We start from the raw sequence: 57,671 nt of genomic DNA, 5'->3' as shown, positions 1-57,671 counted from the left end.
GCAATCAAGGCACCTGCCGCCATCGGCCCCAGAAACTCCGGTAGCGGCAAGCGGATCAGGCGACCCAGCCACCAGCAAGCAGGAGCCAGCAGCAGTGGCAGCACCCCCATGAGCGACAGCGGCTCGGCAGAGGGCGGCAAGGCCACGCTGTCGACGAACAGGCTGGCCAGCAGCGCTGCGCCCGATACCACGGTGACCAGCCTCAGCGAGTGAGAAATGGCGATCCAGCGCAGGTCACCATGGGCACGCTCGGCCAGCACCAGGGCCGAGTTCATGCTGCCTGGATAGGCACAGAACATGGCGTTCAGGCTGCCGACGCGGGCACGAGCAAAGATCCAGTACCCTCCTGCCAGCATCAACACCATGTAGGCCAGCATGGCCAGCACGCTGGGGTACCACTGCACCAGGCTCACCAGCTCGTCCGCGTGGATACGACTGCCGATGAACAGTCCCAGTAGTGCAATGGCCACGCGATGCAAGCGCTTGTCTACCCCGGTGCGAACGCCCGCCAGAGAAACGCCCATGACCATGAACAGCGCCCCTAGCATCCACGCCAGCGGCAGCGAAAAAAGGGTGGCCACCAGGCCACCCAAACATCCCAAACCAATGGTTTTCAGCGTTTTTTTCACCCGCTCCCCCGTTGTTGCGCTACGCTTTTGCCGCCACGCGCCGTGCCTGAAAGCGCTTGACCAGCGGCTGGCCAAACAGCGAAATCAACAGCAGCGCCAGGATGGCCAGGGTCGCAGGCCGCTCCAGCACGTAGGTGATGTCCCCGCCACTGATCTGGTAGGAATGCAGCAGCGACTTCTCCGCCAGAGCCCCCAGCAGCATGCCAATGACCGCCGCAGGCACCGAGTAACCGTAGTGGCGGAAGATCCAGCCGATCACGGCAAACACCAGCACCGTGGCAGGCCCGGTCATGTTGCCGGTGAGCCCGAACGACCCCATGACCGCCAATACCAGCACGGAAGGAATCAGATAGCGCATGGGCACCTTGACGATGTTGGCCAGCAGTGGAATGAACAAAATCCCCACGATGACCAGCAAGAATACCTGGGCGAAGTTGGCAAAGATGATCGCATAGACCACGTCCGTTTGCTGGCGGATGAACTGCGGGCCACCGGTAATGTTGTGCATGGCAAACGCAGCCAGCATTACCGCCGTTGCCCCACCGCCAGGAATGCCCAGCGCCAGCAGGGTCGCCATGGAGCCACCCTCCGAGCTGCTGTTGGCTGCCTCGGACGCGACGACCCCTTTGGGGTTGCCCTTGCCGTAGGAGTCCGGGTCTTTATCCCGCCGCTTGGTCTCGATGTAGGAGAGCAGGTTGGAAACCGATGACCCGACACCGGGCACCGCGCCCACCAGCACACCGATCAAGCCACCGCGAATCATCACCACAGGATGACGCAGCGCCATCTTGCAGCCCTGAAAAATTTCGCTGGCACGTACCTTGCGCGCATCCGCCGACTCGACGATGAACCCCTTGTTGGCCAGCTTGAACAGCTCGGACGCCGCAAACATGCCCATCATGGCAGGAATCACCGGCACCCCATCCAGCAGGTAGGTTTGCCCCATGGTGCCGCGAGCCAGGCCAATCTCGTTGAACCCGATGGTTCCTACCAGCAGCCCCACGAAACCGGCCACCAGGCCTTTGAGCACCTGCTCACCCTTGAGGCTGGCGATCAGGGTCATGCCCCAGAGGATCACCACGAACATCTCGGCGGGCCCCAGGCGCAGCACCATGTAGGAGAGCGGCTGGATCATGAAGAACAGCACCACGTAGCCCATCAGCGAGCCGATCACCGAGGAGGCCAACGCCACCCCCAGCGCCTGATTGTGCTGCCCGCGTCGCGCCATCGGGTAGCCATCGAAGGCCGTGGCAATGGCCGAGGAAGTGCCGGGAATGTTCATCAGGATGGCCGGGATCCCTGCGCCAAACGAGCCGCCGGTAAAAATCGCCGTCAAGAACAGCATGGCCTGAATGAAGTCCATGTACATGGTCATGGGCAAGAAGATCGCCATGGCCATGGAGATCTGCAGGCCCGGCGTTGCCCCAAAAATCAGCCCCAGCACGATACCGGGAACCACTACCAACCAGGGCCCTGCGCTGGAAAAGAGCAGGTTCATACTCTGCTCGACGGCACCAAAATCAATCATGTTGCCTCCTTCGATGCATTCAGTTGGGGATCAGCAGCAGCGTCATGGGATAAGGCAGCATGCGCGAAAAGAAGAACGCTGCACCAAGGCCAAACAACGCGCTGAAACTGAACAACGCCAGCCAGTTGCGCTCACCCTTGAGAATCAGAAAAGACGCGATGAACGCCACCGTCGCCAGGTCGAAACCCAGGGTTTCCAACGACATCACGTAGGCGGCAAACAGGCCCACCACCGGCAGCGTACGCAGCAGGGGTTCCTCTTGCTGGTCCTGGGTCAGCAGCGTGCCTTTCTTCAGGCGCAGTACCACCTCCAGGGCAATCAGCGCCAGTACCAGCAGCGCCATGGGAAGAATCAGCAGTAAGTTCTGGGGGGTCGCGGAGACGCGAATGGCATCCATCAGATACCACAGCGTAAAGCTCGCCAGACCGATGAGGACGAGCGCGTCCCCATAGTCACGTTTTTGTGCCGTCATGGGTAAACTCCTGGCAGGCACCCCTTTAGGGTGCCTGCCACTACAGGATCGTCAGACGATGGGGTGATCAGTTGAGCAGGTGGGCGTACTTCTCGAACACTTCGTAGTTTTCGCGCATCAGCTCATTGGAACGCTCAGGGCCTACCCATACGCCGCCCATTTCATTGCGCTCCAGATGCTCTTGCACGTCCTTGCGCGCCAGCGCGTTCTGGATGGCATCCGCGAGGGCTTCGTAACGGCCCGGATGCTGGCGCTCGACTTCGCTGGTCACCGCGAAGCCGCGCATGGAGCCTTGCAGCACAGGCACTTCCAGCTCCATGGGAGCAAGGGCCTCATTGATGGTCGGTGCATCCCACTGCTCGATACGCTCGTCGTTGACGATGGCCAGCGGCGTCAGGAACTCACGAATGCCTTCGCTGCCCTGTGCACTGATGGAGACGAAATCCACCTGCCCACCGGCCACCGCCGAACGCGCTTCACCACCGCTGTTGTAGGTCACCAGATTGAGGTTTTCCTGGGGGATGCCCGCTTCTTCCAGCAGCAACCGCACCATCAGGTGGCCCGCCGAGCCTTGTACCACGGCACCGCGCACCTGGCCGCGCTGCTCACGAATCGCCTCCAAAAGCGAAGGCAGGTCGTCGTAACCGCTGTCCTTGTTGGCTGCGATCAGGTCGAGGTCGAACCACTGAAAATTGATGTAAGAGAAGTCATCCACGCTGAAATTGGCCCCACCCGTCAGAATCGAGTTGGTCAGGTAAGGGGCGAAGGTGGAGGCATAAACGGTGTAGGCGTCGTCCGGTACGTTCAGCACGTAGTTGGAAGCGACCTGAGTACCCGCCCCGGGGCGGTTGGTGACTTGAATGGGTACGCCAATCTCTTCGGAGATGTATCCCGACATCAAGCGGGCCAACCGATCGGCACTGCCGCCGGTACCAAACCCGACGACCATGTTGAGCGGGCGTTCCGGGTAGCTGTCTGCCGCAGCAGGCAGCACCATGGCCAGTGACGCTACCGTGACGGTGGCGCCCACCAACAGGGATTTGAGCGCGCGAGGAAACGAGCTGACAGGTTGCTTGAGCATAGCGATGTCTCTTGTTGTGCGTGTTATTAGAATCAGGCGGCTGCCTGTAGAGAACAACGCTATCCCACGAAACTGTCATCAACCTTGCACGAGGATCAAAACCAACTAAAGTCTAGTCCCCGCGCCTGCCCTCCGGCTGAACCTTCCGACCGACCTACGAAGGTTCGACCTTGGCTTGATCGCGGGCCAATTCCTCCTTTTTCGTTAGCTTGCGGTAAAACACCGCTACGGCCGTGGAATTCAGCACGATAAACAGCGAATACATGACGGGTATGAGCAGAATCAGCTGCTGTGTTTCGCCACTGAACGTCATGATGACGATCAATGCGGCCAGCGGGCCGTTTTGAATCCCCGTTTCAAGAGAGACCGTGCGGGCTTTTTGCGGGTTGAGTTTGAGCACGCGGGAGAATAAATAACCGAATAGAAAACCCACCAAACCGAGCAGAATCACCGCTGCATATACCTGCCAGCTGGTCTCCATCAGCAAGCGCCAGTTGCGCGGTGCCCACGTCACCACCAGAAACACGATCACGATAGCCCCCAACACGCCGCCTACCAGCTCAATGACGGCGCCAAGGTTGGCATTTTTACGGCGTATCCACATGCCCAACAGCGTTGGAATCAGCAGTACGAACAGCAGGCGGCCAATTTGGTCGGGCGGTATGCGGAAGGCGTCATCGATCCCCTGGGTATAAAACGCCATCCACAGCGGCACCAGAACAAAGCCCGCCAGCGTGGAGCAGATGGTCATCATGATGCTGAGGCTGAGCAGGCTGCGTGAGAAGTAGGCAAAAATATTGGAGGTCGTGCCGCCCGGCATGCACCCCATCAGCACTAGCCCCACGGTATGTTCAACCGACAGGTCGAGAAGGCGCGCCAGGGCAAAGGCGATAAAAGGCATCAGCAGATACTGCGATGAGAAGCCAACCCCAATGGCCTGGGGGTGGCGCATGGAGAGTTTGAAGTCCTTGAAGGTGAGCGATGCCCCCATGCCGAACATGATGATCACCATCATGATCGACAGTAAGCTTTCTTCCAATGGGCTTAGCATAGTGCTGTAACTCCGTAGCCTGCCGCTGTTTGCGGTTATTGTTGTTTAGTCTCGGCGTGACTGCCCTGCACGATGGCACGCACTTCTTTGCGCAGCACCTTGCCAACAGGGGTTTTGGGCAGCTCATCCCAGAACACCACTTTTTTGGGAACCTTGTAGGCGGCAAGCTCTGTTTTACAGTGCCGGATAACGTCCTTGGCGCTTAGCCCCTGTTCACGCAGCACGACGTAGGCGTGAACCGCTTCGCCTGTCTGATCGTCGGGGACACCAATGACGGCGGACTCTTGCACTTGAGGTAAGCGCGCAATGCTGTCTTCTACTTCGTTGGGGTAAACGTTAAATCCACTGACCAGAATCATATCTTTTTTACGGTCGACGATTTGAAAGTGACCATCCTCTGACATTGTTCCCACATCGCCGGTGTAAAGCCAGCCACCTTTCAGCGTTTTGGCAGTCTCTTCCGGGTTGTTCCAGTAACCTTTCATGATTTGTGGGCCGCGCGCGATAATCTCGCCAGGCTCGCCCGGGGCAACCGTCACGCCCTGTTCATCGACGATGCGCACCTGAGTAAACGGCGCGGGAATGCCGATGCTGTTAGCACGCTCATGCCCAATCGGGTTGAAGCAGATCACCGGAGAGCTTTCTGTTAGCCCGTAGCCTTCGGCAATCGGTGTGCCGACCACCGCGCGCCAGCGCTCAGCGACGGATTTATGTAGCGCGGTGCCGCCCGCCATCGCCACTTTCATGTTTTTAGGCGGGTACACGGTGAACCACTCTTCGTTGAGCAGCGCGTTGAACAGCGTATTGACGCCTGAAATCCAGGAGATCGGGTAGTTATCAAAAGCGCGCTGGCAGTTCTGGATAGGCCGCGGGCTGGGCACGAGCACGTTGTGCGCCCCTTTGCTGTAGAACGCCAGCAGGTTCACCGTGAACGCGAAAATATGGTAGATGGGCAGCGCGGTGAGAACGCACTCTTTGCCAACCTCTATGTGGCTGCCAACCACCAGATCGACCTGTTCTAAATTGCTCAGCAGATTGCCGTGCGTCAGCTCTGCGCCTTTACTGACGCCGGTGGTGCCGCCGGTGTACTGCAACAGCGCGGTGTCTTCACGCGCAATAGCCTGCCAGTAGCGCGCCACGTCAATGCCTTGTTCGGCTTGCCGTGCGCTACCCGTTTGAATGGCCTGGCTCAACGTCACGGCGTTCAGCGAGTGCCTGGGGATGGCTTTGTTCCAATATTTCAGTACGGCATCCAATACCGTGCGTACGACTGGTGAAAACCATTGCGAAAGCGACGTGAGTACGACGTGCTGAATGCCAGTGTTGGGGAGCACGTCCTCCAGCTTGTCGGCAAACATATCCATGATGACAAGCGTCTTGACGCCAGCATCGTTGAACTGATGCTCCATTTCTCGACGCGTATAGAGCGGATTGACGTTCACCAGCACACAGCCCGCTTTCAAAACGCCGAAAATGGCCACCGGAAGCGCGAGACAGTTGGGCATTTGCACCGCAACGCGGTCGCCTTTGGCAAGTCCCAGGGTGTCACGCAGGTAAACCGCAAACGCATCGGAGAGAGTATCCGTCTGCCGATAAGCAAGCGTGCCATTCATGCCGTTGGGCATGCAGGTGGTGAACGCGGTGTGGGAGCCAAACTGCTGGGCTGCCGCAGTGACCATCGCGGGAATACTGGCAAAGCGCGGCTGCAGCTGGTCACCTATTGCGTGATGATGGGTGCCATAAAGATGTTCCCACGGCGCGCTGTCATAGAAGTGATCATTTGACATGCACATTCTCTTCGTTGGGGCCCTTTCATGAAGGGGCCATTGTTTTTATTAGCTTTCTACATGTTTTTCTACCGCACAGGCTCTCCATGGAATAACGCAGCCGCTGAGTTTAAGTCAACCGTTTTAATTTTTGCTTTCGCCAGGTGGGGCGTCAAATAAAAAAACGGGCCAAGCGCAAGACGCACTGGCCCCGTCAGCTCGGCCCTCACACAACCCTCTGACATCTAGTTCCCGCGCCTGCCCTCCGGCTGGACCTGCTGATTCAGAAACGCGATACCTGCCTCGATGGCACTGCCACGCAGCAGGAAGCTGGCGAAATGGCCTCGGCCACGCTGAAGATACAGCTCGCTGGGCGTACCTTGCGCCTGAAGCGCGGCATAAAAATCGGTGGCGTGATCGACGGGCACGAGCCGATCCCAGCGGCCGTGAAACAAGAAGAACGGCGGTGCTTGAGAAGTGATTTGCCGCGCGGGCGATGCCAGGGCATACGCGTCACGCTTCTCTGCGCGCGTACCACCAATGAAGTCCACCACCAGCCGCCCATCGTTGAACTTCAGCAAGTCGCTGGGCAAACCGCCGGCCAGCACCGCAGCAAGCCGGGCATGCTCGCCGCCGTAGGGGTCTGCCAGGGGGCCTTCACTGCCCGCCAGCGCCAACAGGCTCACCAGGTGAGCCCCTGAGGAAAAGCCCACGCCGACAATGCGGTTCGTATCCACTTGCCACTCGTCGGCATGGCGATGCAGCCAGGCCATGGCCTGCTGCAAGTCGTGCAGCTGGGCGGGGAAACGATATTCCGGCACGAAGCGGTGTTCGATATTGACGGTGACGTAGCCCTGTTCAGCCAGCTGCCGGGCAATGCCTGCCATGTCGTCACGGCTGCGGTTACGCCAACCTCCCCCATGCACCAGCAGGGCGGCTGGACGCAGGCCCGCGCCCTCGGTGCGGGGGAGCAGCACATCGGCCACCAGCGGCTCGGGCCAGTCGTCCGGGGTATAGCGCTGCTGGACCAGCGCCGTAAACGGCAGCGCCTCCCGCAGGCCCTGGCGTTCGATGGCCGGTTCACCCAGGCTGGCCTGATGGGTGGCGCCACAGCCACTGAGCAGCGCTACCAGCGCGCCCAGGCGCGCATAGCGGCCAATGAATCCAAGTTCTGGCATGGTGTTCTCCTGTTTCCTGTTCCCCTCACCCTGTGGCGTGATCCTTGCCCCTCCGCATAAGACCACGGTTGTTGCACACTTCCTGCAACCGATTTACACCAAGCCCCTGGATACTGCCATGGTCAACATTAGCCCATTAATGACCCATGAGGTATGCCATGAAAATGTCTCTTAGCCAACGTTTTGCTCCTGCCTTTCTGGCCATTGCCCTGATGCCCCTGGCGTTCACCGCACAGGCCGAGCAGCATGAGCACCGTGGCATGGACCGTGAAGCCATGCACGAGCGCATGGAAGAGCGCCGCCAGGAAGTTTACCAGCGCGCCGAGCTGAGCGAAGAGCAGCAAACCGCGCTGAATCAGGCCCATGCCGAGCATCGTGAAGCGGTCATGGCGCTGCGTGAGGAGCATCAGGCCCGCGTTGCAGAAATTCTGTCAGATGAAGAGCAGCAGGCACTGCGGGATGCCATGCACGACGTGCACGCCGAATACCGTCAGGAGCACGGCAAGCGTGGTGGCCGCCACGGTGATCAGGCCAATGCTGAATAAGCGTTGATTTAACGTTCGTCCTGCCACCCTGCGCCCAGCTCTGCTGGGCGCAGGGCTATCTATACTCCTGTTTCATCATTTTACGTGGTTGGCTCGTCACTTGAACTGGCGTAGCAAACCGCGTATTTTATTTGAACGTTCATTCAAAAATAATTCTTCCCTTGTCTTAACAACAGGAGTCCGCCTCCATGGCGAAAGACAACTCGACCCTCCCCTCGCGGGATCGACTCAACCCCGTGGTTTTCCACGGCAGCGTCGCCGGTATACTCATCTTTCTGGTGATGACCATGCTGTTTACCGAGCAGGCAGGCGCTTTCTTCGACGCGGGCCTGGCCTGGGTAAGCACCACCTTCGGCTGGTACTACATGCTCGCCATCGTCGCCTACCTGGTGTTCGTGGTACTGATCGGCATGTCGCGCTTCGGCAGCATACGCCTGGGCCCGGACCATTCACGCCCGGAGTTTTCGCTGCTCTCCTGGTCCGCCATGCTGTTTGCCGCCGGCATTGGCATTGACCTGTTGTTTTTCAGCGTGGCAGAGCCGGTGGCCCACTACCTGGCCCCGCCGGACCTGACGCCTGAAAGCCAAGAGGCCATGCGCAACGCTGTCGTTCAGACTTACCTGCACTGGGGGCTTTCGGGATGGGGGCTCTACGTGCTGATGGGCATGGCACTCGCCTACTTCAGCTACCGCCACCGCTTGCCACTGGCGATCCGCAGCGCCCTCTACCCACTGCTGGGCAAGCGCATCCACGGCCCCATCGGTAATGCCGTGGATATCACGGCGGTCATTTCCACCGTGTTCGGTATCGCCACCAGTCTTGGGATTGGCGTTCTGCAGCTCAATTACGGCCTCAACTACATGTTCGACGTTCCCGAGACGTTGACGGTACAGATCATCCTGATTGGTCTGGTCGTGGTGCTGGCCACCATTTCCGTGGTGACCGGGGTCGAGAAGGGCATTCGCCGCCTCTCCGAGTTCAACATGCTATTGGCGCTGGTGCTGATGCTGTTCGTGCTGTTTTCCGGCGATACCCTGACCCTGCTCGACAAGGTGGTGAACAACGCCGGTGACTATCTCTCCGGGTTTGTCGCTGCCAGCTTCGATACCTACGCGTTTGCCGACGAAGGCGCCCAGGAGTGGAAAATGTGGTGGACCATTTTCTTCTGGGGCTGGTGGATTGCCTGGACGCCTTTCGTGGGCCTGTTCCTGGCGCGTATTTCTCGTGGCCGCACCATTCGCCAATTCGTCGCCGGTGCGCTGTTCATTCCGCTGTCGTTCATGATGGTGTGGATGTCCATTTTCGGTAACAGCGGTATCGAGCTGGTCGCCAATCAAGGCGTCGTCGAGCTGGGCGAACAGGCGTTGAACTCGCCGCAAACCACCCTCTACACGCTGCTGGAGTACTACCCCTACGTCGGTATCACCGCCGCCGTGGTCACCGTGCTGGGCATTGTGTTCTTCATTACTTCCGCCGACTCCGGCGCCCTGGTACTGGCCAACTTCACCTCGATTCTGAGCGACGTGAACCATGATGCCCCGGTGAAGCTGCGCATTTTCTGGTCGGCCGTGATCGGCCTGATTACCGTGGCACTGCTGATGGCAGGCGGACTGAACGCGCTGCAAAGCGCCGTGGTGATCACCGCCCTGCCGTTCTCGGTGGTGATTTTTGCCATCATGGTAGGCACCTACAAAGCCTTGAAGCTGGAAGGCAGCAAGGCCGATGCACGCCGCATGATTGCAGGTAGTGCGCCTGGCGGCGATTGGCGCGAGCGCCTGGACCGTGCGCTGGATACCTCCAACCGTGCCGGGGCAGCGGCCACCATCGAGCACGCGATCCGTCCCGCCATGACCCAGTTTGCCCAGGAGCTCGAAAGCCGTGGCCAAACCGCCAACGTGACCGAAGAGCAGGTGGAAGGCGAGTCGCTGCCCACCTTGACGCTGCAGGTCGACTTTGGCGAAGCCACCAGCTTTGTCTATCAGGTCTGCCCGCACCGCATGCGCACCCCGAGCTTCATCCCGGCAGACGATGACTTCTACGTGCGCCTGGATGTCTATCTGGCCGAAGGCGGCCAGGATAAAGACCTAAACGGCTATACCCGTGGTCAGGTGATTGGCGATCTGGTGGCCGAGTACGAACGCCACCTGCACTTCCTGACCCTGGCCGGGGAGCAGATGGGCCATGTGCAGGCTATGCCAGGCACCATCGGCGAACCACCTGAAGATGCGCAGATGTAAGTAGCGCTTTACGTACAACGCGTAAAACGAAGAATCCCGGCCACGCGGCCGGGATTTTTTATGCGCGCTGGGCGTTTAACCCGCCATGTCTAGCACAATACGCCCTTCGATTTTACCGTCTATCATGCGCTGAAAAACATCGTTGATATTGTCCAGTGTATCCGTTGCGACGGTGGCTTCCACTTTACCTTCCGCCGCAAAATCGAGCGCTTCCTGAAGGTCGCTACGCGTACCGACAATCGAGCCACGAATAGTGATCCCATTGAGCACGGTACTAAAGATGGGCAGTGGAAAATCCCCTGGCGGTAAGCCATTAAGTACCAGCGTACCGCCACGGCGCAGCATATTTTGCGCCTGATCGAAGGCCTTCGGCGACACTGCGGTGACCAGCGCACCATGGGCACCGCCAATGGTCTTTTTAAGGTATGCCGCGGGGTCGGTTTTCATGGCGTTTACCGTAACCGTCGCGCCCAAGCGCTCAGCCAGCGCCAGCTTGCCGTCATCAATATCGACAGCCGCCACGTTAAGCCCCATGGCTTTGGCATACTGCACTGCCATATGGCCAAGGCCACCAATGCCCGAAATCACCACCCATTGGCCGGGGCGGGTATCGGTCATTTTTAAACCTTTATAAACCGTTACGCCGGCACACAGCACCGGAGCCAGCTCGACAAAGCCAACGTTATCCGGCAGCCGCCCCACATACCCCGCATCGGCCAAGGTATAGTCGGCAAACCCACCATTAACGCTGTAACCGGTATTTTGCTGGGACTCACATAAGGTTTCCCAGCCGCCTAAGCAGTGTTCGCAAAAACCGCAGGCCGAATAGAGCCAAGGAACACCAATACGGTCGCCCTCTTTGACATGGGAGACACCGGCCCCGACCGCCACAACATGCCCAACGCCTTCATGCCCTGGAATAAAGGGAGGTGAAGGTTTGACTGGCCAGTCGCCGTGCGCTGCGTGTAGATCCGTATGGCAGACCCCCGAGGCCGCCACCTTCATCAATACCTCCCCCTGCTTTGGGCGTGGAACATCGACTTCTTCTATGACTAACGGCTGTCCGAACTCGCGCACGACGGCCGCCCGCATTGTATTATCCATGATGCGACTCCTAATAATGGTTAACGGCAGTTCTAAGCTGCTCTTATCCGTAGAGTTAGCGCCAGAGGATGTGCAGCATCGCCCGGCCTAGGCCGGGCGATGGGACGACATAACAAGCGTTTAGAAGAACCCAAGCGGGTTGATATCGTAGCTGACCAGCAGGCTTTTGGTTTGCTGGTAATGTCCAAGCGCCATTTTATGGGTTTCACGACCAACGCCTGACTTCTTGTAGCCACCGAAGGCTACGTGGGCGGGGTACTGGTGATAGCAGTTTGTCCAGACGCGACCCGCTTGAATGCCACGCCCCATGCGGAAGGCCACGTTAATATCGCGGCTCCAAACGCCCGCGCCCAAGCCAAACTCGGTGTCATTGGCAATCGCCAGCGCTTCTTCCTCATCTTTGAAGGTGGTCACCGCCACCACTGGGCCGAAGATCTCCTCCTGGAACACGCGCATCTGGTTATTACCTTTCAACAGCGTGGGCTGAATGTAGTAACCACTGTTGATGCTGTCATCCAGCGTTTCTTTGTCACCACCGGTAAGGAATTCAGCGCCTTCATCCCGAGCGATATCCATGTACGACATGATCTTATCAAACTGCTCTTGGGATGCCTGAGCGCCCACCTGGACGTCGGTATCCAGCGGGTTACCCCGTTTGATGGTCTTGGTGCGCTCAATGACTTTCGCCATGAACTCGTCGTACATGCTCTCTTGAATCAGTGCCCGCGACGGGCAGGTGCACACTTCGCCCTGGTTAAAGAAGGCCAGCACCAGCCCCTCTACCGCTTTGTCGATGAACGTCGGCTCGGCGTTCATAATATCGGCAAAGTAGATATTCGGAGATTTGCCGCCTAGCTCCACCGTGGAAGGAATAATATTCTCTGCCGCGCACTTCAAAATATGTGAGCCCACCGGCGTCGAGCCGGTAAAGGCGATCTTAGCGATGCGTTTACTGGTAGCCAGCGCTTGGCCTGCCTCTGCGCCAAAGCCATTAACGATGTTCAGCACGCCTGGAGGCAACAGATCGCCGATCACTTCTACCACTTTCAAAATTGACGCTGGGGTTTGTTCGGCAGGCTTCAGCACCACGCAGTTACCCGCTGCCAGCGCCGGGCCTAGTTTCCAAGCCGCCATCAGAATCGGGAAGTTCCACGGAATAATTTGCCCTACCACGCCCAACGGCTCGTGGAAGTGGTACGCCACCGTGTTGGCATCAATATCAGCGGCGGTGCCCTCTTGGGAGCGCAGGCAGCCTGCAAAGTAGCGGAAGTGGTCAACAGCCAGCGGAATGTCCGCATTGAGGGTTTCACGCACCGCTTTGCCGTTATCCCACGTTTCGGCCACGGCCAGCATTTCGAGGTTTTGCTCGAGACGGTCGGCGATTTTGAGCAGAATGTTGCTGCGCTCTTGTACCGAGGTCTTGCCCCACGCCGAAGCGGCTTTATGGGCGGCATCCAGCGCTTTTTCGATGTCTTCGGCGCTGGAGCGGGGAATTTCACAGAACACTTTGCCATTGACTGGGCTAATGTTGTCGAAGTATTGGCCCTTCACCGGAGGTACGAACTCACCGCCGATGTAGTTGCCATAGCGTTTTTCGAACGACACGACTGAGCCCGATTCACCTGGGTTGGCATAGATCATGGTGCTGCTCCTGAGTATTATGATTATTAAAAGGTGCCTGTTCAGTGTTGGTCACCGAAGGCAATCCCGATATCGCCCAATGGCAGGATGCACCCTCATTCCTTGGTAGGAGATGCCATGTATTCGCTACTAGTGGCCGATGACCACCCGCTGTTTCGCGACGCGCTTCAAGCGGTCATCCGCGGCGGGCTGGCCGACACGCGGCTGTTGGAGGCTGACAGCCTGGCGGCAGCCATGGCGCATATCGAGGCACACGACACGCTGGACTTGCTGCTACTGGATTTGAGCCTGCCGGATGCCGACGGCCTGGAAGGGCTGAAAACGTTGCGCAGCGCCTTTCCCTGGCTGCCGGTGGCCATCGTTTCGGCGCATCAGGAGCGCCAGCTGGTGCTGGATGCCATCACCCAGGGCGCGGTGGGCTATATCCCCAAGTCCACGCCCAGTCAGCAGCTGTTGTCGGCGCTGGAGCAGATACTCCAGGGGCAGCTGTATCTGCCTGCCGATATCATGCGCCGCCCTACTGCCCAACGTGCCCCTGCCGCGGCCAGCGTATCCTCGTCGGCCGCCCTCCAGGACGTCGAACGACCCGCGCGCCTACCGCGCTTGACCGACAAGCAGTTGGATGTGTTGAGCTGCATGAGCCAGGGGATGTCGAACAAGCAGATCGCGCGTGAACTGACGATTGCCGAAACCACCGTCAAGACCCATGTTTCCGCCATCCTGCGCAAACTGGGCGCGTCCAGCCGTGTGCATGCCATCGTGCTGGCCAGCGAAGAGGATCTGAGTAGCCATATTGCCCAGCGTACGGCCAGCCTGTCGGGCAAGCCCTCCCCTTGAGCCAACGCGCCCTATCCTGGCGGATGGTTCTCCAGTAGCGTTCCCAGCAGCATCTTGAGCCGCAGGGGCTTCAGAGGCTTCAGCAAGTAGTGCAGGCCTGCTTCCCGAGAGGCGCGCTTGACCGCGGCTTCGTGGTTGGCGGTAATGACGACGGTCGCCAGGCCGGGATAACGCCGCCGCAGTCGCGCGGCCAGATCGATACCATTTTCGCGATGCTCTCCCAGATGATAATCCACCAGCAGAACCGCAGGTCGTTCCCCGTCACTGGCCGCCTCCAGCGCACTCACCGTGGCGGCAGCACGCACGCGGCAACCCCAACCGCTGAGCAGCGCCTGCATGCCTGCGAGGATGGCCGGGTCATCGTCCACCACCCACACCACGCAGCCCTGCAGAGGGTCTTCATGCCACCAACCAGCGTTCACCCCGCTTGCAGACGCTTCACCGGCCGCTCCCGCATAGGGCACAAGAATGGAGAACAGGGAGCCACGCCCGGGCCGCGACATTAGCGCAACCGGGTGTTCCAGCATGGTACTGATACGGTCGACGATGGCCAGGCCCAGCCCGAGCCCGCGGCTGTGGTCTCCCTGAGGCTGGCTGGCACGACGAAATTCGAGAAAGATCGCCTGACGCTGCGCTTCAGGAATACCGGTGCCCGTATCTCCCACCATGATCTCGAGTCCGTTGGTTCGCCGCCGACATCCCAACAACAGGTGCCCCTGTTCGGTGTAACGCACGGCGTTACTCAGGAAGTTGCGCACCACTCGCGCCAGCAGTGCCAGATCCGAGTCCACCCAGGCCCGAGACGCCACGTAGTGAAACGACAAGCCGCGCACGGCAGCCACCTGACGATACTCTTCGGCCAGCGCATCCAGCAGGGTACTCACGGCAAAGGGTGCCTTGTCGGCGTGGAGCACCCCGGCGTCCAGCCTTGAAATGTCCACCAGCGTGCCCAGCAGGCCTTCGACATCCTTCAAGGAGCGGCCGATATGCCCCACCAACGCCTGGGAGGCATCGGGCAACGTATGCGTTTCCAAGGCGCTGGCAAACAGCCGTGCGGCGTTCAAGGGCTGCAGCAAGTCGTGGCTGACCGCCGCCAGAAAGCGGGTCTTGGAGAGGTTGGCGGCTTCGGCCTGCGCATTGGCCGCCAACAGCCGAGCATTCACGCGCCCAAGCTCATCCAGCGCGCGATGCAGGGCATCGGTGCGCTCGCGCACCTGCTCGGCCAGCAGTACCGAGCGTTCGAACGCGGCATACGGGGCGCCGCTGGGACTGCCGCCTGACTCCACGCGCTCCATCAACGCTTGGCATACTTTGCGCAAACGGCGATTTTCCTCCTGCAGCGTTGCCATAGTCGGCTGTTCACCGTGTTGCTCAGGAGGCTGGAAGAGCGCCAAAGGCCACCCCCGTAAACGTCTGATTCACATGCATGCCATGGTGCTGCTCACCATAGGTATTGAAACCGACCACGTTGGCATGGCGCAGCAGCATCGAGGCCTGAGCCAGCTGGCCCAACGACTCGAGCGCCATGCGCCGCAAAAAACAGTCACAACCAAGAATGGCCACTGGTGCCCCCAGGCGAGCTTCCACCCGTGCCAGCATGGTCGCCAGGTTCTCCAACAAGGGGGCTGGCTGCATGGCCGTGAGTACGATGCCATTTTCAACGGCACAGTAGAAACTCAGGCTGTCGTCGTCATTGACGCGCTGGATGGAGCGAATGTAGTGCTGGCCTCCCAACCGCACGGCCAGCGGGTGCTGGGCAAATACCACGGGGTCCAGTGCCGCCACCGGACGCCCTACCAGTTCGGCATAGAGCTGGGCCGCGGGCAACCCATTCAGCTCATGTACCCGCCGCTGCTCATGGTCGACCGCCGTCACCACCAGCTTGTGCGCCAGGGGCCGCAAATGGTGCGTGGAAAACACCTCGAACGGCAGCTGAGTATTGATCATCACCACCACGGCAGCCTGGGTGTGAAAGCGGCCATTCGCGTAGACATGGGTATGGGACAAGTGATTGTCGTCACCGGCCGAGCCTCCGAAGCTGGGAATGCGCCCCAGCGCGGCATCCAGCGTGGCCAGCACCTGCTCTTCGCGGCTCGACAAGCCATCCAGCAGCGTGAGCGCAAAGCTGTGCTCATTGACGGGCGCTACCGCCTGCTGCCGACAATGATCAAGCAAGGTGTCGACCAGTGACTGAGCCACGGCGAGATCAAAACCTTCGAGATCGTCGATCAATGCCGTTTCGACGGCGAAAAACCGCTGATCGAGACATATGGCGACAATGGACCCTCGCTCGTAACCTTGCGGAGTCAGCTCACCTGCCGTGGTACAACCGCTGATGGGCAGCTCACCAAAGGCCGCCCCAAGCGCCGTTGCCAATGCCTCCAACGGATACTCCGCGCTGCAAAAGAACAACAAAAAGCCCGCATTGGGATGGTGCAACTGGGAAGCCAGCTCTGCGGCCGCCTGAGCGGGGTCGGCATGGCGACTTGCAGCAGTACGGATACCGTTGTCAGTAGAGTTGATGGTCACGACGCCATTTCTCCAGCGCTGCATGAGTACGACCTGCGCAGTGGCGTACGCTGCTGAATGCACGCATCAGTTGCTCACCTTCGGGCGCAGGCATATCGGCCATCAGCTCCAGGCGCTTGGCCTCGGCAGCCAACCGCTCGGCTCCGATGCTCAACGACTCGCCGCGCAGCTGGTGTGCAAGCCGCTTCACTTGCAGCGCCTGTTCGCTGTCCATATGCCCTTCACTGGAGAAGTAGCCGGCTAGCTGCGCGGTATAGTCGCTGACTTGCTGGTGATAAAGCACGATCAGTTGGGTCACACTCTCGCTACCCAACGAGGCCAGCAGCGTTTGCAGTGCGGACTCGTCCAACAGGCACGCGTCATCATGCTCTTCCGGTGTCTCGGGCATGCTGGGTAGCGGTTGCCCCGGCTGTTCGGTCAGGTACAGGGCCAGCACATTGCTCAATGCCAGCAGCGATAGCGGCTTGGTGATGTAATCGTTCATCCCGGCGGCCAGACAGCGCTGACGGTCATCGTCGGCACCGCCCGCGGTCATGGCGATGATGGGCACCTGCTGACACCAGCCTGCCTGTTGGCGCAGTCGACGCGTGACCTCGATGCCACTCATATCGGGCAGCTGGATATCCATGAACACCAGGTGTACTGGCTGACGCTTGACCATGTTCAGCGCTTCATGGCCATTTTCGGCACACACCACTTCACACCCCAGTCGCGAGAGCAAGCCCACGGCCACTTTCCGATTGACGGCATTATCTTCCACCAGCAGTAGCGAGAACCCCGCGAAATCCTTGGAAGGAGCGACAGGCAAGGGAGCATCGATCGGGCTTGCTTCGACCAAAGGCAGCTCACACCAGAACGTACTGCCTTGACCAGGCTCACTGTTCACTCCCATGCGGCCCTGCATGGCTTCGCACAAGCGCTTGCAAATCGCCAGCCCCAGCCCGGTACCCCCGTAGCGCCTGGCGATGCTTTCGTCGGCCTGCTGAAAGGGCTCGAACAAGGATGCCTGCTGTTCAGGGTGGATACCGCACCCGGTATCGCGGATTTCAAATACCAGTACGTTGACGGTAGAACTGACTCGGATGGTGACGCTGCCATAATCGGTGAATTTGATGGCGTTGGCGATCAGGTTGAGCAGAATCTGGCGTAGCCGACCGGCATCGATCATGACCCAGGCGGGCACCAGCGCATCGATATCCAGCGAGAGCTGCACACCTTTGGCCTGAGCCCTGGGTTCGAACAGTGCCATGACGCCTTCCACCAAGGGAGCGAGCGCCGTGGGGATCGTTTCCAGCGTCAAATGACCTGCCTCGATCTTGGAGAAGTCGAGAATCTCGTTGATCATGGCCAGCAACTGATTGGCGCTCTCGTGGATCGTTCGGGCGTAATCTTCTACCTGAGCAGGGCTGGCAGGCTCACGAAGCAGTTCGCTCATCCCGATCACGCCGTTCAGAGGCGTACGAATTTCATGGCTGACCATGGCCAGGAAATCGGATTTGGCATGGTTGGCCGCCTGCGCCTGGCGAGCGGTCACCTGGAGCTGTTTGCCCAGCTGCTCCTGTTCACGGCGCGCGGCCGCGCTTTCTCGCATTTCACGCACCAAAAACGCAATGACCAGCAAGACGGCCACGCTCATTCCGAACAGCAGCGTAATGAGCAGCTTGTACAGCGCGCTCAACAAGGCGCGCTCTTCTGTTGCCGACTCGGCGAGATAGCCATTGATCGCAATCACGAAACGCTCGGTCAGGCGAGTGAGGGCCTGCAGCTCTGTTTCCAGTTCCGTGATAGGCAGTGGCGTCAGCACGGCATACGGCTCGAACATGGGATCAAGCCGATCCAGTTGCTGTTGAATCGACGCCAATAGCTCCCTCGCCGCACTGATACTCTGCAATAGCGAACTCACCTCGCCTTCACGCAACAGCGTGATGCGGCTGTAGAGCAGCTCGAACCTCAGGTTGAGCGCGTCTTGAGCGGTGGGAGAGAGCGAAGTACGCGTTTCTGCCAGCAGATGATTCAATAGCTGAACGGCATCGCGGTCAAGTTTATAGACCACCCAGGCCGTATCTTCGCGCAGGCTCTGGGTCAGGTTGTCCTGGCGCCATGCGGAGAGCCCTGCCACCACCAGCGCGGCGGCAAACAGCAGCACCGTGATGATGGCCAGCAGCTTGAGACGCCGTGGGTAACGCAGCAAGCGAGGTGCCCGAGGCGTAGACTCACTGGCGGACATTGATATGCATTACCTGCCAGACTGCCCTGAAGCGCATGCGCTCGCTCAGCAGTGCTTCGTCATGATCAAAGGGGTAAAGTACCCATAGCGGGCCATACTCACGAATCGGGATGGCTTGATCATCGCGCTCCAGCGCGAGAATGACATCGTAGTCGTAAAAGTCACTGATCGGGATTTCCGCCTCGTAACCATTCAGCGCGGCAACGTTGACGGTATCTCCCTCATTCTCCAGGAACTCCAGCAACGTGCGCATCAACGGGCCACGGTAGTGGCTTTTGCCTTCTGTCCACGGGGTCCCCGTAGTAAACGAGTGCTGCGGTAACGCCAGCAGCATCTCGCGATCGAACTCAGCCTGATGCTCTGCGTTGGTGGCTCCGATGCCACCGTCGACCGTAAGAATGACAGGCCCTGCAGGCGCTTCCAGCGGCTTTGTCGTCTCTGCCAGCACTGCATGAGGAATGCTGAACGCCAGCATGATCCACCCCAATAACACCGCTTTCACTACTATGCCCTCGTATCGTATTGCCCTGAGCGCACCACGCGAATCAAGCCTTGCGACAGGAACAAAATAAAAAGAGATGGCGCCTAGGGTACGCCATCTCGATTCACAGGTCAGGCTAATTACGATGTTTTTGGTCCGTCGCGAATGATATCCTCCTGCCGAGGTGACATTGCATCAACGTATCATCACGTCTTCAGCTGCTCGATGGGCTCAAAGCGCACCAGCTCTTCGTAGGCGTGCCAGCTGGCATGCCCAAGCACGGGCAGAATCAACGCCAAGCCGATATAGAACGTCATGACACCCACCAGCACACAGCCAGTCAGGATGGCGGCCCACAGCAGCATCGGGCGGAAATTGCGTGCCACGCAGCGCACGCTGGCTTCGATGCCTTCCATGAAGGTCAGGTCTTGATCCATCAGCGTCGGAATGGCCACCACGCTGATCGCAAACGCGCCAAAGGCAAGCACTCCTCCTGCCACTGTGCCAACCGCCAACATTCCCAACCCCTCGGGCGTAGTGAGCAGCGCGGTATACAGCGTAGCGGGGCTCGGCACTTCAAAACCGAAGAATAGCGCGAATAGCAGCGTGGCCAAGCGAATCCAGGCGAGGAAGAAAATCATCATCATCACGCCCATCATGGCCAACTGACCCGCATGGGGCTTCCAACTGCCAAACGCATCGCCCAGGTTGGGGACACGTCCCTGCTCAAGGGCACGGCTGATACCGTAAGACCCAACGGCTACTAACGGCCCCACGAACATGAACCCGGCAATCATGGGCAGCAGCCAGTACCAGTAACCCAGCGTGAAGGCCCCAGCCGTAATGGCAATACTCAAGCCCACCCAGAACAGTCCGTACGCCAGACTGATGGCAGACGCGCGACGAAAATCCTCTACGCCAGCGGCCAGCCAGGCTCGTGGCCTGTCCATGCCCACCTTGTTGATAGTGATCTTGACGTTGGGCACACCTGCCACTGGCTGTGTTTTTGTTGTTGCATTCATGGCGTAACTCCCGTGATTTACCCCAGATGGCGTTGTCGCACCAAACACTCAGGCAAATGCTTACCCTGTGTGATGACACCATTAATTCCACGTTAATGGCTTAATCCTCTTTTAATGTAGTTGAGTTGTTTCCGGGCGAAGCGCTTTCATGGAGTCACGTACAAAAAATCCTCAATAGGGTCGATTACCAACGATTAATTCGATGCGTTAGCGCTGGGTAATATGCAAAAAAAACGCGCCAGGCAAGATGCCTGGCGCGTTGCTTGGGTGCTTTCGAAGTGAACGGTTAGCGCACGATCATGACCGACACTTTGGCATGATGCACGACGTGCTCGGCGTTGGGGCCCAGCACATAATCGACGAACTTGCGCTTGGTATGCGAGGCCATCACGATCAGGTCGGCATCGATTTTCTTGCCGACCTTGATGATGGCCTCCCAGGGCGAGCCATCGACGATCACGCTCTGGGTCTTGATCCCTTCAGGCACCTGCTCCTTGATGAACGTGTGCTGCGCCTCCTTGACGGCCGAGTGGGCTTTTTCCGAGAAATTTTTCGGAAAGTAGGCCCCCACCATGGGCATCTTGAACTCTGGCAGTACCGTCACGATATGCAGCGATGCTCCAAAGGTCTGGCACAATGTCACTGCCGTGGGCAGCGCCTTCTTCCATGACGCTTCTTCGTTCAGGTCCACCGGCAGCAGGATCTTCTGATACATGATCGTGGTCTCCTCAGGTGGTGGCCATGGCCGCACGCTCTTTCTCGCGACGACGGCGCTGCAGCATGACGACAAAGGCAAAGAGGACGAATCCGGGAATCCACATCCACTCTTTTGCCCAGCGGTCGACGGGCGCCAGCACCTCGAGGATTTCCTGATCGAAGTCAAAGCCCAGATCCTGTGCCAGACCGCCGAACTGCACGAAATCGACCGTGGCCTGATCACCGTCTACCCACAGCTCCATGCCCAGACGCTCCATGCGTTCTTCAGCAGAGTCGCCACGCGGCACGGGCACCAGAATATACGTGGTCATGGGGTCGCCGAAGTTGTCTTCTCCCGCGATTTGCACGCGCAGGTTACTGCCATCCTCGACTTGCCCAAGCGCTTCTGCAAACTGTGCTGGCGGCACCGACTCGTACGGATCATGGATGCGGTCCATCCAATAACCGGGGCGGAACAGGGTAAAGGCAACCAGTAGCAGCAGCAGCGACTCGTACCAGCGGCTGCGAACCAGCATGTAGCCTTGGGTTCCCGCCGCGAAGATCAACATGGCAATGGTCGCGATGATGAACACCACGATCCCCTGCAGGAACGAAACGTCGATCAGCAGCAGGTCGGTATTGAAGATGAACAGGAACGGCAGCGCCGCCGTGCGCAGGCTGTAATAGAACGCCTGGAAGCCCGTCCGCAGAGGATCGCCCCCCGACACCGCCGCCGCCGCAAACGACGCCAGGCCCACCGGGGGCGTCACGTCGGCCATGATACCGAAGTAGAACACGAACAGGTGCACGGCAATCAGCGGCACGATCAAGCCGTTCTGCTGGCCCAACAGGACGATGACGGGGGCCATCAGCGCCGATACCACGATATAGTTGGCGGTGGTCGGCAGACCCATACCCAGAATCAGGCTCAGCAGCGCCGTCAGCAGCAGGATCATCATCAGATTCCCGCCCGACAGCACTTCGACCACGTCGGCCAGCACCAGGCCTACGCCAGTCTGGGATACCGCACCGACCACGATGCCGGCAGTAGCCGTGGCAATACCGATCCCGATCATGTTGCGGGCACCGGCCACCAGACCATCCCACAAATCAAGGAAACCTTCCTTGATGTCGGCGGCCATCTTGCTACGACCACGGAACAGGGCAATGATCGGACGCTGGGTGAGCATGATGAAGATCATGAACACGGTTGCCCAGAAGGCAGACAGTCCCGGCGAGAGCCGTTCGACCATCAAGCACCAGACCAGCACCACGACCGGCAGGATGTAGTGCAGCCCGACCATGACCGTGGGACGCGTCTGAGGCAGCGTGACGACCTTGGAGTTGGGGTCGTCCATCTCCAGCTCAGGGTAGCCCGCCCCGATTTTCAGCAGGCCCACGTAGGCCACTGCCAGCAGCACCGCGACGACCCATGGGGTCGCATCACCCAACAGGGGTTTCAGCCACCCCAGGCCATAATAGACCGCAAACGAGAGAGCCATGATCAGAATCAGGCCGGTCAGGAAGCCCAGCACCTTGTTGATCAACGGGCGTGCCGGGTTGCTGGACGGCAGACCGGTCATGTTCGCCTTCAGTGCCTCGAGGTGAACGATATAGATCAACGCAATGTAGGAAATGATGGCCGGCAGGAACGCATGCTTGATGACTTCCACATAGGGAATGCCGACATACTCCACCATCAGGAAGGCGGCAGCCCCCATGACCGGCGGCATGATCTGGCCATTCACCGAAGAAGCGACTTCCACCGCGCCCGCTTTCTCCGAGCTGAAGCCGACGCGTTTCATCATGGGGATGGTAAAGGTACCGGTGGTGACCGTATTGGCAATCGAAGAGCCCGAAATCAGTCCCGTCATGCCCGAGGCCACCACCGCTGCCTTGGCCGGACCGCCCTTGAAGTGCCCCAGCAGCGAGAAGGCCACTTTGATGAAATAGTTACCGGCCCCGGCTTTATCCAGCAAGGCGCCAAACAGTACGAACAGGAAAACGAAACTGGTAGATACGCCGACCGCGATACCAAACACCCCTTGCGTGCCCAACCACTGGTGGTTGATCAAGCCGTTCAGGCTGACCCCACGGTGGGCAAGAATGCCTGGCATATAAGGCCCGAACAAGGAATAGGCGATAAACACCCCGGCCACGATCATCAGCGGTGGCCCTAACGCACGACGGGCGGCTTCCAGCAGCAGCACAATGCCGACGACGCCGACCACCACGTCCTGGGTGATGGGCCTGCCCGGACGCTGAGCCAAATCACCAAAGAACAGAAACAGATAGGCGCCGCAGAAGGCGGCAACCGCAGCCAATCCCCAATCCAGCAGCGGCACGCGATCACGCGGCGAGCGCTTGAACGCAGGATAGGCCATGAAGGCCAGAAACAGCGCAAATGCCAGGTGAATGGAGCGCGCTTCCGTAGAGTTGAAAACGCCGAACCCGAGCATGAAAGGAAGTGGCGATGCAATCCATAGCTGAAACAGCGACCAGGCAGCTGCAATACTTACCAGCAGCTTACCCGGCACGCCCAGGGGTTTCCTTGCCCCTGTATCGCTGGAAGCGACCATATCCTCCAGGTCGCTTCCCGCGGCTGCCGAAGGTTGTTTGTCATCACGCATACGCTTGCCCTGCCTAATGGTCAGCACTGTGAATCAGTACTTTCAACAAGAAGCGCGGACACCCAAGGTGCCCGCGCTTTATCACTCATCGCGAGGCTGCTCACCTTAGCCAGCAGCATCGCTTTTCAAGACTTATTCGATCCAGCCACGCTCACGGTAGTAACGTGCTGCGCCATCGTGCAGCGGCGCCGTCAGACCGTCGGAGATCATGTCTTCTTCGTTCAGGTTTTCGAACGCCGGGTGCAGACGCTTGAAGCGATCGAAGTTCTCGAACACGGCCTTGACCGTTTCGTAGGCCACCTCTTCATCTACTGCCGTGGAAGACACGAAGGTCGCTGCCACACCGAAGGTTTCGACGTCTTCGTCGTTACCACGGTAGAGGCCGCCCGGGATCACGGAACGGGTGTAGTAGGGGTACTCTTCGATCAGGCTGTCGATTTCATCGCCAGTGACCGATACCAGACGCGCATCGATAGTGGTGGTGGCTTCCTGGATAGAGCCGTTCGGGTGGCCTACCACGTACACCATGGCATCGATGTTGTTGTCAGACAGTGCAGCCGCCTGCTCGGCAGCGTCCAGCTGCGAGGCCAGAGCGAAGGTGCTCTCGTCCCAGCCAAACGCATCCATCACCACGTCCATGGTGTTGCGCTGGCCTGAACCGGGGTTCCCGATGTTGACGCGCTTGCCGGGGAAGTCGGTGATGCTTTGAATGCCGGAGTCGGCACGGGCAACCACGGTCAGCGGCTCACCATGCATGGTGAAGAGCGCACGCATGTCTTCCCACGCGCCTTCTTCTTCGAAGTTGGCTTCACCGTTGTAAGCACGGTACTGAACGTCCGACTGGACAACGCCCATGTCCAGCTCGCCGCTCTTCATGCCGTTGACGTTGGCAACGGAGCCGCCGGTGGACGGTGCGTTACAACGAATGTTGTGCTCATCGCTGCCACGGTTGACCATACGGCACACCGACTGACCGACGACGTAGTAAACGCCCGTTTGGCCACCGGTACCGATGGTGATGTAGCGATCCTGAGCTACCGCCGGAGAGGCGAAGGAAGCCGCAGCAATGAACGCGCCCGAGAAGGCCGCAGTAGAAAATACATGGCGTTTCATGAATACACCTCTTTATCTTGATGTTGTGAGCGTTATGCGCCTTGCAACCACCTGCAGAACGGTTCCCTTCAGGTGCTACGATTGCAAAACGTTGTCAAGACAGTCTGTTATCGACCTCGGCAATTACTGCCGACGGTGACTACTTTAGCGAAAAAAAAACCACTTGGCGAAGCTCGCCGCTATTTCATGCTTGCCGCTGCGGCTACAGGAGACGTTTTTTCCGCCCCTAAGCACCCGCTGAGCATGCCGCGCAAGTAGACACCCCCTGGATGTCGAGGGCAACCCTGCAGCGAGTGCCTCCCTCGAAGGCTGGGCTGCTACGCGTTGCCACGAGACGCCACTGAGGAATAAGTTTAGCGGGGTTTGCGCATATGTAACGTTTAGTCACCGTTAAACATGCCTCTCCCAGCCATACCATTTTTGCATAGGGTATCCCAACCCGGCTGACCCGATTACCCATGCATCAAACGTTGTAGCCCAGCACCTGGGGTAGCCACAGGGCAATACTCGGGAAAATGGCAACCAGTGCCAGCGCGCAGCCCATGGCCAGCACGAACAGCATTGCCCAGCCTATCGTATGCTCCAGACGAATCTTGGCGACTTCGGTGGTCACCATGAGGTTGACCGCCACGGGCGGAGTGAACTGACCAATGGCGATATTCATGGCCAGCAGAATGCCGAACCATACCGGGTTCCACTCGAAATGCTGCATCACCGGAATCAGAATCGGCATCATGATCAGATAAATGGAGATCGCATCCAGCAGCATGCCCGCCACCAGGACGGCCAGCATCACCAGTATCAGCAGCAGTACGCCGTTATCCGTCAAACCGATGATCCACTCGGCCATGTGCCGGAACGTGCCCAGCATGGTGCCTGCCCAAGCGAAGATACCGGCCAGGGCAATGATCAGCATGACCACCCCCGAAATGATCGCGGCTTCGCCCAGCAGCTCCCATAAATCACGCAGCGTCAGCTCACGGGTCAGCAGCAGCCCCACCAGTGCCCCATAGGCCACGGCCACGACGGCAGCCTCGGTAGGCGTGAACAAGCCTGAACGCAGGCCACCGAGGATCAAGATCGGCGCAAACAGGGCAGGCAAGGCGTCACGAAAGGTGCCGCGCACGGTCAGTTGCTCGGCTCCCTCCACCGGGGTGCCCTCCCAGCCGTAGCGCTTGGCGACCAGCATGGCGGGTACCAGCAGTGCCATCCCGGCCAGCACGCCTGGAAAAAGGCCAGCGGCAAAGAGTGCCCGCAGGTCCACTCCCGGCACGACGATGGAGTAAAGAATCAGCGCTACCGAGGGGGGGATCAGAATCGCGGTCGACGCAGAGGCCGCAATCAGCGTGGCAGAAAACGGCTTCGGGTAGCCCGCTTTGGTCATGCTGGGCAGCATGACCATGGCCACGGCGGCAGCATCGGCCGGGCCCGAGCCGCTCATGCCGCCCATGATCATGCACACCAGCACGGCCACCAGCGCCAGGCCGCCATGGCGCGGGCCAATCAAGGCCTGAGCAAAGCGCACCAGACGCAGCGCGACCCCTGCCCGCTCAAAAATGAGCCCGGTCAATATGAACAGCGGAATGGCGATCAGCGGGTACTTGGCGATGCTGTTATAGGTGTTGGTGCCCAGGGTCGCCAGCATGTCGGGCGAGAGCCCCGCGACAATGCCTACAGAACCGGCCAGCGCCAGTGAGAAGGCCACCGGCACACCGGCGATCAGCAGGCCCGCGAACGCCAGAATCATCCAGATATCAGGCGTCATGAGGAAACTCCCCTTTCAAGCGCGCCCGGGTCTGTTGCACCAATCGCCAGCTCATGGCCAGCGTCAGTACTGGCAACCAGGCCAAGTACCACCATTGAGGCAACCCCAGCCCGGGAGAGAGCGATTGCCACTCTCGTTCCTGCCAGGCCAGCTTGCCAGCGTACCAGGTAATCAACGCAAGCACCGTCAAGCCACACAGCGCCTGAAACAGGATCAGGACACCCCGCCACTTTGGAGGCAAGGCGCGCTCCAGAAAGCCCAGGCGAATATGCCGGTCGTGGCGCAAGGCGACGGAGGCGCCCGCAAAGGTCAGCACCACCAGTAGAAACACCGAGAACTCTTCGGTAAACGAGAAAGAGCCGCCGGTAATGTAACGCGTGATGACGTTCCCCAGGCTAATCAACGAGATGACGATCAACGCCAGGGCGCCCAGCCAGCGTTCGGGCCGGGCATCAGGAAGGCCTTTCATGGCAACCTCACACAAATAGCCGCCGCTCTGGGAGCGGCGGCGGCTAGCGAAATATCAGCGTGCGTCGATTGCCGCTTGCGCAGCCTCTACCAAGGCTTCGCCGATGCGAGGTACCCACTTTTCATGGACAGACTGGGTCGCCTCCACGAACGCCTGGTACTGCTCATCGGTCAGCTCGGTCACGGTCACCCCGCGTTCCTGAATGGCGGCCAGCCGCTCATGCTCCTGCTCGCGGGTCATGGCGATTTCCCACGCTCCGGCTTCCTGCGCGGTTTCACGCAGCATCGTCTGCTGCTCTTCACTGAGCGTACGCCACACTTGCTGGTTCACCGCAAAAATCAGCGGGTCGTTCATGTAGTTCCACAGCGTCAAATGCGCCTGGCCCACCTGGTCGATGCGCGCCACGTCGAACACCGACAGCGGATTTTCCTGGCCATCGACCGCGCCGGTGGTCAGGGCGGGCTGAGCGTCGGTCCAGCTCATTTGGGTCGGGTCTGCGCCCAGTGCCGAGAACGTGTCCTGGAACAGGGGCGAGCCCACCACGCGAATTTTCAGGCCGCCCAGATCTTCCGGCTGGCTGATGGGACCGCGGGAGTTGGACACCTGGCGAAAGCCGTTTTCCCCCCAGGCCAACGGCATGACGCCACGCGACTCGATGGCCTCGAAGACCATGTCACCCGCTTCGCCGCCGGTCACCGCGTCCACGGCGGCTTCGTCAGGAATCAGGAACGGCAAGGAGAACAGATTGAGCTCCGGCACTTGCGGCGACCAGTTGATGGTCGAACCGACGGCCGCATCGATCAGCCCGGAGCGCATGGCGGAAAACTCGCGGGTCTGGTCACCGGAGACCAGCTGGGAGTTGGGGTATACCCGCAGCGTCAGTTCGCCGCCACTGCGCTCTTCCACCAGTTCTGCCCATTTTTCGGCGGCCTGGCCCCAGGGGAAGGCATCGGACAGCACGGTGGAGACAGAGAGTTCACGCGCCTGTGCAGAAAAAGCAGCGGAAAGGAGTGCAGCACCGGCCAAGCCAGCGGTCAAACGAGCCATGGAGCGTGTCAGCGTCATTGTTATCGATCCTTTTTTCATTTTTATGAGTCGTGAAGAACGCCGTGATCTGGCGGACGCTCCGCGCCATACGGGAAAGCCCCGCCAGCGACACCCCATTGTAGGCGCTCACCGAGTGAAGGGAAGCGCTGGCCGCTGCTTTTGGCCATCGACTTTCGCCGCAGCGTCTTCACTCACTGCTGGCTGGTATGCGGGGTTACTCCGGGCGGCAGAAGCCGGCCAGCGCAGGCACGGACACGCAGTCGCCTACCTGGATGCCACGCTCGGCAAAGTAGCCCGCGTTTACTTCCAGGGCGGCATGGTAGGCCACGCCGGCAGGGTAGGAGGGGCACTCACGCGGGGTGCTGGACTCACAGGGCTGCATGGTATTGATCGCCACGATGCGGCCTTGGTCATCGATGTAAGCGATATCCAACGGGATCAGCGTGCGATACATCCAGAACGCATTGCCTGCGGGCTGTTCGCTCTCGAAGCGGAACAGCATGCCGCGTGAGGTTGGCAAGTGTTCACGTCCCATCAGCCCACGCTGACGCTGGGCGACCGTTTCGGCCACTTCCACTTCCAGACGATGCGGCCCGCCCTCGCTGTGAATCGCCAGCGGCAGAGTATCGACCATGGCCGACTCGGCGGCCATGGCGGTCACGAGCGACAGCGGCAGGCAGCTCGCCAGGGAGACCCCCAGGGTGGTTTTCAGCAGTTGGCGGCGGGACAGGGTCATGACAGATTCCTTCTTCCTATACAGTGGCCTGCGGCGAGGTCATGAGGTGAATTCCCTCGGCCAGCAGCGAGACGGTCACAGGCTCCCCCAACGCCAGCTGGTTGCGTTTGGCCGCGTGGGTAGCGATATCGAAACGTAGCATATCCCCATGCGAAACGCGCAGCGAAACCGAGGTCATGCTGCCCAGCACCACCATTTCACTCACTGTGGCCGTCACCGGGTTTTCGCGCTCCCCCTGGGAGGGCCGCCCGCGTCGGTGCAAGACGATATCCGACGGCGGCAGATACCAGGTCACGGTCTCCCCCGCCGAGCAGTGTTCGAGGCCGCGAGCGACTTCCAGCCACCACTCGCCCCACTGCAGCCGTGGCCCGCTGGCCGTGTTGACCACCTGCCCCTGAAAGACATTGTGGCGGTCGAGCAAACGCGCCACCAGGGGCGTGTCAGGCTGGCGAAACAGCCGCTCCGGGCCGCCCTGCTGCAAGCTGGTGCCGTTGTGCAGCACACAGATCTGGTCGGCCAAGGCCGTCGCTTCTTCGAGGTCGTGGGTGACCAGCACGATGGGGATGGCAATTTGCTGACGCAACAGCGCAAGCTCCCGCTGCAAACGGCGCCGAGTGACCTGATCGACCGCAGAAAAAGGTTCGTCCAGCAGCAGCACGCGGGGCTCTCGTGCCAGTGCTCGCGCCAGGGCAACCCGCTGACGCTGCCCTCCCGAAAGCTGGCTGGGGTAGCGGTTCTCCAGCCCTTCCAGGCGCACCTGGGCCAGCCATTGTGCGGCGCGTGCGGGTCTTGCCACTGGGGGGAGGTGCCCCATGCCAATCTGGACGTTCTGCTGCGCGGTCAGGTGTGGGAACAGCGCATAGTCCTGAAAGACCATGCCCACTTTGCGCTGCTGGGGTGTCAGTGCCTGGCGCGGCCCCTGCCCGGCCGAAAGCCACCGCTCACCGGCGCAGCTGATGTGGCCCTGGGCAGGATGGTAGAGCCCGGCAATGGCGCGCAACAGCGTGGTCTTGCCGCTGCCCGATGGTCCCACCAGCGCCAGCAACTCCCCCGGCGCGCAGCGGAAGCTGGCGTTCAAGGGGATGGGCCCCGCCTGATGCACGGACACCGTCAAATCAGCCACGTGCCCACCTGCGCCTGCCCGCCAACCCGTAGACCAGCCCCAACGTAGCCAGCGAGATGGCCAGCAACAGCGCCGACATGGTGGCCGCGCCCTGCTCGTCGAAGGCCTGTACTCGGTCATAAATGGCAATGGAGAGCGTTCGGGTTTCGCCATCGATGGCGCCGCCCACCAACAGAATCACGCCAAACTCCCCCAGCGTATGGGCAAAGGTCAGCGCGGTCGCCGACAGGATGCCTGGCCACACCAGCGGCAGTTCGATACGCCACAGGGTCTGCCAGGGGCTTAGCCCGCTGCACCAGGCCGCTTCGCGCAAATGCACGGGCACATGCTCGAAGGCCCGCTGAATGGGCTGAATGGCAAACGGCAGGTTGGCAATCAAAGAGGCCAGCAGAATCCCGGTGAAGGTAAAGTTGAGGCCGCTGCCAGTGAGCGCCGCCCAGGCGCTGCCCAGCGGCGCATCGCGACCAAACTGCTGCAGCAGATAGAAGCCCAGCACCGTGGGCGGCAGCACCAGAGGCAGGGCAATCAGCGCTTCGCAGACGCCCTTGCCACGAAACCGAGCCGTGGCCAGCCACCGCCCGCACCAGATGCCCAGTGGCACCAGCAGCAGGCTCGTCAACGCCGCCAGCCGCAGCGAGACCCCCAGCGCCGTCCAGTCCATCACTCGGTACTGAAGCCGTAGGCGCGAAAGAGTGCCTGGGCCTCGGGCTGTTGCAGCCAGCCATAGAAGGCCTGGGCGGCTTCTCCGGCGTGAGGGGTCAGCACCATGCGCTGAGTCAGCGGCGTGTGCCACGCTTCGGGGATCAGCACGCTTTCGCTACGGGCCGCCAGCCCAGGCGCCAGCACCAGCGAATAGGCCACCAGCCCGCCCCTTGCGTCGTCGGACAGCGCAAACTGCATCGCCTGGGAAACGTTTTCCCCCTGTATGCGCAGCGGGCGACTGGCCTCCCAGAGCCCTGCCCTTTCCAGCACTTGCTGAGCGGCCACGCCATACGGTGCATGCTCGGGGCTGGCCATGGCTATCCGCAGGCGCTGGCCATTCTGCAACGCGGCCACGGCGTCTTCCACGCCGGCCAGGGGCGCCTGTTCATCGGGCGGAGGATAGCGGCCGGCAGGCTGTACCCAGGCCAGCCGCCCGCGTGCATAGATCACACCTTCATCCACGACGTGCCCTTCCCGGTAGAGCGCTTGCACGAAGCCCTCATCGGCGGAAAGAAACAGCTCGAAGGGCGCCCCCTGGGCGATCTGACGGCGGAAGTTACCGGAAGAGCCCAGGTTGAGGCGCAGCGTATGCCCGGTTTGCTGGGTAAACCGTTCAGAAGCCTCTTCCAAAAAGAAGTGTAGACTGGAGGCCGCCGCTACGATGGGTGCGCCTGCCATGGCAGGCGCACCCAGCAGCAGGCAACCAAGGCACAGCAGCCAACGCATGCGCTTAGGCCTTGGCACTTTCCACATGCTGCTCGTTAATCACCATCACCTTCATGGTGTTGGTGCCGCCGTGAGCATTCATGTGGTCGCCACGGGTGAGGATGACGTGGTCACCCAGCTTGGCGACCCCTTGCTTGACCAGCAGGGTCAACGCCTGGTCATTCAGCTCGGTGGCGCTCATCTCGGAGGTATCGAAAGGCAGCGATACCACGCCGCGATAAAGCGCCATGCGACGCTGAGCGATGGGGTTGTGTGCCAGGCCCACGATGGGCAGACCGGAGCGAATCCGCGATGCAATGAGCGGCGTATAGCCAGACGCCGTCATACAGGCAATCGCCGCTACCCCTGTCATGTGGTTGGCAGCGTACATGGCCGACAGCGCAATGGTTTCATCCGGACGGGTAAAGCCTTCATGAATACGGTGCCCGGACTCTTGCGCCACCCGCTCCCGCTCGGCTCCCAGGCACACGCGCGCCATGGCCTCGACGGTTTCCAGCGGGTAGTCGCCCGCCGCCGTTTCTGCCGACAGCATCACGGCATCGCTGCCATCCAGCACGGCGTTGGCCACGTCGAACACTTCTGCTCGGGTGGGCAGCGGCGCAGAAATCATGCTTTCCATCATTTGGGTCGCCGTGATCACGGCCCGGTTGAGCGACCGGGCGCGCTTGATCATGCGTTTCTGCACGCCGACCAGCTTGGCATCGCCAATTTCCACGCCCAGGTCACCACGCGCCACCATGACCGCTTCAGAGGCTTCGATGATGCCATCCAGCGTCGCCTCGTCGGCCACGGCCTCGGCACGCTCGACCTTGGCCACCAGGCCAATCTCCTTGCCTTCCTCGCCCAGCAGCCGACGTGCTTCACGCATGTCTTCTGCCGAGCGCGGGAACGAAATCGCCAGGTAATCGACGCCGATCTCCACCGCCGTTTTCAGGTCGGCCTTGTCTTTTTCGGTCAAGGCCGGCGCGGAGAGGCCTCCCCCCTGCTTGTTGATTCCCTTGTGGTTGGAGAGCTTGCCCCCCACGACCACCAGGGTGTGTACCTGCTTGCCTTCGACACGGGTCACGTCCAACACCACACGGCCATCGTCCAGCAGCAGGCGGTCGCCGGCCGTGACGTCATCGGCCAGGGTCTTGTAGTCGCAACCGACGCCCTGCTGAGTACCGGCATCGCTGTCCATGGCCATGTCGAGCACGAAGTCCTGGCCCTCTTCCAGATACACGGCGCCCTCCTTGAAACGGGCAACGCGGATCTTGGGGCCTTGCAGGTCGCCCAGCGCCGCTACGCTGCGGCCCAGTTGGGCAGCAATCTCACGCACTCGGGCCAGGCGACGCCGATGGTCGTCGGCGGTGCCGTGCGAAAAGTTCAAGCGCACCACATCCACCCCTGCCTTCAGCATGGCCTCCAGTACGCCTTCGCGGTCACTGGCAGGGCCAAGGGTAGCGACGATCTTGGTACGACGAAGGGGGATATGGGTGTTTGTGCTCATAAATGTCCTGACCAGTAAAAGAGGAAATGTTCGCGTATCAGCATACCCCAAGCAAGATGACACTCGCATGTACTTGTTGCAACGGCCAATGTCGGCGATTACGGCGCCACGTGCACGCACAAGGACAGCGGGTACTCGTCACAGTTGTTGCCATCTCCACCGCGGTCCACCACGAGAAACTCGCCTTCCCGCTCCAGCACCGACTGAATGGCGTGCCAGGTGCCTGCTCGGTAGTTCACCCCCTGGCGGCCATCCGTCACGAAGGCCCGAACGTCCTGGGGCGCGATGGTGTCGCCGGGCGGGGCGACCACCACGATGAAACGCTCTTCGTGCAGCGGCATGAAAGCCTGGCTGCCCAGCGGGTGGCGTTCCAGAAACGTCAGCGTCAACGGCAGCGACACCGGCTGGCTGACAAAGATGCTCACCAGGGTGCGCGGGTTCGCGCCCAGCGTCTCGACTCGCGCCAGATCGTGATGCCGCTGGGTACGCCCTGCGTTGATCGGAAACGATGGCGAGGTACGCGCATCGAGCACCTCGCCAAATGGTTCAAATGCTGCTTGTGTCAGGGGTTTTGCTTCGAGGGTCAGCATGATGGCTCCTGGTGGTCAGTGTGCTTGTGCGCCAGCGTCAGCGAGCGCCAAGGCGCAGCGCCGCGTGACGATTCACATCCTTGTACAGCAGGTAACGGAACGGGCCAGGCCCACCCGCATAACAGGCTTGAGGGCAGAACGCCCGTAGCCACATGAAGTCCCCCGCTTCCACTTCTACCCACTGCTGGTTGAGGTGGTAGACCGCCTTGCCTTCCAGCACGTAGAGCCCGTGCTCCATCACGTGGGTTTCGTCGAACGGAATCACGCCACCGGGCTGGAACGTCACGATGTTGACGTGCATGTCGTGGCGCACATCGCCAGGTTCGACAAAGCGCGTCGTTGCCCAGCGCCCTTCCGTGCCCGGCATCTCGATCGGTGCGATCTCCTGCTCGTTGGTGACGAAGGCCGGCGGTACGTCCAGCCCCTCGACGAACTCATAGGCCTTGCGCACCCAATGGAAGCGCACCGGCTCGCGGGACTCGTTGCGAACCTGCCAGTGGCTGCCGGGGGGAATGAAGGCGTAGCCGCCAGGGCCCATGAGATGACGCTCGCCAGCCAATGTCAGCGTCAGCTCTCCTTCCACGATGAACAGCACCCCTTCTGCCTGAGGGTCCAGCTCAGGCTTGTCGCTGCCGCCCTCGGGCTGCACTTCCATGATGTATTGAGAGAACGTCTCTGCAAACCCGGACAGCGGACGCGCCAATACCCACAGCCGCGTGCCTTCCCAGAAAGGCAGGTTGCTGGTCACGATATCGCGCATCACCCCTTTGGGGATCAGCGCATAGGCTTCCGTGAAAACGGCACGGTCGGCGGTCAACTGAGTTTGCGGCGGGTGTCCGCCGGTGGGCGCATAGTAATTGGCTGGCATGGCATGTCCTGTCGAGTGGTCAATGTTGATGATGTTCTTGTATACAAAATAAACCGCACTTTTTAAAGCTTATACCGACGGGCTTGTGAAACATACCTCCCAGTAGTAATGTTTTTGGCAACTTTCGTTTCATAACTCTAAAACATACGAACCGAGTTCTGCCGCCATCGATGGGTGATCGCGGCGCCCCGGCCCACTGCAATGGATAACAAGAGCCGTCCCCGGATGGCCCAACAATGCGAGGCTCTGCATGTCACAACATCGCCCCTCTTCTGCGGGTACCCCTGGCACCGCCAAGAGCTGGTGCCGCATCCCGGACATCTACGTGGTGCTGTTTGTCTTTATCGCCATGGCGGCCATTGCCACTCACTTCGTACCCGCAGGAGAATTCGAACGCGTTCCAGGGCCCAATGGCCGCATCACCATCGACCCCGACTCCTATACCACGATCGACCCCAGCCCCGTCGGACTCACCGACTTCATGCTGGCCATTCCCAATGGGCTGATGAGCGCTGGCGAAGTGGTCTTTTTCACCTTCATGATTGGCGGCATGTTCATGGTGCTCAGGCGCACCGGCATCATCGAAATTGGCGTCGACAAGCTGACCCGACGTTTCGCTGGCCAGGGCCTGCTCACCCTGCCGGTGCTGATGACCGTGTTTGCCCTGATTGCCACCGTGATAGGCACGCAAGAGCTGGCATTGGTATATGTACCGGTCATCCTGCCGCTGATGATTGCACTACGCTTCGACTCGGTCACTGCAGCCGCCGTGGCCCTGTGCGCCACCACCGTGGGCTTTACCACGGGCGTGCTCAACCCGATCAACACCGGCCTTGGCCAGCAGCTGTCGGCACTGCCTCTCTACTCCGGGTACGGCTTGCGCATTCTGGCGTTCATCGTGATGCTGGCCGCGGCGATCTTCTTTGTGATGCGCTATGCTCGCCAGGTGAGCCACTCACCCGAGCGAAGCCTGCTGAACAGTGACCCCGGCGAAGCCGAAAAGCGTGCCCTTTACCAGCATGCCGAGAACAGCCGTGCGCTGGTAGCCTCCACTCGCCAGAAACTGGCGGCGCTCACCACCTTCGCCTTCTTTGCCCTGCTGGTTTACGGCGTCCTGCAGCAAGGGTGGTTCATGATGGAGATGGCCGGGCTGTTCATCATCATGGGCGTGGTCGTCGGCCTCGTTGCAGGCTTGAGCACCGACGACATCTGCGGAGGTTTCAATCAAGGGTTCCGCGACGTGCTGGTCGGCGCCATGATTGCCGGGGTTGCCCGTGGGGTCGCAGTCATGCTCGAAGATGGCCAGATCATGGACACCCTGGTGTATGGCCTGGGTAATCTGGTCGGTGGCCTGCCCACGCTGCTATCCGCCATCGGCATGTTCTTCGCGCAGCTTGGTTTCAACTTCATCATTCCTTCCGGCAGCGGCCAGGCACTGGTCACCATGCCGTTGATGGCCCCGCTCTCGGACATGATTGGCGTGACCCGCCAAACGGCGGTGCTGGCTTTCCAGTTGGGCGATGGCATCGGCAATATTCTTTACCCCACCTCCGGCTACTTCATGGCTACCCTGGCACTGGCCGGTGTCTCATGGCAGAAGTGGGTCAAGTTCTTCTTTCCACTCTTCTGCGTGTGGGTACTGATAGCACTGGGCTTCTTGATTTTTGCCCAAGCCACGCAGTGGGTCGGATAAGCCACGTTGCACCATACGTAAAGCGGCCAGCCCAGGCCGCTCACGTCAGCACCCCCTTCAGCCCCCTACAGCACCGCCGAGATAAACTGCTTCAGCTCGGCGGTCTGGGGGCGGCTGAACAGTTCGCCCGGCTCGCCCTCTTCATGGATGCGCCCCTGGTGCATGAAGACCACGCGATCTGCCACGTCTCTGGCGAAGCCCATTTCATGGGTGACCAGTATCAATGTCATGCCTTCCGCCGCCAGCGCCTCCAGCACGCGCAGCACCTCCCCCACCAGCTCCGGATCCAGGGCCGAGGTCACTTCGTCGCAGAGCAGCACCTTGGGCCGCATGGCCAGCGCCCGAGCAATGGCCACCCGCTGTTGCTGGCCACCGGACAGCTGTGCCGGGTAGGCATCGTACTTGTCGGCCAGGCCGACCTTGCTCAGCACTTCACGGGCGATTTTCTCGACCTCGTCGCGCTTCTCGCCGCGCACCACGACGGGGGCCAGGCACACGTTTTCCCCCACCGTTTTGTGGGGAAACAGGTTGAAGCTCTGAAAGACCATGCCCACGTTTTCGCTCAGCTCACGGGGGGACATGACACCCGCATCCAGCGCTTGACCGGCAATGGTGATCTCGCCGCTGTCGTGCTGTTCGAGCTGATTGAGGCAGCGCAGCAGAGTACTTTTGCCCGAGCCGCTCCGGCCAATGATGGCCACCACTTCGCCCTGAGCAACGGAGAGGTCGATTCCCTTGAGCACTTCCAGGTCACCAAAGGCTTTGTGAACGTTATCAACGCAGACCAGCGTCATAGAGCTTTTTCTCCAAATGGCGCGCGTAGCAGGACAGCGGGTAGCACAGCGCGAAATACAGAAGGGCCACCAGGGCAAAGATGGTGAACGGTTCGAAGGTGGCGTTGTTGAGCATCGTGCCCGCCTTGGTCAGCTCGACGAAGCCAATGATCGAGGCCAGCGCGGTGCCCTTGATGACCTGTACCGAAAAGCCGACCGTGGGCGGTACCGAAAGCCGCAGCGCCTGGGGCAGGATGACATGGCGCATGGTTTGGAAGTAATTCATGCCCAGCACCCGAGCGGCATGCCACTGCCCCTTGGCAACGGCTTCCAGGCAGCCCCGCCAGATATCACACAGGAAAGCGCTGCTGAACAGCGTGAGGGCCACGGAGGCAGCCAGCCAGGCAGACACGGGGTACCCCAGCGCCGCCGCACCGAAAAAGATCAGGAACAGCTGCATCAGCAGCGGGGTGCCCTGAAACACATCCACGTAGAGCGCGGTGAGGCGTTGCAGCCAGCGCGAGCTGGAGAGGCGCATGAAGGTCAATACCAGCCCCACCGTGGCCCCGCCGACAAAGGCAATCAGCGACAGCACTTCGGTCCAGCGGGCCGCCAGCAGCAAGTTGCGCAAAATATCCCAGAAGGTGAATTCGATCATCGTTGTTCTCCTTGCTGGTAGGCAAAGACTCGTTTACCCACTTGCATGAAGACGCGGCGCATCACGAACGCCAGCAGCAGGTAGATCAAGGTGATCAGCAAATAGACTTCGAAACTTCTGAAGTTGCGAGACTGAATGAAGTTGGCCGCGTAGGTGAGATCGAAGACCGAAATTTGCGACACCACCGCCGACCCCAGCATGACGATGATCGACTGGCTGATCAGTGACGGATAGACACGCGCAAAGGCCGGTACCAGTACCACATGGCGATACCCCTGAAGGGTGTTCATGCCCAGCGCTCTGGCGGCTTCCAGCTGCCCCCTGGCCGTGGCACTGATGCCCGCACGCAGGATTTCGGCACTGTACGCGGCAAGGTTAAGGGTCATGGCGATAAACGCCGCCGTGATGGCGTCCAGCTTGATGCCCAGGCCAGGCAGACCAAAAAAGATAAAGAACAGTTGCACGATGAACGGAGTATTACGAATGACTTCGACATAACCGCCCAGCCCCCAGCGTACCCAAGGCTGACCGTTTACCCGCAGATAAGCTACCGCTACCGCCAGTGCCAAACCGGTCAAGGTGGTCACCACGGTCAAGATGACCGTGGTGGTCAAGCCTTTGATCAGCTCACCGACGTAGGGCAACAGGGTCAAGAAATCGAGTGTTGGCCCCATGACGACCCTCAGCTACCAAAGCCGTCGGGCAGGTCGGCACTGAACCAACGCTGGGAAAACTCGTTCAGGGTTCCGTCCTCGAGCGCCTGAGCAATTAACCGGTTCACTTCAGCCTGCAGCGCTGCTTCGTTCTTGTTCAGGCCGATATAGCAGGGGGAATCACGCAGTTGATACAGCAGGGTCGGTGCGCGGCGACTGTTGCGCTCGGCAATTTCTGCGGCCACCACGTTTCCGGTCGCGACATAGTCCACTTGGCCAGACAGAAAAGCCGAGATGGTGGTGGCATTGTCCTCGAAACGACGGATGGTGGTCGAGCTGGGGGCGACCTCGGTCAGCTCCATGTCTTCCACGGCGCCCCGCGTCACGCCGATGGTTTTACCGGCCAGCTCGTCGGGGCCGGCGATGCTTTCATCGGCGTCAGCGCTGAAGACTCCCAGGAAGAAAGGCGCATAGGCCTCCGAGAAATCGATTGCCGCTTCACGCTCCGGATTTTTGCCCAGGCTGGAGATCACCAGGTCCGCCTGGCCCGTTTGCAGGTAGGGAATGCGGTTGGCACTGGTCACGGTAATCAGCTCCAGCGTCACGCCCATCTCATCGGCAATGTAGTTGGCCATGTCGATATCGTAGCCGCGCGGCTGCAGATCGGTGCCGACCGAACCAAACGGCGGGAAGTCCTGCGGGACCGCAATGCGTATGGTGCCACGGGATTCGATGGCTTCCAGCGCATCCGCTTGCACGGCGGTGCTGGCACCCACGCCACCCACGGCCAGCGCAGCGGTCACACCGGTGGCCAGCACGCCGGATTGGCAACGCTTCAAGAAGTGCTGAATAGATTGTGTAAAGCCCTGAGGGGTCGTGCCCATGATGCTCTCCTGCAGTTATGCGATTGGCCAAGCCAGCGAGTGCGACAGTCGCGTATGAATAGCGCCGTGATGAAAGCTTCGTTGCAAGCAAGTACAGTCCGAAACTTTTGTTTCACAGCCTCAGCAGAGCAATTACAGGGCCACTCAGGCACAAAGTGCATGGATAACAGCAGTTTGAGATTTTTTCAGGCAGGCAGATGCCTGTCGAAGCAACGCTTCGACAGGCCTCAACGTTCGTGTTTGGTGCATCAAGAACCAGCACGCACCATTATTGGTGAGCGTCCCAATCCACGCTCATCACTGGCGCTGCCAGCTCACTCAGCGCCTCGTACTGGTCGCTGATATCACTGATGCGCTCTCGCCCATCACTCAGGTTGTGATGCAGCACCGCATTGGCCAGCAGGCAAATCAGGCTATTGGCGGTGGCGTAGCTGTCGAAGGCCGACAAGCTTTCCAGAGGCACTTCCATGAACCACGACACTTGTGGTGCAAAAGTGGCGGCGGTGGGGTCGGCGATCAGCAGCACCCTAGCGGGCGAACGCTCCAGAGCCGTCACCAGTGCCGCAAAGGCCGTGGGCCGACGACGAAAGCCGAACAGCACGATGGTGTCCTGCTCGGTCAAATCGACGATCTCTTCCGCCAGCGACTGGTTGGGCTGAGGCGCCAGGCGTACTCGCCCACGCGCCTGAATCAACTGCTGGCGCAGATGTAACGCCAGCGGATAGCTGTTGCGAAACCCCATGACCACGATCTGCTGGGCAGCCGCCAGCGCATCGACGCAGTCGGCAAACGTGGCGGGGGGCAAACTGGCCAGGCAGCGCTGGAGATTCTCCTGTTCGCGCTGCAGGTGGCGCTGAAACGGTGCGCCGCCCTCCTCCTGCATGGCATCGTCATCGATGACCAGCGGCACCCCCAGGTTGCGCAGCTGCCGCGCGTGGGTCTTGACCGTGCGAAAGCTCTCGAACCCCAGCCGCTTGAACAGACGGCTCACCGTGGACTTGGATACCCCCGTCAGTCGCGCCAGATCGGCGGCGCTGTAGACCGCCAGATCATCGAAATGGTCGAGAATGAACGTGGCGACCCGCTGCTCCTGGGCCGTCAGCGCATCGAATTGAGCGGCAATCCGTTGTCCTATGTGGGGCGTCATGGTGTCCTATCGCATCCTTGGGTTACTGAGTCGGTGCGGGGTGGTGTTCGGCCCAGTGACGAGCGATATCGACCCGGCGGGCAACCCATACTCGATCATGCGCTTCGATATGGTCCAGAAAGCGCTGAAGCGCACGGAAACGGCCCGGGCGGCCCAGCAACCGGCAGTGCATGCCAATCGAAAGCATTTTCGGCGCCTCCTCCCCTTCGGCATACAGTACATCAAAGGCGTCGCGCAGGTAGGTAAAGAAGTGGTCGGCGGTATTGAACCCCTGCGGCGCCGCAAAACGCATGTCATTGGTATCGAGGGTGTAGGGCACCACCAGATGCTGGTGCTCGGCACCCTGGCTGTCGCTCACGCGGGTCCAGAAGGGCAGGTCGTCGCCGTAGTAATCGCTGTCGTAGAGAAACCCGCCTTCATCCAATATCAGGCGCCGCGTATTGGGACTATCGCGGCCGGTGTACCAGCCTTGTGGCTTCTCACCGTACAGACGCTGGAAAATCTCCATGGCTTTTTGCAGGTGCTCGCGCTCTACGTGCTCGGGCGTTTCCTGATAGTGAATCCAGCGGTAGCCGTGACAGGCCACTTCATGGCCCAGCTCCTTGAACGCCTGCGCCACCTCCGGGTGGCGCTCCAGCGCCATGGCCACCCCAAACACGGTGAGCGGCAGCCCACGACGCTCAAATTCGCGCAGAATGCGCCACACGCCAGCTCGCGAGCCGTACTCGTAGATGGACTCCATGCTCAGGTGGCGGTCGGGATAGCTGGCTGCCCCGATGATCTCGGAAAGGAACTGCTCGGACCCCGCATCCCCGTGAAGCACGCAATTCTCCGCGCCCTCTTCGTAGTTGAGTACGAACTGCACGGCTATTTTGGCGCCGTTGGGCCACTGGGCATGAGGGGGCGTTTGACCGTAGCCAATCAGGTCACGCGGGTAATGGGAAGACATGGTCGGGCTCCTTTAGCGAGGCAGCGCATTTTAGTTTGTATACAAAATAGTCATTTTAACCGGCGCCTGCAATGCAGCGCAGGGCTAATCATTTGAGTTCTCGACGCTTTGACGGCCCCTGCTGAGCCAAGCTATTGAAACCTGAACGATTGGTCAACCCATATCGAGAGCATCAAGTGCATTAGCCCCTTGCACTTGGCTAAAAACCGCCCTATTTTTGTATACAAGATAGAAAATATTGTTCACACAAGAGTATCCGAACGTGCATATACGTCTGATCAACCCCAATACCACGGCGGCCATGACGGAAACCATTCGTCAAGCCGCCGACAAGCTGGCAGCACCGGGGACCCTCATCAGCGCGACGCAACCCGAGGCTGGCCCGGTCTCCATCGAAAGCCACTTCGATGAAGCGGTGAGCGCAGTAGGCGTTGCCGAAGAAGTTCTGAAAGGCGAACGCGAAGGCGGTATCGATGCGTACGTGGTGGCCTGCTTTGGCGACCCTGGCCTGCTGGCCGCCCGCGAGCTGACTCGCGCTCCGGTGATCGGCATTGCCGAAGCCGCCTTTCATATGGCCACGCTGATCAGCACTCGCTTCTCCATTGTGACGACGCTGGGACGCACCGGCATCATCGCCGAGCACCTGCTGGAGCAGTACGGCTTTCGCCACCACTGCCGCCGCATCCGCGCCGCCGAGATCCCCGTACTGGATCTGGAAGATCATCCGGACGCGGCGTTCAGCCGTATCGTGCAGGAGTGCTGCCGTGCCCGCGACGAAGATGGCATTGGCGCCATCGTGCTGGGCTGCGGGGGCATGGCCAACCTGACCCAGGCCATTAGCCTCGAGGTAGGCCTGCCCGTGGTGGAAGGGGTGAGCGCCGCGCTGAAACTGGCCGAGTCGCTCGTCGGGCTGGGCTTGCTGACCAGTAAATATGGCGACCTGGATTACCCGCGCCGCAAAACCTTTACCGGCAAGTTTTCAGGTTTTTCCGACCTGACGCTGCCACCCACGCGCCAGTGAAGAGCTGACACCAGCAACCGGCCGTAAAAGAAAGCACGCCTACAAAAAATCATAACAACACGACGAATATCAGCATCAGCACGCCACGCCGCAAGCGTCTCCCGGGCAGTCTACTGCCCGGGTTACCAATAACATCGATAATCTTGCGAGGACGGTAACATGAGCACTTCTACCTCTGCTCTTACCTCAGAAGAAGCACCCAACGCGGCGCAGTCAGCCGCCAGCAAAGCCGTCGGCGCAGAAAGCCTGGCGCCGCAAAGCACCCGTATCATGGGGCGCACCTCCTACTTTCTTGCCTGGTTTGGTGGCTGCGTGTCGATTGGCACCTTCGCCATGGGCTCCAGCGTGGTGGGCACGCTCAACTTGCTGCAAGCCACGCTGGCCATCGCCATCGGCTGCTTTGTGATCGGCGTGGCGCTGGCCATCAATGGCGCCGCCGGATACAAGTACGGCATTCCGTTCATGGTGCAGGCGCGCAGCGCCTTTGGGTTCACCGGAACGCGTATCCCCGGGCTGGTGCGCGCCGTGCCTGCCATCGTGTGGTATGGCTTTCAGAGCTGGATTGGGGCCGGTGCCCTCAACATGGTGTCGGCGACGCTGTTCGGCTTCGACAACCTGATCTTCTACTTCATCACCTTTCAGTTTTTGCAGATCGGCCTCTCGGTGCTCGGCTTTCAGGGCATCAAGTGGCTGGAGAATATCGGCAGCGCTTTTATTCTCTGCTCGCTGATGTACATGTTCTACGCCACCGTGCAGCGCTATGGCGATGAGCTGTCGGCCAGCCTGCTCACCATGGAAGGCTCCTGGGGCATGCCCTTCTGGAGCGCCACCATGCTGTTTCTGGGCATTTACAGCACCATGATGCTGAATGTAAGCGATTACTCGCGTGAACATAAAAAAGGCACCGGACAAGGGCTATTGACCACCATTTACGCCATGTCGATTCTGCCCTGCACGCTGTTCATGGGCTTGATCGGCTACATGGTGTCCCAGGCTACCGGCACCGCCGACCCCATTCAGGTATTCGCCAACGCCGTGGATAACACCCCGCTGTTGATGATCACCCTACTCTTCATTGCCTTTGCCCAAGTGACCACCAACGTGCTGAACAACGTGGTGCCGCCCACCTACGTGCTGATGGACGTCTTCAAGCTCAAATTTCCGGTGGCCACCGTGATCGTCGGGCTGCTGGCCTTTGCGACTTTCCCCTGGAAACTGGTGCAGCCGGAGTCGGCCGCAGGCCTGCAGCTGTTCGTGCAAACCTACTCGGCCTTCCTCGGCCCCATCTTCGCCATCCTGGTCGTGGACTACTACGTCATCCGTCGCCGCACGCTGGACATCGGCAAACTCTACGATGAAAACGGCCCTTATCAGGGCATCAACCAGGCCGCACTGATCGCCACGGTCGTCGGCATCGCAGCCGCCCTCGCCTTCTCATCGGTCTCCTGGTACGCCAGCCTGATCCCCGCCGGGCTGACCTACTACCTGCTGATGAAACACTGGCCTGCTTGCCAGCGCTTCACTCAGTAATCCGCCCTGCCCTTGCCTGCCACCTTGCGTGGCGGGCATCTTTCCGAAAGCATACTCCTTGCGTACCCTGAAGCGTTCAGGCGTCCACTTTCCAGCACGCGGCCCAATGCTGTTGGCCGAGCACTTTAGCGGGAGGCACGTGTTGCCGGCACTCCTCTGTGGCCAACGAACAGCGCGGTGCAAAGGCACAGCCCTGTGGTGGAAACGCCATGTCCGGCGGAGAGCCAGGAATTGCACTGAGTCGCGCACCTTTTAACTCACCAGAAGCACGCGACTGCATCAACCCTAAAGTGTAAGGATGTCGTGGTGCGCGAATAATTTCATCCACGCTGCCTGTTTCCACGACGCGGCCTGCATACATCACCGCGATGCGGTCGGAAATCTCATTGGCAACGCCCATATCGTGAGTCACAAAAATGACCGACATACCCAACTCACGCTGCAAGTCGCGTAACAACAGCAGGATCTGTATCTGAACGGTCGCATCCAAAGCCGTTGTCGGCTCATCCGCCAACAGCAGCCGGGGGCGGCATGACAAGGCCAGGGCAATCATGGCCCGCTGGCTCATCCCCCCCGACATTTCATGGGGATAATTGGACAAGCGTCGTTTGGCGGATGGAATCCGCACCAGCTCGAATAGTTCCAGTGCCCGCGCCAAGCCCTCTGCGTGACTTACCCCCTCATGGCGGCATACCGTCTCGGCGATTTGATCACCTATACGAAAGACAGGGTCGAACGCGAGCATCGGTTCCTGAAAAATCATCGAGGTGGTAAACCCCCGATAGGCCGACAGCTCACGCCGCGACATGGCGAGGATATCTTGCCCGGCTACTGTCACATGGCCTTCCATGGACGTTCTACGTTCGGGCAGCAGCCGCATCAGCGCGCGTAATGTCACACTCTTGCCCGAGCCACTTTCCCCCAGAATCGTCAGTACCTCGCCTTTGGCAAGGGTCAAATCAACGCCGTTCACCGCCTGCACGCAACGGCCAGGGGATTTGAAGTGCACTTTCAGGTTTTGTACATCCACCAATGGCTCGCTAACGGAGGTCAGCGCCTGAGGGGATGGCTCAGAAGATGTCTGGCAGTTCAAAGGATCATGGGCCGTCATAGCGATGCTTCCTCAACACTCGATGTCGTTGCCAGCGACTGCACCTCGGTTGCCCGGCAACAAGCGGAACGGTGCTCGAAGTGGCGCGTCGTCCCCTCCTTCAACGATCTCAACTCTGGCTCTTCTGTACGGCAAGCCTCCACCGCCATACTGCAACGCGGGCAGAATCGGCAACCTCGGGGCAAATCAATCGGGTTGGGAGGATCACCCGCAAGAGGGGCTGCCTGGGTGCGATTATCGGGATCCATGGAGGGCATGGCCGACATCAAGGCTCGTGTATAAGGGTGAGCGGGTGCCTGATAGAGCGACTCACTCTCGCCCATTTCAGCGACTCGCCCTAAATACATCACCATTACACGGTCACTGATGTATCGCACGACATTCAGGTCATGGGAAATGAAGAGATAGGTCAAACCGTACTCTTGCTTCAGGTCGACCAGCAAGTTGAGCACTTGAGCCTCTACCGATTTATCCAGGGCCGAAACGGCTTCATCAAGAATCAGTAGTCTGGGTTCAAGTGCCAACGCGCGAGCAATATTGACGCGCTGGCGCTGCCCCCCGGAAAGCTCATGAGGATAACGACTCGCAAACTGATTCGGGAGCAGGCCGACCTGGTCCAGCAGCTTGCGAGCCCTGGCATTGGCTTCTTTCTTGCCAAGGCCATGTACCTGAGGCCCAAAAGCGATGGACTCCTCGACGCTCATACGGGGGTTGAGCGAAGCGTAGGAGTTTTGAAACACCATCTGAACTTGGCGACGCATGTCGCGAAGCGACAAGCCGCCAGGCGTACCGACAGGATCGCCATCGAAGATCACTTCACCCGCATCGGGGGTCAGTAGCTGCATCAACAGGCGTGCCGTGGTGGATTTACCACAGCCTGATTCGCCGACAATGCCTAACGTTTCACCTTTCAAAACGTCGAAATCGACGCCATCAACGGCATGCACCTTACTGACAGGACGGCCGAAAAAATCTTTTTTGATAATGAAGTGCTTGCGCAGCCCTTTCACGCTCAACAGTGGCTGGGCAGCTCCTCCTCTATCACGGGGGTCCAAGGGTGTTGCCACGGCTGGAGAAGCGTCTATCGAAACACGTTCAGCATTCATAGTTTCACATCCATGGCAGAGCGCAGACCATCGCTGAGCGTGTTGAAACAGATCGATACCGTAAAAATCATGACGCCGGGCAGAATGGTAATCCATGGGTTGACGTAGATGGCATCGCGCAAGGTATTGAGCATAAGGCCCCACTCCGGCATCGGCGGCCTGGCCCCTAAACCAAGAAACGAGAGACCTGAAGCCAGGATCATGCTGACGCTGATGAGCGAGGTGGCATAAACGAAAATGGGGCTGAGTACATTGCCCAGCACATGGCAGCGGATGATTCTCAAACTGCCCGCCCCACTGGCACGGGCGGCTTCAATGTAATCGGCGCTGCGTATTTGCGTTGTCACACTTTCCGCGACCCGCGCAATGGGTGGTATGAACACCACGGTCAACGAGAATAGCGAGTTGATGATGCCTGCACCCAATGCCCCCGCTAACGCAATCGCCAGCAGCACGGCAGGGAAGGCATAAAACACATCGATAATGCGCATGAAGATGGTATTGGTTTTGCCTCCTACAAAGCCCGCGACAATACCGATCGCGCTTCCTATCACGAACGCGTTCACCACCGGCATGACGCCGATCAATAGCGATAATCGAGCGCCGTAAATCAATCGTGAAAGCATGTCGCGACCTAGCTCGTCGGTACCCAGCCAATGACCTGATGTACCAATCGGCCGCAACCGAGACATCATGCTGGTTTTATACGGGTCCATGGGAGCCAACCAGGGAGCAAATATCGCCATGGCCAGGATACACAGCAGGATGATGCCTGCTACCAGTGCCACAGGGTCACGCCTCAGGCGCCGAAATACCGGCCCCCAGTACCCTTTGCTTGGGGTCACCTGCACGTCGGTCTTCGCCGAAGCATCAAGAGAGGTCGTTGTCATGAGATTCTCCTAGCCGATCAGCCGCGCTGAATACGTGGGTCAAGGCGCGCCTGGACGAGATCGACCATTAAATTGAGCGCTACAAAGAACAACGCCAGGATCAAAATCGTGCCTTGCAAGATGGGCAAATCGCGCTGAAAAATAGCGTTATTGAGCAACAACCCTGTCCCAGGCCAAGAGAACACGGTCTCGACGAGAATTGAGCCACCTAATAGATACCCTAACTGCAGCCCCATCACCGCTAACGCAGTAGGCGCGACATTCTTGATGACATGCAAAAAGATACGCCGCTCTGCCAAACCTTTAGCACGCAGCGCTTCAACAAACTCGTGGGCCAGGATATCCGCCACCATGGCTCGCACCGTGCGCGTAACGACGCCCATGGGAATCACCGACAGCGTCACCGCAGGTAGAATCAAGTGACGCAGGTAGGCCCACTCGAAACTCCAATCGCTGGAGCTTCCTGGCCCTGCACCGGAGGAAGGCAGCCAGCTCAGCTCCACTGAAAAGATGATCACCAGCAGCATGCCCAACCAGTAGTGCGGAATACTGACGCCACCCACGGCAACGCCCGTCACGATGCGGTCAAGCATGGACCCCTGGTAATAGCCGGCGAGTGCTCCAAACGTGCACCCCAAGGTAAAGCCAATCATTGACGCAGCAGCGGCGAGCAACAGGGTGTTTTTGAGGGCGCTGAACACTTCTGTCGTCACCGCCCTGCCATTGGCGGCCGACATGCCCAGGTCACCCTGCACGGCTCGGCTCACCCAACGCCCAAACTGCTCTGGCAATGGCCGGTCAAAGCCGTAGGCTCGCTGCACCATCGCGACGACGTCACTGGGCGCATCGGGAGAGACGACGGCGTCCATGGGGTCGCCCGGTGACAGATGGACCAATGAGAAACAGAAAAAACTCACCGCCAAGGTGATCGGAATGACATACAGAATTCGCTTGAGGAAGTAGGTGCTCATCGTGTCTCCTGGCTATGCGCGGAGTGGCTGACAAGCCACTCCGCGTGCATAACTCACTCCTCGATATAGACGGGGGTCAGGTCCTGGAACCAGTTTTTAGCCTGAACGAACCCTTTGACGTGGGGCTGCATCGCGCGCGGGCCAACGTCATGGGCTACCCACAGCCAAGCGGCATCATCGACCATGCGGGCATGGAACTCGGCGAGGATGGCGTCTTGCTCGGCTTGATCGAAGGTGACACGCGCTTCATCCAGCAAACGGTCATATTCAGGGTCATTCATATAGCCCCAGTTGAAGCCATTGGGGGGAGCCATACTGGAGTGCATGAAGCGGTAGAAAGCAGAGAACGGGTCCAACCAAGCGAAGGTGATGTTGGTCGCATGCGCTCCACGACTGCTGGCATCCGCAGCGCCACGACGCCAGTTTGGAAATAACGACTCCCAGTCCAGCACTTCAAACTCGAGGTCGATACCAACCTCCGCAAGGTTTTGCTGAATGTACTCATTCATGGCCAAGGGCTGCATTTGGCCGGAGCCGGAGGTCGAAATGAGCACTTTGATGTCGACGGGATTGTCGGGGCCAAAACCGCTCTCGGCCAATAGCCGCATGGCTTCTTCGGGGTCATAGCGGGTTTCGAAGGTGGGCTCGCCATACCAGGGATGATCCGGCGCCACGATACCCACTGCGGGCACCATCAAACCACCCAGCATGGCTTCCAGACCTTCACGGTCCACTGCCAGGTTAGCCGCTTTGCGGACGTTGATATCACGCCAGGGGCTGCCTTCTTGCATGGAGAACTGATAAGGCCAGGTGTGCGGATAAGGGTTGCTGGTGATCTCCATACCTTGAGACTGCATACGAGGAATGGCATCTGGCGCCGGTGACTCGATCCAATCGACCTGCGACGAGAGCAGCGCGGAAGTGCGCGAGCTGGATTCAGGCATCGGGATCAGTTCGAGTCGTGTCAAACGAGGCACACGCGCTTCATCCCAATACTCCAGGTTGGGTTCCAGCACGGCACGCTCGCGAGGCACCAGGCGCGTCAGCTTGAAAGGCCCTGTACCCGAAGGAGCGCTGGCAAACGCATCCCAGTCACCGCCCAATGCTTCCCATTGCGCAGGGCTTGAGAAGAGCAGGAAGGAAAGCTGGTAGGGGAACCATGCATCTGGCTCGCTGGTGGTGAACTGAATGGTGTAGTCGTCTACTTTTTCGTAGCCATCCATGGAAGGAATACGGCCCCGGACGTTACCTGCCTGGCGGGCATCGAACTGCTCGGACGCTTCATCGTAAATTTTATCGAGGTTCCAGATGGCAGCGTCAGCATTCCACTCACTACCGTCATGGAAAAGCACGCCTTCACGCAGATTGAAAACCCACACTCGCTGGTCGTCCGCATCGACCTCCCAGCTTTCCGCCAGCCCTGGCGTCAATCCACTTACCTCCTCTGCCGAGGACATGTCCCAGTTGATCAACGCATCATAGATGGTGTAACCGAGGAAGCGATAACCCTCGAAGCCGCTATCAGGCTGCCCGGTCGTCAGCGGAATATCGGAGGCCGTCATCGCGATACGCAGCACTTGCTCGTCCGACATGGCTGGGGCTGCGAAAAGCGCTACGCCCAGCGATAACAGCGCGGTACGTCGGGTTTGATGCATGAAACGCAGGGTCGCCACCATTTTCTTGTATACCATTTTAATCGTCCCCTTACTGTTTACTTAGCAGAAAGCAAAGCTCTTGATGCTTATACCGTGCTTAAGTAGTGCAAGAGGAGTGCCAAAAAGGAGGCCAACCATCAAAACGGTGCCAAAAGCAGCAACAATAAATGTACAAAAAATATATTTTTCGTATACATGAGATATTTAGCGAGAGTTCTTCCTGACCCTCTTTTTATGAAAGACAACACAATGATGCTATTGCTGCGCGACGCCTGTGCTGTACCTGTTGGCTTGAAGGCATTGCAACGGTGCAAGCGAGCACGCGTTCAACCCAAAATAGTGCGCCACAGCAGCCGACGCAGCCCACTCAAGGCCACTCATGAGCACACATCGAGGAAAATGGCATCACGGACAGCGCCAGCAGGCTTTGAAACGACCCAACGCCTACCCGGCACTGCGGTGATCAGGCACTGCGGTGATAGAGTTCAAAGACGAAAGACTTCACGCAGGTCGGGCGTATCACTTTTCTCTTCGACTATCGACAGCGACGCTTCGATGGCCTTGAGGTGACGGCTCATGAAGGCCTTGGCACGTTCGCCATTGCCTGCTTCCAGGTAGCCGATCAGGTCGTCATGGTCGTGGGACTCGCAGCCCAGGTGGCCGCGATGACCATATACGGCGAGGATCAGTGAAGAGCGCGAGCAGAGGCGCTCGACGAATTCCGCCAGGGTGGCGTTGCCGGAGAGCTGCGCCAGGCGCACGTGAAAATCGGCCGAGAGACGGATGGCCACGCTTTGCTGGCCGCTGCGCAGGGCCTGTCGCTCCTGCCTGGCCATGTCTCGCAGCTCGGCAGCCGCCTTCGCATCCATGCGCCTTGCCACGTCCGGCATCAGGCCGCACTCGATGAGCTGGCGTGCATCGAACACGTCCTTGGCTTCATCGGCAGTAGGGCGCGTCACGCTGGCCCCACGGCGCGGGGTCAGGGTCACCAGTTGCTCCAGCGCCAGCCGCTGCAGGATTTTACGGATCCCCGTGCGGCTGATGCCAAACACCTCTGCCAGGGCATCTTCGCGCAGCCGGGCACCCGGCTTGAGGCGTTGCTCCACGATGGCATCGCTCACTGCTCGGTAAATGGCTTCGTGGCGCTCGTCACCCTCTTTTTCCGTGGGCCGCCGTTTCAACGCCGTCTGCGCTTCGCTCATGGGGTCTCCTCTCTGCGAACCGTTTTACTCCTCCCAGGCCGCTATGATATCGCGCTCTTCGTCACTCATGTTGGTGATATTGCCCAGCGGCATGTAGCGAGTGGCGACGACCCGCTGAATCTGTGCCTTGTGGCCCAGTATCTCTTCCCAGTTATCGAAGGCGTAGCCCGCAGGCGGCGCGGAGAACCCGGCGTGCTCAGGGTTACGCGCATGGCACAGGGTACAGTGCTGCTCCACCAGAGCGGTGATCTGGGCCTGGTCGGGGGCCGCACTGGTACTTTCCACGGCGGCGCGCGGGCTGGGGGCCGCTACCCAGAACGCCAGCAGAATGAGCCCTACGCCTATCGCAGGATAAGCAGGCTGGACCTTGCCCGCATGCATCAGCACGAAGAACTGACGAATCAACGCGCCAGCAAAGATGAACAGGGCCATGACGATCCAGGCCTGTTCATGGGAGTATAGAAAAGAGTAGTGATTACTCACCATCAGCAGCACCACCGGCAGCGTGAAGTAGGTGTTGTGCACCGAGCGCTGCTTGCCGCGCTTGCCATCTAGCGGGTTGGGGGCCTCTCCGGCTTTCATGGCCTTGACCATGCGGCGCTGGCCGGGAATGATCCAGAAGAAGACGTTGGCCGACATGGCCGTGGCCATGACGGCCCCGGTGAGCAGAAAGGCTGCCCGCCCGGTGAACATCTGGGTGCTCAAATACGCCACGACCACCATCATCACCGCCACGGCAATGCTCAGCAGGCCGTCACGTTGCATATCCGGGCTGATACGCTTGCAGAGCTCGTTATAGACCACCCAGCCGCCCAGCAGGAAGCTCAATGCCAGCAGGTTGGCTTGCCATCCGGTGAGGTTGGCCGCCCAGGCCCAGTTGCTGTTGGGGTTGACCAGGTAGAAACCCGGATTGACCATATAAAGAATGACGAACAGCGCAAAGCCAGAGAGCCATGTGGTGTAGGCTTTCCAGAACGACCAGTGCAGGTCGTTGGGGAGCTTGGCAGGGGCCGTGGCGTATTTCTGGTTATGATAGAAACCACCGCCATGCACCGCCCACATCTCACCAAACACACCCTTGTCACGATCTTCCTGAGCCTTGGGCGTGCGCAGGCTGTTATCCAGCATGACGAAATAGATCGACTCTCCGATCCAGGCAATGGCGGCGATCACGTGGAGCCAGCGCAGCAGCAGGTTGGCAAATTCGATAGTGTACGCTTGCATGTGAAGCCCCCTCAGCTACCGCGATAGGTCGAGTAGCCATACGGCGAGAGCAGCAGCGGTACGTGGTAATGCTGGCTGGCATCGGCCACGCCAAAGCGCAGCGGGATGACGTCCAGGAAGCGGGGCTCGGCAGCCTCGACCCCCTGCTGGCGTAGATAGTCTCCCGCATGAAACACTAGCTCATATTCGCCAGCGGTCAGCGCCTCGCCTTCCAACAGCGGCGCATCACAGCGGCCGTCGCTGTTGGTGACGGTGGTCGCTAACGGCTCGCGCTGGCCACCGGTCAACCGAAAGACCTCGATGATGATGCCCTGACCGGGCTGCCCTTTGGCGGTATCCAGCACGTGGGTAGTCAAGCGTCCCATCGTCACTCCTCATATTGGCAGGGTTATTGGTGTTGTTGGCAGGTTTGACCTATTGGTCAAAGAGTACCGTTGATGCTATTTATTGTATACAGCAATTCCCTTTTCGCACGCTTGGAGAACCCTTGTGCCGACTGAAACGCCTTTGCGACTGTCCCCTGCCCCGAGCCAAAGCAGCCTGGAAACCTTCGTGGCACACTATGGCGATGTCTATGAACACTCTCCCTGGGTGGCCAAGGCTGCCTGGCAACACGGCCTGAAAGAGACTCACGACGCCCCGGATGCGCTGGCCGAACTGATGGGCAAGATGCTTCAACAGGCATCTCCCGAGCAGCAGACGGCCGTCATTCAGGCACACCCTGACCTGGCCGGCAAAGCCGCGTTGGCCGGGGAGCTGACCCACGACTCTACCAGCGAACAGGCCGGTGCTGGGCTCGATCAGTGTTCACCGGAAGAGTTTGCCCGCTTCGAGCAGTTGAACGCCGCCTATCAGGAAAAATTTGGCTTTCCCTTCGTGATTGCCGTCAAGGGCCTGGACCGCTATGCCATTCTGGAGGCCTTTGAAAAACGGTTGAACAACGATCCGGCACAAGAAAGAAAAACGGCCATCGAGCAAATCATCAGGATTGCACGGTTTCGGCTGAGAGCGCGCGCAGGCGACGCCACCTAACGCCCGCTCTTCGGATAAAAAAATGCCGCGCTTCAGGGCGCGGCATTTTCATGGAGCAACCGTTACGATTTGGCAGTATCGGCTGCTTTCTTGGTGGTCTCTTCCGCCATTTTCTGACTTTCCTGTAGGAAGCCCTGGCTGATAGAGGTCACTTTTTCGGAGTCACCTTTCATGCGCTCCATCATGTCGCTGGCCGCTTTCTGCTGGCTTTCCATGGCTTTCTTGAAGCTATCGGCGTCTTTGACGTCGAGCCAGGTGCGCGCCTGGGCGATGGTCATGTCGGAATAGGCGCGTGCAGCATCCATTTGAGCGCCGACCAGTTGCTCGTAGTAGTCCAGCGCTGCCAGTGTGTAAGAGCGCATGGGGGAAACAAACACGGACTCGAACTGCTGGCTGGTTTTTTCTGCTGTCTTGTTCATCACTAAATCTCCTTGAGTGAGCTAGCGGTACGATGCGCTCGACGGCGCATCTTGATAGGCGGTTGCCGTTGCTAATATCAAAGCTAGCAGCGCTTTTTGTGCAGCGCAACATGAATTTTTCACCTTCACGCACGCTGCATCGCCATTAGCGATGACTCACTCGCGGTTAATCATTATTAGCGGTTTCCGAACAAGTGCTTACGCGCCAGGTCATCCATGGGCGCACCTGCCTGGGGGTTCACATCCTCGACCAATGCATAGGCTTTGCGAATGGCGGGACGCTGAGAAAGCTCTTCGAACCAGCGCTCCAGGTCGGGAAACTCCTCCAGGGTCTGGCGCTGTTTTTCCCAGGGCACGATCCATGGGTAGATGGCCATGTCGGCAATCGAGTAACGGTCGCCGCCCACATAGTGCTGCTGAGAAAGACGCTGGTCCAGCACGCTATAAAGCCGATTGGTTTCACGCACGTAGCGCTCGATGGCGTAGTCGATCTTGTGGGGCGCATAGTGGCAGAAGTGATGATTTTGCCCGGCCATGGGGCCTAGCCCACCCATCTGCCAGTGCAGCCACTGCAGTACCACATAACGCTCGCGCCCTTCTGCTGGCAGGAACTGGCCACTCTTGTCTGCCAGGTACTCCAGAATCGCCCCTGACTCGAACAGCGCCATGGGCTGCCCCCCGTCGCGCGGGGCATGGTCGACGATGGCAGGAATGCGATTATTGGGCGCAATGGCCAGGAACTCGGGGTCGAACTGCTCGCCTCGCCCGATATTGATGGGCTTTACACGATAGGCGAGCTTCGCTTCTTCAAGCATGATGGAGATTTTGTGGCCGTTGGGCGTTGTCCAGTAATACAGGTCAATCATTGCCATCTCCTTGTCCATGAAGGGCGTGCCCATACAGGGTTTGGCCCTTCATGTTGCCTGTGAATGTCAGCGGCGATTACCGCTTTGCCTAGTATAGATCACGAATGGTCATGGCCTTGCCCGCCACGCCATCGTGTACCGCCAGCATGCGCTGGAACCATCCGGCCACGGGGTCACGCTCCTCCACCAGCGTTTCGGTCGAGACGCTATAGGCCCACATCATGCTGCCGAACAGCAGGTAATCTGCTCCGGCAGGGGAGTCACCATCGAGGAAAGGCATCTCCTTGAGTTGCGCACTGACGGGTACCAGCGCCTGGTGCAGCTGCTGGCGGCCTTTATCGGGGTCGTGAACCGCCTCGAGGCTGGCCCCAAAGCGCGCTTCACGGGTGGTGCGGAAGTACTCCCTATCCTCCGGGTGGATGGCTTCCAGCAGATCCAGCACCACGATACGAAACAGCGCGGGCGTAATGCTGCGGTCCACCAGTTGCTTGAATAGCGTGACACGCTGCAAGCCCAGTCCATCGCCCAGCACCGGAGCCTCAGGGTAAGTGGTATCCAGGTAGCGCAGGATGTCGAAGCTGTCGGTGACCACCGTATCGCCATCGGTCAACACCGGCACCTTGTCGTAGTGGGCAAATGCCAGCGCCTCTTTCTGCTGAAACCGCCAGGCCACCGTAGTGTATGCCAGCCCTTTGTGGGCCAGCGCCATGCGCACGCGCCAGCAGTAGGGAGAAAATCTCAAGCGATCATCGCGACCGCACAAATCATAAAGCGTGATGGCCATGGTCGAACGACTCCTGAAAAGAGGTAAAGAGTGCACCTACACTATACGCCGTCACAGCATACGCGATAGGCCTAGAACATCCCTCCTCTGTGTACTGCCTTTCTCCTCCTTGACTGAACTGTCTATTAGTCTAATAACGGTGTCGACTCGGCGCTTCTTTGCAGCGCTAAAAAAGCAATGAATAACAGTCACTTGATATTAAAAAAACGCCTCGATACGCGGCCGAAAAAGCCCCTTTTACTGGTAAGACCAATTTTCCAATATAGTCATTCCAGGCGCCTGACCGTATCTTTCACGCTGTCCCAACTATCATTGAAAATGATGCGTTGGCTTTCGCGGAGCACACCAAATCAATAACAAGGGGCCGTTCCTCCCATGAATGAAAATATACTAGCTCTTCTGGCATTTCTGCCGCTGTTGCTGGCCGGGATATTGCTCATAGGCTTTAAGATTCCCGCCAAGATAGCGATGCCGATCGTTTTCCTCACCGCTGCCATTATCGGCCTGACTGCATGGGACATGTCGTTCAGCCGTGTCGCGGCATCCACCGTTCAAGGGTTGATCCAGACCGCTGGCCTGCTGTGGATCATCTTTGGCGCCATCCTGCTGCTGAACACCCTCAAGCACTCTGGGGGCATCACGGCCATCCGTAACGGCTTTTCAGGCATCAGCCCGGACCGCCGCGTGCAGGCGCTGATCGTAGCGTGGCTGTTTGGCTGCTTTATCGAAGGCGCCTCAGGCTTTGGCACCCCCGCTGCGGTGGCTGCACCGCTGATGGTGGCCCTGGGCTTCCCGGCGCTGGCGGCCGTCGTGGTAGGCATGATGATTCAGTCGACCCCGGTATCGTTTGGCGCAGTGGGCACCCCGATTGTGGTGGGCGTGGGCAGCGGCCTCGACCGTGCCGGCATCACGGCGCAACTGGAAGCCAACGGCTCCACCTGGGAAGCGTTCTTCCAGCAGGTCACCAGCACCACGGCAATCACTCACGGCATCGTGGGTATTCTCATGCCGCTGATTCTGGTGCTGATCATGGTGCGCTTCTTTGGCGCCAACCGCTCCTGGAAAGAGGGGCTGTCCATTGCTCCGTTCGCCATTTTCACGGGCATCGCGTTCGTCGTACCTTACATGCTGGTAGGCGTCTTCCTGGGACCAGAGTTCCCCTCGATGATCGGTGCCATGGTCGGTCTGGCCATTGTCGTACCCGCCGCGCGTAAAGGATTCCTGCTGCCGAAAGACACCTGGGACTTCCCGGAAGCCACCTCCTGGCCGGATGAGTGGATCGGCAATCTGCAGATCAAGCTGGATGACGTGGTAGGCAAGACACCGATTTCGACGCTCAAAGGCTGGATTCCCTATGTACTGCTGGCGATCTTCCTGGTGGCCTCCCGTACCGTCGAGCCCCTGCGTGTGGCACTGACTTCCGTGAACCTGAACTGGACCAACATTTTCGGTGAAACCGGCGTCAGCGGCGGCCTCCAGCCGCTCTACCTGCCGGGCGGCATCATTCTAGCCGTGGTGTTCATCACCTACTTCCTGCACAAGATGAATCCGCGTCAGATGAGCGCTGCGGTTTCAGAGTCCACCAAGACCATTTTTGGTGCGGGTTTCGTACTCATCTTCACCGTGCCGATGGTGCGCATACTGATCAACTCGGGCGTCAATGGCGCAGACCTGGTCTCCATGCCCGTCATGATGGCCCAGGCCGTCGCCAACGGCGTGGGTGGTGTCTATCCCTTCTTTGCGCCCGCCGTGGGTGCCATGGGTGCTTTCATCGCCGGTTCCAACACGGTTTCCAACCTGATGCTGGCCGAGTTCCAGTTCAGCATTGCGCAAACCCTGGGGCTCTCAACCGCCGTCATGGTCGCCCTTCAAGCGGTGGGTGCTGCAGCGGGTAACATGATCGCGATTCACAACGTGGTCGCCGCCTCGGCAACCGTTGGCCTGCTGGGTCGCGAAGGCACCACGATTCGTAAAACGATCATTCCGACCATCTACTACCTGGTATTCACCGGTATCATCGCGCTGGTCGCGTTCTATGTGCTGGGTATCACTGATCCGCTGATGTAACAACCTCAGTTGTGCTCAGACACCCTCTCCCACCCCCGGGCCACGCCTGGGGGTGGGCGTTTTCAGGTACAGGCAGGCTCAATCGATGCGCTTGAGCGAGTCAGCGTGCTGCTTGCCCCGTATCACATAGCTTTGTGCATTCAGCTTCAGCGCTTCCACCGCCTCTGCCGACAGCTCCCTGACCACTTTGGCAGGTGAGCCGACAATCAGCGAGTTTGGCGGAAAGACCGCCCCTTCCTTGATGAAGGCTCCCGCGCCTACCAGGCTGTTCTCGCCAATCACGGCGCCGTTGAGCACGACCGCCTGAATGCCGATCAAGCAGCCATCCCCCACGGTACAGCCATGCAGCATCGCCTGGTGCCCGACGGTCACCCCCTTTCCCACCTTCAGCGGGTAGCCGGGGTCCGCGTGCAGCACGGCGCCATCCTGAATGTTGCTCTCTTCACCGATTTCCAGATGGTCGCTGTCGCCGCGCAGTACGGCCTGATACCACACGCTGGCGCGAGCCTTCAGGGTAACCTGACCGATGACGTCCGCCGTGTCGGCAATGTATACATCTTCATGAATAGCGGGCCGATGCTCGCCAAATTGATAGATGGCCACGTAACGCTCCTTTTGTTGGTTATTCGCTCATGGAGAGTGTCATGATTACTGCCACTGATCCAGACGCATGGCGGAGCGCTCCAGGCGATCGTGCTCCGCCTCCAGCTCTCTCAGCAGTTCACTGATGCTGGTGAGGTGCTCCAGCGCAATC

At 59.7% G+C, this 57,671-nt stretch carries 54 protein-coding genes (2 of these 54 cut by a window edge); 8 read left to right on the top strand and 46 right to left on the bottom strand.

From position 1 onward, the window contains the following. The 7 genes from FEU76_RS01100 to FEU76_RS01070 all read right to left on the bottom strand — a co-directional run. Nucleotides 1-581 carry the 5' portion of an AbrB family transcriptional regulator gene (locus tag FEU76_RS01100; RefSeq protein ID WP_227407639.1) on the bottom strand. It extends 391 nt beyond the left edge of the window, so 581 of the gene's 972 nt are visible here — the first part of the coding sequence; the start codon lies at nt 579-581; the stop codon falls past the left edge of the window. Between the two features lie 67 nt (nt 582-648). Continuing rightward, complete coding sequence (locus FEU76_RS01095; protein ID WP_039175492.1) at nt 649-2,157, bottom strand: tripartite tricarboxylate transporter permease; 1,509 nt, start codon at nt 2,155-2,157, stop codon at nt 649-651. Between the two features lie 19 nt (nt 2,158-2,176). Next, entirely contained in the window at nt 2,177-2,629 is a 453-nt protein-coding gene (locus tag FEU76_RS01090) for a tripartite tricarboxylate transporter TctB family protein (RefSeq protein WP_039175490.1), read from the bottom strand. 67 nt (nt 2,630-2,696) lie between these two features. Beyond that, entirely contained in the window at nt 2,697-3,710 is a 1,014-nt protein-coding gene (locus FEU76_RS01085; RefSeq protein ID WP_144979643.1) for a Bug family tripartite tricarboxylate transporter substrate binding protein, read from the bottom strand. Nucleotides 3,711-3,864: 154 nt separating this feature from the next. Next, entirely contained in the window at nt 3,865-4,761 is an 897-nt protein-coding gene (locus tag FEU76_RS01080) for a bile acid:sodium symporter family protein (protein ID WP_016916240.1), read from the bottom strand. Between the two features lie 35 nt (nt 4,762-4,796). Next, nucleotides 4,797-6,548 (bottom strand): AMP-binding protein, encoded by a 1,752-nt coding sequence (locus tag FEU76_RS01075; protein ID WP_144979640.1) that lies wholly within the window; start codon nt 6,546-6,548, stop codon nt 4,797-4,799. A 224-nt stretch (nt 6,549-6,772) separates the two neighbouring features. Next, complete coding sequence (locus FEU76_RS01070; RefSeq protein WP_144979637.1) at nt 6,773-7,705, bottom strand: alpha/beta hydrolase; 933 nt, start codon at nt 7,703-7,705, stop codon at nt 6,773-6,775. A 158-nt stretch (nt 7,706-7,863) separates the two neighbouring features. On the opposite strand from FEU76_RS01070, the gene FEU76_RS01065 reads away from it, so the two are divergent. Beyond that, the gene (locus FEU76_RS01065) at nt 7,864-8,250 is read left to right on the top strand and encodes a hypothetical protein (protein ID WP_039175481.1); all 387 of its coding nucleotides are present in this window, start codon (nt 7,864-7,866) and stop codon (nt 8,248-8,250) included. A 188-nt stretch (nt 8,251-8,438) separates the two neighbouring features. After that, nucleotides 8,439-10,487, top strand: coding sequence for a choline BCCT transporter BetT (gene betT / locus FEU76_RS01060; RefSeq protein ID WP_144979634.1), 2,049 nt, complete (start codon nt 8,439-8,441; stop codon nt 10,485-10,487). 75 nt (nt 10,488-10,562) lie between these two features. On the opposite strand, the gene adhP is transcribed toward betT, so the two are convergent. Next, nucleotides 10,563-11,591 carry an alcohol dehydrogenase AdhP gene (gene adhP / locus FEU76_RS01055; protein ID WP_170968122.1) on the bottom strand — a complete coding sequence of 343 codons (1,029 nt, stop codon included), beginning with the start codon at nt 11,589-11,591 and terminating at the stop codon, nt 10,563-10,565. Between the two features lie 120 nt (nt 11,592-11,711). Next, complete coding sequence (gene exaC, locus FEU76_RS01050; protein ID WP_144979632.1) at nt 11,712-13,232, bottom strand: acetaldehyde dehydrogenase ExaC; 1,521 nt, start codon at nt 13,230-13,232, stop codon at nt 11,712-11,714. A gap of 117 nt (nt 13,233-13,349) precedes the next feature. Between exaC and FEU76_RS01045 the strand changes: the two genes are divergently transcribed. Then, nucleotides 13,350-14,069 carry a response regulator transcription factor gene (locus FEU76_RS01045; protein WP_144979629.1) on the top strand — a complete coding sequence of 240 codons (720 nt, stop codon included), beginning with the start codon at nt 13,350-13,352 and terminating at the stop codon, nt 14,067-14,069. Between the two features lie 11 nt (nt 14,070-14,080). Here FEU76_RS01045 and FEU76_RS01040 read toward each other — a convergent pair whose 3' ends face one another. The 18 genes from FEU76_RS01040 to FEU76_RS00955 form a co-directional block, all read right to left on the bottom strand. Continuing rightward, nucleotides 14,081-15,418 carry an ATP-binding response regulator gene (locus FEU76_RS01040; RefSeq protein WP_144979626.1) on the bottom strand — a complete coding sequence of 446 codons (1,338 nt, stop codon included), beginning with the start codon at nt 15,416-15,418 and terminating at the stop codon, nt 14,081-14,083. Between the two features lie 22 nt (nt 15,419-15,440). Beyond that, on the bottom strand, nt 15,441-16,622 hold the full coding sequence (gene nosP, locus FEU76_RS01035) for a nitric oxide-sensing protein NosP (protein WP_222114770.1): 1,182 nt from the start codon (nt 16,620-16,622) through the stop codon (nt 15,441-15,443). Then, on the bottom strand, nt 16,579-18,825 hold the full coding sequence (locus FEU76_RS01030) for an ATP-binding protein (protein ID WP_096921421.1): 2,247 nt from the start codon (nt 18,823-18,825) through the stop codon (nt 16,579-16,581). The genes nosP and FEU76_RS01030 overlap by 44 nt, the downstream gene beginning before the upstream one ends. Beyond that, a complete protein-coding gene (locus tag FEU76_RS01025; protein ID WP_144980281.1) occupies nt 18,812-19,300 on the bottom strand; it encodes a molybdopterin-dependent oxidoreductase in 489 nt (162 codons plus the stop codon). The genes FEU76_RS01030 and FEU76_RS01025 overlap by 14 nt, the downstream gene beginning before the upstream one ends. Nucleotides 19,301-19,512: 212 nt before the next feature. After that, nucleotides 19,513-20,328: a DUF2189 domain-containing protein gene (locus FEU76_RS01020; protein WP_039175452.1), complete on the bottom strand. Its 816-nt coding sequence runs from the start codon at nt 20,326-20,328 to the stop codon at nt 19,513-19,515. 286 nt (nt 20,329-20,614) lie between these two features. Continuing rightward, entirely contained in the window at nt 20,615-21,043 is a 429-nt protein-coding gene (locus FEU76_RS01015) for a universal stress protein (RefSeq protein ID WP_096921422.1), read from the bottom strand. 13 nt (nt 21,044-21,056) lie between these two features. Then, nucleotides 21,057-23,654 carry a TRAP transporter permease gene (locus FEU76_RS01010; protein ID WP_144979623.1) on the bottom strand — a complete coding sequence of 866 codons (2,598 nt, stop codon included), beginning with the start codon at nt 23,652-23,654 and terminating at the stop codon, nt 21,057-21,059. Nucleotides 23,655-23,786: 132 nt separating this feature from the next. Next, nucleotides 23,787-24,767, bottom strand: a complete 981-nt coding sequence (locus FEU76_RS01005) for a TAXI family TRAP transporter solute-binding subunit (protein ID WP_144979621.1) — start codon at nt 24,765-24,767, stop codon at nt 23,787-23,789. 463 nt (nt 24,768-25,230) lie between these two features. After that, on the bottom strand, nt 25,231-26,532 hold the full coding sequence (locus tag FEU76_RS01000) for a TRAP transporter large permease (RefSeq protein WP_096921425.1): 1,302 nt from the start codon (nt 26,530-26,532) through the stop codon (nt 25,231-25,233). Continuing rightward, nucleotides 26,522-27,001, bottom strand: coding sequence for a TRAP transporter small permease (locus tag FEU76_RS00995; protein ID WP_144979618.1), 480 nt, complete (start codon nt 26,999-27,001; stop codon nt 26,522-26,524). Before FEU76_RS00995 ends, FEU76_RS01000 begins: the two co-directional genes overlap by 11 nt. A 54-nt stretch (nt 27,002-27,055) precedes the next feature. Continuing rightward, the gene (locus tag FEU76_RS00990; RefSeq protein WP_144979615.1) at nt 27,056-28,066 is read right to left on the bottom strand and encodes a DctP family TRAP transporter solute-binding subunit; all 1,011 of its coding nucleotides are present in this window, start codon (nt 28,064-28,066) and stop codon (nt 27,056-27,058) included. Between the two features lie 196 nt (nt 28,067-28,262). Next, nucleotides 28,263-28,784 (bottom strand): DUF192 domain-containing protein, encoded by a 522-nt coding sequence (locus FEU76_RS00985; protein ID WP_081136242.1) that lies wholly within the window; start codon nt 28,782-28,784, stop codon nt 28,263-28,265. Nucleotides 28,785-28,800: 16 nt separating this feature from the next. Beyond that, entirely contained in the window at nt 28,801-29,907 is a 1,107-nt protein-coding gene (locus FEU76_RS00980; RefSeq protein ID WP_144979612.1) for an ABC transporter ATP-binding protein, read from the bottom strand. Beyond that, a complete protein-coding gene (gene modB, locus FEU76_RS00975) occupies nt 29,900-30,568 on the bottom strand; it encodes a molybdate ABC transporter permease subunit (protein WP_016916218.1) in 669 nt (222 codons plus the stop codon). The genes FEU76_RS00980 and modB overlap by 8 nt, the downstream gene beginning before the upstream one ends. Then, nucleotides 30,568-31,335 (bottom strand): molybdate ABC transporter substrate-binding protein, encoded by a 768-nt coding sequence (modA, locus tag FEU76_RS00970; RefSeq protein WP_039175433.1) that lies wholly within the window; start codon nt 31,333-31,335, stop codon nt 30,568-30,570. The genes modB and modA overlap by 1 nt, the downstream gene beginning before the upstream one ends. 4 nt (nt 31,336-31,339) lie before the next feature. Further along, nucleotides 31,340-32,824 (bottom strand): pyruvate kinase, encoded by a 1,485-nt coding sequence (pyk, locus tag FEU76_RS00965; protein ID WP_039175431.1) that lies wholly within the window; start codon nt 32,822-32,824, stop codon nt 31,340-31,342. 98 nt (nt 32,825-32,922) lie between these two features. Then, on the bottom strand, nt 32,923-33,414 hold the full coding sequence (locus FEU76_RS00960; protein WP_096921430.1) for an ureidoglycolate lyase: 492 nt from the start codon (nt 33,412-33,414) through the stop codon (nt 32,923-32,925). 37 nt (nt 33,415-33,451) lie between these two features. Next, entirely contained in the window at nt 33,452-34,282 is an 831-nt protein-coding gene (locus FEU76_RS00955) for a bifunctional allantoicase/(S)-ureidoglycine aminohydrolase (RefSeq protein ID WP_016916214.1), read from the bottom strand. Nucleotides 34,283-34,532: 250 nt separating this feature from the next. On the opposite strand from FEU76_RS00955, the gene FEU76_RS00950 reads away from it, so the two are divergent. Next, the gene (locus FEU76_RS00950) at nt 34,533-35,975 is read left to right on the top strand and encodes a YfcC family protein (RefSeq protein ID WP_052196313.1); all 1,443 of its coding nucleotides are present in this window, start codon (nt 34,533-34,535) and stop codon (nt 35,973-35,975) included. A 65-nt stretch (nt 35,976-36,040) separates the two neighbouring features. Here FEU76_RS00950 and FEU76_RS00945 read toward each other — a convergent pair whose 3' ends face one another. The 6 genes from FEU76_RS00945 to puuE all read right to left on the bottom strand — a co-directional run bounded on the left by FEU76_RS00945 (nt 36,041) and on the right by puuE (nt 41,039). Next, on the bottom strand, nt 36,041-36,769 hold the full coding sequence (locus tag FEU76_RS00945; RefSeq protein WP_016916213.1) for an amino acid ABC transporter ATP-binding protein: 729 nt from the start codon (nt 36,767-36,769) through the stop codon (nt 36,041-36,043). Continuing rightward, nucleotides 36,750-37,406 (bottom strand): amino acid ABC transporter permease, encoded by a 657-nt coding sequence (locus FEU76_RS00940; RefSeq protein WP_144979609.1) that lies wholly within the window; start codon nt 37,404-37,406, stop codon nt 36,750-36,752. The genes FEU76_RS00945 and FEU76_RS00940 overlap by 20 nt, the downstream gene beginning before the upstream one ends. After that, the gene (locus FEU76_RS00935; protein ID WP_039175427.1) at nt 37,403-38,080 is read right to left on the bottom strand and encodes an amino acid ABC transporter permease; all 678 of its coding nucleotides are present in this window, start codon (nt 38,078-38,080) and stop codon (nt 37,403-37,405) included. Before FEU76_RS00935 ends, FEU76_RS00940 begins: the two co-directional genes overlap by 4 nt. An 8-nt stretch (nt 38,081-38,088) precedes the next feature. Further along, nucleotides 38,089-38,943 carry a transporter substrate-binding domain-containing protein gene (locus tag FEU76_RS00930; RefSeq protein WP_016916210.1) on the bottom strand — a complete coding sequence of 285 codons (855 nt, stop codon included), beginning with the start codon at nt 38,941-38,943 and terminating at the stop codon, nt 38,089-38,091. A 268-nt stretch (nt 38,944-39,211) separates the two neighbouring features. Beyond that, nucleotides 39,212-40,090 carry a MurR/RpiR family transcriptional regulator gene (locus FEU76_RS00925; protein ID WP_016916209.1) on the bottom strand — a complete coding sequence of 293 codons (879 nt, stop codon included), beginning with the start codon at nt 40,088-40,090 and terminating at the stop codon, nt 39,212-39,214. A 22-nt stretch (nt 40,091-40,112) separates the two neighbouring features. Beyond that, the gene (puuE, locus tag FEU76_RS00920) at nt 40,113-41,039 is read right to left on the bottom strand and encodes an allantoinase PuuE (RefSeq protein ID WP_039175422.1); all 927 of its coding nucleotides are present in this window, start codon (nt 41,037-41,039) and stop codon (nt 40,113-40,115) included. A gap of 262 nt (nt 41,040-41,301) precedes the next feature. On the opposite strand from puuE, the gene FEU76_RS00915 reads away from it, so the two are divergent. Continuing rightward, nucleotides 41,302-42,060, top strand: a complete 759-nt coding sequence (locus tag FEU76_RS00915) for an aspartate/glutamate racemase family protein (protein ID WP_144979605.1) — start codon at nt 41,302-41,304, stop codon at nt 42,058-42,060. A gap of 159 nt (nt 42,061-42,219) precedes the next feature. After that, nucleotides 42,220-43,590: an NCS1 family transporter gene (locus FEU76_RS00910; protein WP_039175416.1), complete on the top strand. Its 1,371-nt coding sequence runs from the start codon at nt 42,220-42,222 to the stop codon at nt 43,588-43,590. A 76-nt stretch (nt 43,591-43,666) separates the two neighbouring features. Here FEU76_RS00910 and FEU76_RS00905 read toward each other — a convergent pair whose 3' ends face one another. The 8 genes from FEU76_RS00905 to uraH all read right to left on the bottom strand — a co-directional run bounded on the left by FEU76_RS00905 (nt 43,667) and on the right by uraH (nt 52,114). Next, on the bottom strand, nt 43,667-44,701 hold the full coding sequence (locus FEU76_RS00905) for an ABC transporter ATP-binding protein (RefSeq protein WP_081136256.1): 1,035 nt from the start codon (nt 44,699-44,701) through the stop codon (nt 43,667-43,669). Further along, the gene (locus FEU76_RS00900; RefSeq protein WP_186299071.1) at nt 44,698-45,807 is read right to left on the bottom strand and encodes an ABC transporter ATP-binding protein; all 1,110 of its coding nucleotides are present in this window, start codon (nt 45,805-45,807) and stop codon (nt 44,698-44,700) included. Before FEU76_RS00900 ends, FEU76_RS00905 begins: the two co-directional genes overlap by 4 nt. Then, the gene (locus FEU76_RS00895) at nt 45,804-46,697 is read right to left on the bottom strand and encodes an ABC transporter permease (protein WP_144979602.1); all 894 of its coding nucleotides are present in this window, start codon (nt 46,695-46,697) and stop codon (nt 45,804-45,806) included. Before FEU76_RS00895 ends, FEU76_RS00900 begins: the two co-directional genes overlap by 4 nt. Nucleotides 46,698-46,714: 17 nt before the next feature. Continuing rightward, entirely contained in the window at nt 46,715-47,668 is a 954-nt protein-coding gene (locus FEU76_RS00890; RefSeq protein WP_039175412.1) for an ABC transporter permease, read from the bottom strand. A 53-nt stretch (nt 47,669-47,721) separates the two neighbouring features. After that, nucleotides 47,722-49,359: an ABC transporter substrate-binding protein gene (locus FEU76_RS00885; protein WP_139790039.1), complete on the bottom strand. Its 1,638-nt coding sequence runs from the start codon at nt 49,357-49,359 to the stop codon at nt 47,722-47,724. Nucleotides 49,360-49,808: 449 nt separating this feature from the next. Then, complete coding sequence (locus FEU76_RS00880; RefSeq protein ID WP_081136260.1) at nt 49,809-50,525, bottom strand: GntR family transcriptional regulator; 717 nt, start codon at nt 50,523-50,525, stop codon at nt 49,809-49,811. A 24-nt stretch (nt 50,526-50,549) separates the two neighbouring features. Then, nucleotides 50,550-51,749: a urate hydroxylase PuuD gene (locus tag FEU76_RS00875; protein ID WP_144979599.1), complete on the bottom strand. Its 1,200-nt coding sequence runs from the start codon at nt 51,747-51,749 to the stop codon at nt 50,550-50,552. An 11-nt stretch (nt 51,750-51,760) separates the two neighbouring features. Further along, on the bottom strand, nt 51,761-52,114 hold the full coding sequence (gene uraH / locus FEU76_RS00870) for a hydroxyisourate hydrolase (protein WP_081136265.1): 354 nt from the start codon (nt 52,112-52,114) through the stop codon (nt 51,761-51,763). Nucleotides 52,115-52,238: 124 nt separating this feature from the next. Here uraH and uraD point away from each other — a divergent pair, with 124 nt between their 5' ends. After that, nucleotides 52,239-52,781, top strand: a complete 543-nt coding sequence (gene uraD, locus FEU76_RS00865) for a 2-oxo-4-hydroxy-4-carboxy-5-ureidoimidazoline decarboxylase (protein ID WP_144979596.1) — start codon at nt 52,239-52,241, stop codon at nt 52,779-52,781. Nucleotides 52,782-52,843: 62 nt separating this feature from the next. On the opposite strand, the gene FEU76_RS00860 is transcribed toward uraD, so the two are convergent. The 3 genes from FEU76_RS00860 to FEU76_RS00850 form a co-directional block, all read right to left on the bottom strand. Next, complete coding sequence (locus tag FEU76_RS00860) at nt 52,844-53,200, bottom strand: phasin family protein (RefSeq protein ID WP_016916200.1); 357 nt, start codon at nt 53,198-53,200, stop codon at nt 52,844-52,846. A 176-nt stretch (nt 53,201-53,376) separates the two neighbouring features. After that, nucleotides 53,377-54,066, bottom strand: coding sequence for a glutathione binding-like protein (locus FEU76_RS00855; protein ID WP_016916199.1), 690 nt, complete (start codon nt 54,064-54,066; stop codon nt 53,377-53,379). Between the two features lie 88 nt (nt 54,067-54,154). Beyond that, nucleotides 54,155-54,850, bottom strand: coding sequence for a glutathione S-transferase family protein (locus FEU76_RS00850; protein ID WP_016916198.1), 696 nt, complete (start codon nt 54,848-54,850; stop codon nt 54,155-54,157). 375 nt (nt 54,851-55,225) lie between these two features. Between FEU76_RS00850 and FEU76_RS00845 the strand changes: the two genes are divergently transcribed. Then, nucleotides 55,226-56,917, top strand: a complete 1,692-nt coding sequence (locus FEU76_RS00845) for an L-lactate permease (RefSeq protein WP_144979593.1) — start codon at nt 55,226-55,228, stop codon at nt 56,915-56,917. Nucleotides 56,918-56,995: 78 nt separating this feature from the next. Here the strand turns inward: FEU76_RS00845 and FEU76_RS00840 are convergent, their stop codons facing one another. Both FEU76_RS00840 and glcC read right to left on the bottom strand, forming a co-directional pair. Beyond that, a complete protein-coding gene (locus tag FEU76_RS00840; protein ID WP_144979590.1) occupies nt 56,996-57,520 on the bottom strand; it encodes a gamma carbonic anhydrase family protein in 525 nt (174 codons plus the stop codon). A gap of 45 nt (nt 57,521-57,565) precedes the next feature. Next, nucleotides 57,566-57,671, bottom strand: partial view of a transcriptional regulator GlcC gene (glcC, locus tag FEU76_RS00835; protein WP_144979588.1) — the end only. 674 nt of this gene lie beyond the right edge of the window; the window shows 106 of its 780 coding nt (coding positions 675-780); the start codon falls outside the window, past its right edge; it ends in the stop codon at nt 57,566-57,568.

It is taken from the genome of Halomonas sp. C22 (assembly GCF_007655045.1).
Classification (GTDB): domain Bacteria; phylum Pseudomonadota; class Gammaproteobacteria; order Pseudomonadales; family Halomonadaceae; genus Vreelandella; species Vreelandella hamiltonii.
This window is presented reverse-complemented; position numbering and strand designations above follow the sequence as displayed.

Bases quoted from the DNA above. Each gene is read 5' to 3' on its own strand.
- FEU76_RS01095 (WP_039175492.1), bottom strand. From the start codon at position 2,157: ATGATTGATTTTGGTGCCGTCGAGCAGAGTATGAACCTGCTCTTTTCC.
- FEU76_RS01090 (WP_039175490.1), bottom strand. From the start codon at position 2,629: ATGACGGCACAAAAACGTGACTATGGGGACGCGCTCGTCCTCATCGGT.
- FEU76_RS01085 (WP_144979643.1), bottom strand. From the start codon at position 3,710: ATGCTCAAGCAACCTGTCAGCTCGTTTCCTCGCGCGCTCAAATCCCTG.
- FEU76_RS01080 (WP_016916240.1), bottom strand. From the start codon at position 4,761: ATGCTAAGCCCATTGGAAGAAAGCTTACTGTCGATCATGATGGTGATC.
- FEU76_RS01075 (WP_144979640.1), bottom strand. From the start codon at position 6,548: ATGTCAAATGATCACTTCTATGACAGCGCGCCGTGGGAACATCTTTAT.
- FEU76_RS01070 (WP_144979637.1), bottom strand. From the start codon at position 7,705: ATGCCAGAACTTGGATTCATTGGCCGCTATGCGCGCCTGGGCGCGCTG.
- FEU76_RS01065 (WP_039175481.1), top strand. From the start codon at position 7,864: ATGAAAATGTCTCTTAGCCAACGTTTTGCTCCTGCCTTTCTGGCCATT.
- betT (WP_144979634.1), top strand. From the start codon at position 8,439: ATGGCGAAAGACAACTCGACCCTCCCCTCGCGGGATCGACTCAACCCC.
- adhP (WP_170968122.1), bottom strand. From the start codon at position 11,591: ATGGATAATACAATGCGGGCGGCCGTCGTGCGCGAGTTCGGACAGCCG.
- exaC (WP_144979632.1), bottom strand. From the start codon at position 13,232: ATGATCTATGCCAACCCAGGTGAATCGGGCTCAGTCGTGTCGTTCGAA.
- FEU76_RS01045 (WP_144979629.1), top strand. From the start codon at position 13,350: ATGTATTCGCTACTAGTGGCCGATGACCACCCGCTGTTTCGCGACGCG.
- FEU76_RS01040 (WP_144979626.1), bottom strand. From the start codon at position 15,418: ATGGCAACGCTGCAGGAGGAAAATCGCCGTTTGCGCAAAGTATGCCAA.
- nosP (WP_222114770.1), bottom strand. From the start codon at position 16,622: ATGCAGCGCTGGAGAAATGGCGTCGTGACCATCAACTCTACTGACAAC.
- FEU76_RS01030 (WP_096921421.1), bottom strand. From the start codon at position 18,825: ATGTCCGCCAGTGAGTCTACGCCTCGGGCACCTCGCTTGCTGCGTTAC.
- FEU76_RS01025 (WP_144980281.1), bottom strand. From the start codon at position 19,300: ATGCTGGCGTTCAGCATTCCTCATGCAGTGCTGGCAGAGACGACAAAG.
- FEU76_RS01020 (WP_039175452.1), bottom strand. From the start codon at position 20,328: ATGAATGCAACAACAAAAACACAGCCAGTGGCAGGTGTGCCCAACGTC.
- FEU76_RS01015 (WP_096921422.1), bottom strand. From the start codon at position 21,043: ATGTATCAGAAGATCCTGCTGCCGGTGGACCTGAACGAAGAAGCGTCA.
- FEU76_RS01010 (WP_144979623.1), bottom strand. From the start codon at position 23,654: ATGCGTGATGACAAACAACCTTCGGCAGCCGCGGGAAGCGACCTGGAG.
- FEU76_RS01005 (WP_144979621.1), bottom strand. From the start codon at position 24,767: ATGAAACGCCATGTATTTTCTACTGCGGCCTTCTCGGGCGCGTTCATT.
- FEU76_RS01000 (WP_096921425.1), bottom strand. From the start codon at position 26,532: ATGACGCCTGATATCTGGATGATTCTGGCGTTCGCGGGCCTGCTGATC.
- FEU76_RS00995 (WP_144979618.1), bottom strand. From the start codon at position 27,001: ATGAAAGGCCTTCCTGATGCCCGGCCCGAACGCTGGCTGGGCGCCCTG.
- FEU76_RS00990 (WP_144979615.1), bottom strand. From the start codon at position 28,066: ATGACGCTGACACGCTCCATGGCTCGTTTGACCGCTGGCTTGGCCGGT.
- FEU76_RS00985 (WP_081136242.1), bottom strand. From the start codon at position 28,784: ATGACCCTGTCCCGCCGCCAACTGCTGAAAACCACCCTGGGGGTCTCC.
- modB (WP_016916218.1), bottom strand. From the start codon at position 30,568: ATGGACTGGACGGCGCTGGGGGTCTCGCTGCGGCTGGCGGCGTTGACG.
- modA (WP_039175433.1), bottom strand. From the start codon at position 31,335: ATGCGTTGGCTGCTGTGCCTTGGTTGCCTGCTGCTGGGTGCGCCTGCC.
- pyk (WP_039175431.1), bottom strand. From the start codon at position 32,824: ATGAGCACAAACACCCATATCCCCCTTCGTCGTACCAAGATCGTCGCT.
- FEU76_RS00960 (WP_096921430.1), bottom strand. From the start codon at position 33,414: ATGCTGACCCTCGAAGCAAAACCCCTGACACAAGCAGCATTTGAACCA.
- FEU76_RS00955 (WP_016916214.1), bottom strand. From the start codon at position 34,282: ATGCCAGCCAATTACTATGCGCCCACCGGCGGACACCCGCCGCAAACT.
- FEU76_RS00950 (WP_052196313.1), top strand. From the start codon at position 34,533: ATGTCACAACATCGCCCCTCTTCTGCGGGTACCCCTGGCACCGCCAAG.
- FEU76_RS00945 (WP_016916213.1), bottom strand. From the start codon at position 36,769: ATGACGCTGGTCTGCGTTGATAACGTTCACAAAGCCTTTGGTGACCTG.
- FEU76_RS00940 (WP_144979609.1), bottom strand. From the start codon at position 37,406: ATGATCGAATTCACCTTCTGGGATATTTTGCGCAACTTGCTGCTGGCG.
- FEU76_RS00935 (WP_039175427.1), bottom strand. From the start codon at position 38,080: ATGGGGCCAACACTCGATTTCTTGACCCTGTTGCCCTACGTCGGTGAG.
- FEU76_RS00930 (WP_016916210.1), bottom strand. From the start codon at position 38,943: ATGGGCACGACCCCTCAGGGCTTTACACAATCTATTCAGCACTTCTTG.
- FEU76_RS00925 (WP_016916209.1), bottom strand. From the start codon at position 40,090: ATGACGCCCCACATAGGACAACGGATTGCCGCTCAATTCGATGCGCTG.
- puuE (WP_039175422.1), bottom strand. From the start codon at position 41,039: ATGTCTTCCCATTACCCGCGTGACCTGATTGGCTACGGTCAAACGCCC.
- FEU76_RS00910 (WP_039175416.1), top strand. From the start codon at position 42,220: ATGAGCACTTCTACCTCTGCTCTTACCTCAGAAGAAGCACCCAACGCG.
- FEU76_RS00905 (WP_081136256.1), bottom strand. From the start codon at position 44,701: ATGACGGCCCATGATCCTTTGAACTGCCAGACATCTTCTGAGCCATCC.
- FEU76_RS00900 (WP_186299071.1), bottom strand. From the start codon at position 45,807: ATGAATGCTGAACGTGTTTCGATAGACGCTTCTCCAGCCGTGGCAACA.
- FEU76_RS00895 (WP_144979602.1), bottom strand. From the start codon at position 46,697: ATGACAACGACCTCTCTTGATGCTTCGGCGAAGACCGACGTGCAGGTG.
- FEU76_RS00890 (WP_039175412.1), bottom strand. From the start codon at position 47,668: ATGAGCACCTACTTCCTCAAGCGAATTCTGTATGTCATTCCGATCACC.
- FEU76_RS00885 (WP_139790039.1), bottom strand. From the start codon at position 49,359: ATGGTATACAAGAAAATGGTGGCGACCCTGCGTTTCATGCATCAAACC.
- FEU76_RS00880 (WP_081136260.1), bottom strand. From the start codon at position 50,525: ATGAGCGAAGCGCAGACGGCGTTGAAACGGCGGCCCACGGAAAAAGAG.
- FEU76_RS00875 (WP_144979599.1), bottom strand. From the start codon at position 51,749: ATGCAAGCGTACACTATCGAATTTGCCAACCTGCTGCTGCGCTGGCTC.
- uraH (WP_081136265.1), bottom strand. From the start codon at position 52,114: ATGGGACGCTTGACTACCCACGTGCTGGATACCGCCAAAGGGCAGCCC.
- FEU76_RS00860 (WP_016916200.1), bottom strand. From the start codon at position 53,200: ATGAACAAGACAGCAGAAAAAACCAGCCAGCAGTTCGAGTCCGTGTTT.
- FEU76_RS00855 (WP_016916199.1), bottom strand. From the start codon at position 54,066: ATGATTGACCTGTATTACTGGACAACGCCCAACGGCCACAAAATCTCC.
- FEU76_RS00850 (WP_016916198.1), bottom strand. From the start codon at position 54,850: ATGGCCATCACGCTTTATGATTTGTGCGGTCGCGATGATCGCTTGAGA.
- FEU76_RS00845 (WP_144979593.1), top strand. From the start codon at position 55,226: ATGAATGAAAATATACTAGCTCTTCTGGCATTTCTGCCGCTGTTGCTG.